Source organism: Pseudoalteromonas sp. 4NS20-0020, assembly GCF_057554385.1.
In genome coordinates this window covers 1-57671 of the sequence record NZ_BAAJMI010000002.1, presented here as the reverse complement: position 1 = coordinate 57671, position 57671 = coordinate 1, and the positions used below count along the sequence as shown (strand labels likewise).

52 protein-coding genes and 1 pseudogene (1 of these 53 running past the window's edge) are annotated in these 57671 nt (G+C 39.5%); 23 read left to right on the top strand and 30 right to left on the bottom strand.

What is annotated here, in order from left to right:
• The 14 genes from tssH to AC27JL_RS04215 form a co-directional block, all read right to left on the bottom strand.
• On the bottom strand, positions 1-1359 hold the 5' end (the start) of the coding sequence (tssH, locus tag AC27JL_RS04280; RefSeq protein ID WP_487194890.1) for a type VI secretion system ATPase TssH. The gene continues 1374 nt to the left of window position 1, outside the view; only the first 1359 of its 2733 coding nucleotides appear in the window; its start codon is at positions 1357-1359; its stop codon lies off the left edge, out of view.
• Between the two features lie 18 nt (positions 1360-1377).
• Positions 1378-2358: a type VI secretion system baseplate subunit TssG gene (gene tssG / locus AC27JL_RS04275; protein WP_006792578.1), complete on the bottom strand. Its 981-nt coding sequence runs from the start codon at positions 2356-2358 to the stop codon at positions 1378-1380.
• A complete protein-coding gene (tssF, locus tag AC27JL_RS04270; protein WP_008129942.1) occupies positions 2355-4073 on the bottom strand; it encodes a type VI secretion system baseplate subunit TssF in 1719 nt (572 codons plus the stop codon). The genes tssG and tssF overlap by 4 nt, the downstream gene beginning before the upstream one ends.
• Positions 4074-4095: 22 nt before the next feature.
• Entirely contained in the window at positions 4096-4503 is a 408-nt protein-coding gene (gene tssE, locus AC27JL_RS04265) for a type VI secretion system baseplate subunit TssE (RefSeq protein WP_006792576.1), read from the bottom strand.
• Between the two features lie 56 nt (positions 4504-4559).
• Positions 4560-5045, bottom strand: coding sequence for an Hcp family type VI secretion system effector (locus tag AC27JL_RS04260; RefSeq protein WP_006792575.1), 486 nt, complete (start codon positions 5043-5045; stop codon positions 4560-4562).
• Between the two features lie 254 nt (positions 5046-5299).
• A complete protein-coding gene (tssC, locus tag AC27JL_RS04255; protein WP_006792574.1) occupies positions 5300-6826 on the bottom strand; it encodes a type VI secretion system contractile sheath large subunit in 1527 nt (508 codons plus the stop codon).
• Between the two features lie 10 nt (positions 6827-6836).
• A complete protein-coding gene (tssB, locus tag AC27JL_RS04250; protein WP_006792573.1) occupies positions 6837-7358 on the bottom strand; it encodes a type VI secretion system contractile sheath small subunit in 522 nt (173 codons plus the stop codon).
• Positions 7359-7434: 76 nt separating this feature from the next.
• On the bottom strand, positions 7435-9006 hold the full coding sequence (locus tag AC27JL_RS04245; protein WP_487194888.1) for a type VI secretion system domain-containing protein: 1572 nt from the start codon (positions 9004-9006) through the stop codon (positions 7435-7437).
• Complete coding sequence (tagF, locus tag AC27JL_RS04240) at positions 9003-9995, bottom strand: type VI secretion system-associated protein TagF (protein ID WP_487194887.1); 993 nt, start codon at positions 9993-9995, stop codon at positions 9003-9005. Before tagF ends, AC27JL_RS04245 begins: the two co-directional genes overlap by 4 nt.
• Before the next feature lie 11 nt (positions 9996-10006).
• Positions 10007-13678, bottom strand: a complete 3672-nt coding sequence (gene tssM, locus AC27JL_RS04235; RefSeq protein WP_487194886.1) for a type VI secretion system membrane subunit TssM — start codon at positions 13676-13678, stop codon at positions 10007-10009.
• 8 nt (positions 13679-13686) lie between these two features.
• On the bottom strand, positions 13687-14409 hold the full coding sequence (icmH, locus tag AC27JL_RS04230; RefSeq protein WP_006792569.1) for a type IVB secretion system protein IcmH/DotU: 723 nt from the start codon (positions 14407-14409) through the stop codon (positions 13687-13689).
• Between the two features lie 15 nt (positions 14410-14424).
• A complete protein-coding gene (tssK, locus tag AC27JL_RS04225; RefSeq protein ID WP_006792568.1) occupies positions 14425-15765 on the bottom strand; it encodes a type VI secretion system baseplate subunit TssK in 1341 nt (446 codons plus the stop codon).
• Positions 15765-16232, bottom strand: coding sequence for a type VI secretion system lipoprotein TssJ (tssJ, locus tag AC27JL_RS04220; protein ID WP_008129958.1), 468 nt, complete (start codon positions 16230-16232; stop codon positions 15765-15767). The genes tssK and tssJ overlap by 1 nt, the downstream gene beginning before the upstream one ends.
• A 34-nt stretch (positions 16233-16266) precedes the next feature.
• Positions 16267-16686: a hypothetical protein gene (locus AC27JL_RS04215; RefSeq protein WP_006792566.1), complete on the bottom strand. Its 420-nt coding sequence runs from the start codon at positions 16684-16686 to the stop codon at positions 16267-16269.
• Between the two features lie 335 nt (positions 16687-17021).
• Between AC27JL_RS04215 and AC27JL_RS04210 the strand changes: the two genes are divergently transcribed.
• From AC27JL_RS04210 to AC27JL_RS04160, 11 genes and pseudogenes are all read left to right on the top strand, one after another.
• Positions 17022-20843, top strand: coding sequence for a contractile injection system protein, VgrG/Pvc8 family (locus AC27JL_RS04210; RefSeq protein WP_487194885.1), 3822 nt, complete (start codon positions 17022-17024; stop codon positions 20841-20843).
• 13 nt (positions 20844-20856) lie between these two features.
• Positions 20857-21717: an immunity 49 family protein gene (locus AC27JL_RS04205; protein WP_487194883.1), complete on the top strand. Its 861-nt coding sequence runs from the start codon at positions 20857-20859 to the stop codon at positions 21715-21717.
• Between the two features lie 525 nt (positions 21718-22242).
• Positions 22243-23481: a hypothetical protein gene (locus AC27JL_RS04200; RefSeq protein WP_487194882.1), complete on the top strand. Its 1239-nt coding sequence runs from the start codon at positions 22243-22245 to the stop codon at positions 23479-23481.
• A gap of 57 nt (positions 23482-23538) precedes the next feature.
• Positions 23539-23640: pseudogene (locus tag AC27JL_RS04195) on the top strand (DUF600 domain-containing protein); the annotation flags it as partial.
• Positions 23641-23687: 47 nt separating this feature from the next.
• On the top strand, positions 23688-24485 hold the full coding sequence (locus AC27JL_RS04190) for a DUF7738 domain-containing protein (RefSeq protein WP_487194881.1): 798 nt from the start codon (positions 23688-23690) through the stop codon (positions 24483-24485).
• Between the two features lie 20 nt (positions 24486-24505).
• Positions 24506-24850, top strand: a complete 345-nt coding sequence (locus tag AC27JL_RS04185) for an immunity protein YezG family protein (protein WP_277054808.1) — start codon at positions 24506-24508, stop codon at positions 24848-24850.
• Positions 24851-25136: 286 nt separating this feature from the next.
• Positions 25137-25490, top strand: coding sequence for a hypothetical protein (locus tag AC27JL_RS04180; RefSeq protein WP_487194880.1), 354 nt, complete (start codon positions 25137-25139; stop codon positions 25488-25490).
• Positions 25491-25503: 13 nt separating this feature from the next.
• Entirely contained in the window at positions 25504-26364 is an 861-nt protein-coding gene (locus tag AC27JL_RS04175; RefSeq protein ID WP_487194879.1) for an immunity 49 family protein, read from the top strand.
• Between the two features lie 287 nt (positions 26365-26651).
• Complete coding sequence (locus AC27JL_RS04170) at positions 26652-27179, top strand: hypothetical protein (protein ID WP_487194878.1); 528 nt, start codon at positions 26652-26654, stop codon at positions 27177-27179.
• Positions 27180-27201: 22 nt separating this feature from the next.
• Positions 27202-27534, top strand: a complete 333-nt coding sequence (locus AC27JL_RS04165; protein ID WP_487194877.1) for a DUF600 domain-containing protein — start codon at positions 27202-27204, stop codon at positions 27532-27534.
• Between the two features lie 210 nt (positions 27535-27744).
• Entirely contained in the window at positions 27745-28089 is a 345-nt protein-coding gene (locus AC27JL_RS04160; protein WP_277054819.1) for a PEGA domain-containing protein, read from the top strand.
• A 36-nt stretch (positions 28090-28125) separates the two neighbouring features.
• Here the strand turns inward: AC27JL_RS04160 and AC27JL_RS04155 are convergent, their stop codons facing one another.
• Entirely contained in the window at positions 28126-28377 is a 252-nt protein-coding gene (locus tag AC27JL_RS04155) for a DUF1294 domain-containing protein (protein WP_338109308.1), read from the bottom strand.
• A gap of 181 nt (positions 28378-28558) precedes the next feature.
• Here AC27JL_RS04155 and AC27JL_RS04150 point away from each other — a divergent pair, with 181 nt between their 5' ends.
• Positions 28559-29089 carry a hypothetical protein gene (locus AC27JL_RS04150; RefSeq protein ID WP_006794431.1) on the top strand — a complete coding sequence of 177 codons (531 nt, stop codon included), beginning with the start codon at positions 28559-28561 and terminating at the stop codon, positions 29087-29089.
• A gap of 63 nt (positions 29090-29152) precedes the next feature.
• Here AC27JL_RS04150 and AC27JL_RS04145 read toward each other — a convergent pair whose 3' ends face one another.
• The gene (locus AC27JL_RS04145) at positions 29153-29695 is read right to left on the bottom strand and encodes a carboxymuconolactone decarboxylase family protein (protein ID WP_006794430.1); all 543 of its coding nucleotides are present in this window, start codon (positions 29693-29695) and stop codon (positions 29153-29155) included.
• A 111-nt stretch (positions 29696-29806) separates the two neighbouring features.
• Here AC27JL_RS04145 and AC27JL_RS04140 point away from each other — a divergent pair, with 111 nt between their 5' ends.
• On the top strand, positions 29807-30394 hold the full coding sequence (locus tag AC27JL_RS04140; RefSeq protein WP_138739527.1) for a TetR/AcrR family transcriptional regulator: 588 nt from the start codon (positions 29807-29809) through the stop codon (positions 30392-30394).
• Positions 30395-30471: 77 nt separating this feature from the next.
• Here the strand turns inward: AC27JL_RS04140 and AC27JL_RS04135 are convergent, their stop codons facing one another.
• The 5 genes from AC27JL_RS04135 to AC27JL_RS04115 all read right to left on the bottom strand — a co-directional run bounded on the left by AC27JL_RS04135 (position 30472) and on the right by AC27JL_RS04115 (position 35961).
• Positions 30472-32592, bottom strand: coding sequence for a methyl-accepting chemotaxis protein (locus tag AC27JL_RS04135; protein WP_487194876.1), 2121 nt, complete (start codon positions 32590-32592; stop codon positions 30472-30474).
• Positions 32593-32695: 103 nt separating this feature from the next.
• Complete coding sequence (gene arsJ / locus AC27JL_RS04130; RefSeq protein WP_006794427.1) at positions 32696-33913, bottom strand: organoarsenical effux MFS transporter ArsJ; 1218 nt, start codon at positions 33911-33913, stop codon at positions 32696-32698.
• Positions 33914-33942: 29 nt separating this feature from the next.
• Complete coding sequence (locus AC27JL_RS04125) at positions 33943-34953, bottom strand: ArsJ-associated glyceraldehyde-3-phosphate dehydrogenase (protein ID WP_487194875.1); 1011 nt, start codon at positions 34951-34953, stop codon at positions 33943-33945.
• Positions 34954-34991: 38 nt separating this feature from the next.
• Positions 34992-35345 carry a metalloregulator ArsR/SmtB family transcription factor gene (locus AC27JL_RS04120; protein WP_487194874.1) on the bottom strand — a complete coding sequence of 118 codons (354 nt, stop codon included), beginning with the start codon at positions 35343-35345 and terminating at the stop codon, positions 34992-34994.
• 187 nt (positions 35346-35532) lie between these two features.
• Complete coding sequence (locus AC27JL_RS04115) at positions 35533-35961, bottom strand: organic hydroperoxide resistance protein (protein ID WP_029773654.1); 429 nt, start codon at positions 35959-35961, stop codon at positions 35533-35535.
• Positions 35962-36096: 135 nt separating this feature from the next.
• Between AC27JL_RS04115 and AC27JL_RS04110 the strand changes: the two genes are divergently transcribed.
• A complete protein-coding gene (locus tag AC27JL_RS04110; RefSeq protein WP_487194873.1) occupies positions 36097-36555 on the top strand; it encodes a MarR family winged helix-turn-helix transcriptional regulator in 459 nt (152 codons plus the stop codon).
• On the opposite strand, the gene AC27JL_RS04105 is transcribed toward AC27JL_RS04110, so the two are convergent.
• Positions 36544-37443 carry a LysR family transcriptional regulator gene (locus AC27JL_RS04105; RefSeq protein WP_033035064.1) on the bottom strand — a complete coding sequence of 300 codons (900 nt, stop codon included), beginning with the start codon at positions 37441-37443 and terminating at the stop codon, positions 36544-36546. The two genes, AC27JL_RS04110 and AC27JL_RS04105, sit on opposite strands and share 12 nt — an antisense overlap.
• Positions 37444-37553: 110 nt before the next feature.
• Here AC27JL_RS04105 and AC27JL_RS04100 point away from each other — a divergent pair, with 110 nt between their 5' ends.
• The 3 genes from AC27JL_RS04100 to astB all read left to right on the top strand — a co-directional run bounded on the left by AC27JL_RS04100 (position 37554) and on the right by astB (position 41429).
• A complete protein-coding gene (locus tag AC27JL_RS04100) occupies positions 37554-38570 on the top strand; it encodes a zinc-binding alcohol dehydrogenase family protein (protein WP_487194872.1) in 1017 nt (338 codons plus the stop codon).
• On the top strand, positions 38567-39670 hold the full coding sequence (locus tag AC27JL_RS04095) for an L-dopachrome tautomerase-related protein (protein ID WP_487194871.1): 1104 nt from the start codon (positions 38567-38569) through the stop codon (positions 39668-39670). Before AC27JL_RS04100 ends, AC27JL_RS04095 begins: the two co-directional genes overlap by 4 nt.
• Before the next feature lie 412 nt (positions 39671-40082).
• On the top strand, positions 40083-41429 hold the full coding sequence (gene astB / locus AC27JL_RS04090) for an N-succinylarginine dihydrolase (RefSeq protein ID WP_006794420.1): 1347 nt from the start codon (positions 40083-40085) through the stop codon (positions 41427-41429).
• A gap of 86 nt (positions 41430-41515) precedes the next feature.
• On the opposite strand, the gene AC27JL_RS04085 is transcribed toward astB, so the two are convergent.
• Positions 41516-42370, bottom strand: coding sequence for a mechanosensitive ion channel family protein (locus AC27JL_RS04085; RefSeq protein ID WP_487194870.1), 855 nt, complete (start codon positions 42368-42370; stop codon positions 41516-41518).
• 346 nt (positions 42371-42716) lie between these two features.
• Here AC27JL_RS04085 and AC27JL_RS04080 point away from each other — a divergent pair, with 346 nt between their 5' ends.
• Together AC27JL_RS04080 and AC27JL_RS04075 are read left to right on the top strand one after the other, a co-directional pair.
• Positions 42717-43715 (top strand): DUF4382 domain-containing protein, encoded by a 999-nt coding sequence (locus AC27JL_RS04080; RefSeq protein ID WP_487194869.1) that lies wholly within the window; start codon positions 42717-42719, stop codon positions 43713-43715.
• A 228-nt stretch (positions 43716-43943) separates the two neighbouring features.
• Entirely contained in the window at positions 43944-44624 is a 681-nt protein-coding gene (locus AC27JL_RS04075; RefSeq protein WP_004587015.1) for an SDR family oxidoreductase, read from the top strand.
• A 202-nt stretch (positions 44625-44826) separates the two neighbouring features.
• Here the strand turns inward: AC27JL_RS04075 and AC27JL_RS04070 are convergent, their stop codons facing one another.
• The 3 genes from AC27JL_RS04070 to AC27JL_RS04060 form a co-directional block, all read right to left on the bottom strand.
• Positions 44827-45942 carry a hypothetical protein gene (locus AC27JL_RS04070; RefSeq protein WP_487194868.1) on the bottom strand — a complete coding sequence of 372 codons (1116 nt, stop codon included), beginning with the start codon at positions 45940-45942 and terminating at the stop codon, positions 44827-44829.
• A gap of 44 nt (positions 45943-45986) precedes the next feature.
• Positions 45987-46280, bottom strand: coding sequence for a hypothetical protein (locus AC27JL_RS04065; RefSeq protein WP_487194867.1), 294 nt, complete (start codon positions 46278-46280; stop codon positions 45987-45989).
• Positions 46281-46388: 108 nt separating this feature from the next.
• Positions 46389-46961, bottom strand: a complete 573-nt coding sequence (locus AC27JL_RS04060) for an ion channel (RefSeq protein ID WP_487194866.1) — start codon at positions 46959-46961, stop codon at positions 46389-46391.
• A 407-nt stretch (positions 46962-47368) separates the two neighbouring features.
• Between AC27JL_RS04060 and AC27JL_RS04055 the strand changes: the two genes are divergently transcribed.
• Positions 47369-48682, top strand: a complete 1314-nt coding sequence (locus AC27JL_RS04055; RefSeq protein ID WP_487194865.1) for a M20/M25/M40 family metallo-hydrolase — start codon at positions 47369-47371, stop codon at positions 48680-48682.
• A gap of 65 nt (positions 48683-48747) precedes the next feature.
• Here AC27JL_RS04055 and AC27JL_RS04050 read toward each other — a convergent pair whose 3' ends face one another.
• The 3 genes from AC27JL_RS04050 to AC27JL_RS04040 all read right to left on the bottom strand — a co-directional run bounded on the left by AC27JL_RS04050 (position 48748) and on the right by AC27JL_RS04040 (position 51408).
• On the bottom strand, positions 48748-49545 hold the full coding sequence (locus AC27JL_RS04050) for a response regulator transcription factor (RefSeq protein WP_039037483.1): 798 nt from the start codon (positions 49543-49545) through the stop codon (positions 48748-48750).
• Between the two features lie 133 nt (positions 49546-49678).
• On the bottom strand, positions 49679-50395 hold the full coding sequence (locus tag AC27JL_RS04045; protein ID WP_487194864.1) for an SIR2 family NAD-dependent protein deacylase: 717 nt from the start codon (positions 50393-50395) through the stop codon (positions 49679-49681).
• Entirely contained in the window at positions 50395-51408 is a 1014-nt protein-coding gene (locus tag AC27JL_RS04040; RefSeq protein ID WP_487194863.1) for a Kelch repeat-containing protein, read from the bottom strand. Before AC27JL_RS04040 ends, AC27JL_RS04045 begins: the two co-directional genes overlap by 1 nt.
• Before the next feature lie 481 nt (positions 51409-51889).
• Between AC27JL_RS04040 and AC27JL_RS04035 the strand changes: the two genes are divergently transcribed.
• The 3 genes from AC27JL_RS04035 to AC27JL_RS04025 are packed head-to-tail and all read left to right on the top strand — an operon-like array spanning position 51890 to position 56500.
• Complete coding sequence (locus tag AC27JL_RS04035) at positions 51890-53950, top strand: TonB-dependent receptor plug domain-containing protein (RefSeq protein WP_487194862.1); 2061 nt, start codon at positions 51890-51892, stop codon at positions 53948-53950.
• A 9-nt stretch (positions 53951-53959) separates the two neighbouring features.
• The gene (locus AC27JL_RS04030) at positions 53960-54490 is read left to right on the top strand and encodes a YfiR family protein (protein ID WP_487194861.1); all 531 of its coding nucleotides are present in this window, start codon (positions 53960-53962) and stop codon (positions 54488-54490) included.
• The gene (locus AC27JL_RS04025) at positions 54491-56500 is read left to right on the top strand and encodes a putative bifunctional diguanylate cyclase/phosphodiesterase (protein WP_487194860.1); all 2010 of its coding nucleotides are present in this window, start codon (positions 54491-54493) and stop codon (positions 56498-56500) included.
• Between the two features lie 7 nt (positions 56501-56507).
• On the opposite strand, the gene AC27JL_RS04020 is transcribed toward AC27JL_RS04025, so the two are convergent.
• Positions 56508-57143: a methyltransferase family protein gene (locus tag AC27JL_RS04020; RefSeq protein WP_487194859.1), complete on the bottom strand. Its 636-nt coding sequence runs from the start codon at positions 57141-57143 to the stop codon at positions 56508-56510.
• Between the last annotated feature and the right edge of the window lie 528 nt (positions 57144-57671).

Sequence of the window (57671 nt, the reverse complement as noted above, 5' to 3'; positions counted from 1 at the left end):
CTCTATATTTAGGCTATTTATTCTGGTTTCTAAATAATTTATGTGTTCACGTTCTGCTTCTATTGCTGCAGGGTCTGTCGCAAACGACATACGCACACGCGCCGCAGCGGTATCAAGTACATCAATGGCTTTGTCTGGTAAATAGCGCCCTGTTATGTAACGCGAAGATAAAACCACAGCCGCTTCAATAGCGTCATCGGTTATTTGAATATTATGATGCTGCTGGTATTTGTCTTTTAAGCCTGCAAGCATAAGCTGAGCCGCTTGCTCTGTGGGCTCATCAACTTTAATAAGCTGAAAACGACGTTCTAATGCAGCATCACGTTCAAAGTATTTTTTATACTCGCTCCACGTTGTTGCAGCTACAGTTCTGAGCTCACCACGAGCTAGCGCCGGTTTTAATAAGTTTGCAGCGTCACTCATGCCCGCATCGCCACCAGCACCTATAAGCGTATGTGCTTCATCAATAAACATAATGATTGGCGTTGAGGAGTTTTTTACTTCATCAATCACGGCTTTTAAGCGGCGTTCAAATTCGCCTTTAACACCCGCTCCTGCTTGTAGTAACCCCATATCAAGCACTAAAAGGCGAACACCTTGTAGGTCTTGTGGTACTTGGCCATCAACAATGCGTTGTGCAAACCCTTCTACAACCGCAGTTTTACCAACACCTGGATCACCTACCAAAATAGGGTTGTTTTTTCTGCGACGGCATAACACATCTACCATCATTCTAATTTCGTCATTACGGCCCAGTACAGGATCTATTTTTCCCTGTTCTGCTTTAGCCGTTAAATCTTCACAGTACTCATCAAGTGCAGCACTGTCGTTTGAGTTTTCTGATTTATTGGCTGATTGTGATTTAGCTGCAGGGTTTAAACGCTCAGACGATTGCTGACATATTTTGTCCAAGTTTTCGGCTAAAAAGCGTGAGTCAATTTTATCAAGTAGTGCTGGTAGCTGAAGCACTGGGCTGTAAGGTAACAATTCAGTTAAAGAGTCAACTAGAGCAGCACCCGTTATAAAATCACTCTTATGCTGAACATTTGCACTTAACCATGCGCGCTCTAGCCATTCGTATAAACGACGCGAAAATGTAGGCTTACTTTGGTTACCCGCTGGCTGCCTATTTAAAAAGTCTAGTAACTCATGCCAAACAGCATCTTGATTAACATTAAAAAAATGAAAAATGTGCTCAAGATCACCATTACTGCCCTCTTCCATTAGTTTAATAAGCAAATGCTCTGGAAGTACTTCAAAGTGACTGCGGCTACTGGCAAAACCTGCAGCTGATTCAAGTGCAGTAGCAGTATGGCCATTTAATTTATCTATAAGTTGTTTTATGCCTTTAGCATCCATTTTTTTATCCTTAATTCCTTAGTGTTTATACTGTTGATGGCTGTAGCTATGAGTTGTTGTATTTGCAGCTGCTGCCCCTAAATATGAATTATGTCCTAGTACTAACGATTGCTGACCAATGAGCTGCTCTGAAACAGCGTCATTTGCTACTTTTATTTGGCATACCCACTCAACATTGCTTGGTAAATGCGCACTAAGCAAAGCGGCCATTTTTATTCCTTCTTCACTCCTTGGTGAAAGGCTTATGGCTACATCGCTACTGACTGGCCCTATATCAATTGTTAAAACACTACCGCTAACCAACACCTGAGTTCCCAATACAGCAGAATTGCCCAATACCATTTGGTTTTCTTCGCCTATTGCGCTTGGGGTATCTACGTGTTGCCAATTGGCTCGTGTATCGTCAACTTTTAATGTGTCTATGTTTAAGCTGTGCTTAAGTAGTTGCGCTAAACCCGCTGCACTTGTTTGCTTTAAGCTTGCAATGCCACACTGAATTTTTTGATCTGTTTTACCTAATAAAATAGATTTAACTAAATCATCAAATTGATTCGCGCCTCTGCCTGCAATATTAATTTGAGACTTTTTCCAAGCCTGAAATAACTGACAATACAAAACATGATTAAAAATATCTAAAAACTGGCGTACTCGATCACCGCTTTGCTCATCACTTGCTGCTTGCTCTAACACGTAATGGGGCATGGGCGCGTCTACGCCATATAAACCCAAAAATGACGTCGATAAACTGAGTTTTCCTCTACCTTCGTTTTCTAAAACACATTCGCGAACATCGGTTGCAGGAAAACCCAGTTCTTTGTGTGATTTAAAAACAACACGGCTACTTATGCCATGATCAAGCTCTTGCGGCGCAGCCCAGTGTTTTTCTATTAGGCTCATTGCTTTAAATAAATTAAAGCGCCAGGGTTCAGCAATTAAGCCCTCAATCGCTGGGGGTAATTTAGACCAAACAGGATGTACGTAATTGCTTGACGAATTCATAGCTGGTAACTCTTACCCGGCTCAATATCCCAACACCACGACTTATAGCTTGGAATTGCGTTAACTCGCGTTTGTACGCTTTCGTTTATAGGTGCGTACATCAAAAAAAACTCGTGCAGTACATTACAAAAGTGGTATAGGTCTGCGTCTCCAACAAACTTGCTTTCATCAATATCAATTAGTACGTCAACCCCTTTGATAAAAATGCCTCGCTTAATTTGACTGATAGGCGTTGCTGATATTTTTAAAATACTTTCAATTCTTAATCGGTTTTCGGCCTTATTTGACCAATCAAATAATACAAGCAACCTTTTAAGTTCAGTTACTTGCGTAATTTGAGAAAATTTTACGTTTAAAAGGCTAATAAGCTGCCAGTGTTTTGGCTGACTTGGGCATGCTAAGTAGTTTGTTGGGCGAATAACATTTTTAACATCAACAATATTGGGCATATCTTTGCCCCCTTCATTTAAATCGCCTTCTTGTAGTAATTGACGCGGCCAACCTGCATTAAATGCAGTTAAATCAATCGATAGCGTTTCTTTTTCGTCGTTTAAATTAAATGGTAGTTGTAAGTAATGCGTTGGTGCCGCAGCGCCTACATCTTTAGTTAGCACGGTAAATAGCTTTTTTTCGTCTTCAAATACACTTTGGTAGCGGGGGGTGTATTCGTGAGTTTGACCTGTTACCGAATTACGCCCTGCTACTTCGTCAACGGTATAGCTAAAAACATGATCGGTGCGTGCTTGATCCGCGCTTATCATGTAATCGGTTCTATTAGGTTCTATTTTTATTGGCTCTGCTGCTTGGCTAAACAAGTTAATAGCGGGTACGCAATTTATTAGTATATTTTCTTTACTTAATTGGTGTCCCGGAGGAAGCTTTTTATCCCCTCTGAATACAATTTCAAACCGGTCTATATGCTCAGGAAACTCTTCATTTTTTAAACCATCAAAACTTAAAAAGTAAAAACGATCTTTGGCATTAAAGTAATCAAGTAATAAAGCATACCCTGGGTGGCTTTTAGCCGCGCTAGGAAGTAATGCGCCGTCAATATCTAAATAACTGGCATTACACCCTTTTGCCTTAAGCTTTTTATTATATTCAAAGTGATTGGCACCAAAGTCGAGTTCGGCCTGTTTATTAGGTGTTTTTAGTAATTGAAATAATGCGCTACATAAAGGTGTATCACCGCGCAAATAAAAGTTAAGTGTAGATAAATCAAAGTTACTACGCTCACCTTGGCATACAAATTTGAGTCCAATTCTTAGCTCGGCACCCAAATGCGACTCTTGATATTGCACATGCTCAACATCTAAAGGCACAACATCTAAACTGTGCGTGGTCGTAAATATAATTTTTTTGCCATCCGACTTAGCTGTTGGCGGGTTTAACTGCAACCCCTTATCAATAGTGTGCGTTTTTTGCATTGCTAATTTAGGAGAAAACTGCACCACCGTACTGGAAGGAAAATAACTTAACAAAATAGGACACAGCTGACGCAACACCTGCTCAGATACCTCTGGCACAGATTCATCTAAGCGTTTTTGAGTATGCGCCGTTAAATAAGCAACCCCCTCTAATAAACGCTCAATATGCGGGTCTCTGTCTTTTAATGCATCAATATTAAGCATACCTGCGTGCTCAGGATAAAACTGAGCAAATTGCTTGCCAGCCTGAGTAAGTAAGCGCATTTGTGCATCAAAATATTGCTGCATTCATCAATCCTTTTGAACTACATTAGTTATTATTTTTTGCGTGCTGTATAACATCTGCTTTACCGCCCGACTCAAACCGCGTATTTAGCTTAATACTTTGTCCACTGGTTAGAAAAGCTTGTATATCGAGCCTAATTACACAGTTGTCTTCTTTAATTTCGACCGGTGTTACATTTGCATAGCGAACGCGGGGTTCGTATTTTTCTATCAATTTTTTAACTTCAAACGCTAATGTGTGTTGCGAATAAGGAAGCCCTTCGTAAATATCTTCTACATCGGGTAAGCCATAGTCGGTTAAGTGCTTTAAAACGCCTCTGCGGGCATTTAAAAGCTCATTTAAATGTTTGCACACACTGGCTTGCTCATCAGTTTCAAAGCCCTGATGACCATTGCGAATAACGGGTTGAGTTAAAAAATCGAATAACGCCATATTTGGATCTCAATAAAAGGATATGCTTTCGCATATCCTTAATAAGTACTGACTAATTAACGACCTTCAGTCCAAGAGTCAGAGAACTCGATGTTGCCATCTAAGTAAGTCCAAGTAATGCGCTTGTAACGTAGGCAAACTGTTTCAAGGTGCGGGTAACGCTCCTTGTCTAAGTCTTTAACGTTGTGCATTGTTGGTGAGATTGAAGTGATTTTTACGTCTTCCAACTTGTGGCAGAAATATTCACGCTCAGTCCCTGTGTCATCAATACGGTACCATTTAAGCTCAAGTTGCTTAAGTGTTTGACCGTTTGAACACGCTTTGTACAAGTACGGTGTAGATGCATCAACCGCTTTTGTAATAACAAAAGGTTCATGCTTACGAGTACCTGTAAGTTCACCAGTATCATTATCCGTAGGGATACGAAGCTCATGATCAAAGTGTAGGATCTCAATTGAACCTTCACGTTCTGCAACTGTTACAGAACCTTTGATGTCATTACCTTGGTCATCCTTTAACCACATGTACGCTGGAATTGCCATTTCATTATTCTCCTTTTAGAATGAAGTGTTTCCTGTTAGTTGGCATTGGCATAAACATCACTGTTTATGCCCCCCAAAAAGCCCTCTGCTTCATGCCACTGGGGAATATGTCCCAAGTTGGGTGCAACCAACTTGGGGCAACTTTTCAGACCATTAGTCTATATTCTTTAAGTACACCAACCAGCTACTCACCAAATTGACGTATTTACACTATAAAGTCTGCGTTAAATGCGTTTCATCGGCGGCTTGGCAGTTCATTTTTCGCCAGGCATCTGCCCTACTAGCGCTAAACGAACGTCAATTCCTTCAACTTGGAAATGCGGCACAATATAGGTACTTACGCGGTAGTAACCCGGGTTACCCGGAATTTCTGACACGGTTACTTTTGCATCTTTTAACGGATGCGTTGCAATAAGTGACTCATCTGGGTTATTCATTTTAGTTACCAAAGCGCCTAGCCAATCATTTAGCTGCTGCTCTAGTTCATGACGCGGCTTGCTCGAACCAATGTTTTCGCGCTGTAAAACCTTTAAGTAGTGCGCTATGCGCGACACTAAGAAAATATAAGGTAAACGCGAGTTAATGCGTGCATTTGCTGTTGCTTCACTGGTTTCAAGTACTTGTGGCTTTTGTGCACTGTTAGCAGAGAAGAAACACGCAAAATCTGAATTTTTATAGTAACTAAGTGGAATAAACCCTTGGTTAGCAAATTCAAGCTCTTTCGTTTCAGAAATAAGCACTTCGGTAGGTATTTTAGTTTCAGACCCTTTACCTGCTTCAAACGAGTGAAGAGGAAGGTTTTCAACTTTACCACCCGATTGCGGACCACGAATATTTACAGCCCAACCGTTGTCATGGAAACTACGAATAATATTGGCTGCAAATGCAAACGTAGCATTACCCCATAAGTAGCGCTCATGGTGCTGTGCGTTAACATCTTCTTGGTAATTAAAGTTACGAAGAGGATTTGTTTCACCGTATGGTAAACGCAGTAAAAATCGTGGGAATGCTAGGCCAATGTAGCGAGAGTCTTCTGATTCGCGGAAGTTTTTCCAACGAAGAAACTCCGCACGCTCCATGTAAGAACCTAAATCTTGAATTTTTGATACTTCTTCAAGTGAATCTTTCAAGAAAAATTTAGGACCAACGCTCCCCATAAATGGACAGTGAGCCGCCGCTGAAACACGCGATATTTCTTGTAGTAACGAAACATCTGGTGCAGAACAATCAAACTCAAAGTTAGATACCATGGTTGATACAGGCTCGCCACCCGGCGTGTCGTAGTCTGACGTGTATACGTGTTTGTATAACGCAGATTGTGTTGTATCTGGCGCTTCTTCAAAGTCGTCTCTTAATGTTTCTTTATCAACATCAAGCATTTCAATTTTAATATTTGCGTTATTAGGCGTGTGGTTAATTAAATAACGAAGTGAACGCCAAGCTGATTCCATTTTTTGAAAGCTTGGGTTATGTAATATTTGGTCTAACTGCTGAGAGATAATTGTATCTACTTTTGCAATGTAATCATCTAAAAGCAGTTTATCTATGCGCGTTACTTCTTGATCGCTGCTACCGGCCATATCTAAAAATACGTTAATAGCTGCTGTTAAGCGCTCATTAGCACGTGTTTCAGCAAGGTTGCTGGCGTCTCTGAATGAGTCTAGTTTAATTTCATCTGCAACAGGTGAAATATCAACCATTCCACAAATGCTTTCGTAGGTAGATAAAGCAGCTTGCTCTGTCGTATGTGCAGCTACATTTAATTGTTCTTGCATTGACATGGTAACCTCCTTATTCCGTTACGGGTTGTTTTTCTTCTTCAGACGCAAGTGGTGCAATTTCGTCAAGTTTTGCTTTTAGTTCATCAAGTTCAGGCTGATTTTGTAATACACGCTCAAGCTCTTTACGCAGTGATGAGTTGTCTAATAAGTTAGATTTAAGATCACGTAGTAAATTACGCATTGCCATCATTTTATTAAGTTCAGGCACCTGTGCTGCAACCGACTCAGGATCAAACGATTTAAAAGAGTCAAACTCAAGGTTAACGTTAATTTCGCCGTCGCCTTTAATTTTGTTAGCAACCTGAAAGTTAGCTTTAGGCGCCATATCTTTTAGCACTTGCTCAATGTTATTTTTATTAATTGTTACTCGCTCGCGCTCAGAAAGCTCTTGGCTATTTTGACCATTTGAATAGTCACCAATCACTAACATTTTTAACGGTAATTCACTTTTTTGCGAAGCGCCGTCTGTATCAAGCTCTAACGAAATATTGATCCGAGCTCGTGGGATCTCTTTTTGAAATGTATCACTCATGTTTTTTCCTTTGCAGTTTGGTTATCTACCGTCTCAATTCCAATTAAACCTCGACATATTAGTCAGGCCCTTGTAACTAAACCCAACTTAATGCTTGTGCGGGATCAGTTACCATCATTTGCTGACTAATATGTTTAGCAGCTAAACTCATTTCATCTTCTGGCGTTTGTGACAAACTTGCATAACACTGCTTGGAGAATCGCCATACTTCCATGCAAAAACATTGTTGCCATTGCGCTAAATCGTGCGCGTTTATTTGTTCAAGTAATACATTTAATAAAGACAAAGCATGTTCATAGTGCTCAGCCTTTATTAATAATTTTGACTTTAATAACTGTGCTTGCGCTTTATCAAAAGCATTTAAAATGGTTATTTCATCTACTTTTTTTAACGCACTCGACAACTGACCTTTTTCAACTTCCTCGACTAACTCAACGTATTGCTCATCAAATAAGTTACTTTGTGCACTGGTGGAGTCAGTATTGAATGAATTAGCAAGCTCTCTTATAAATTCTTTATTAACGGGTGAACAAAGCGCACTGCTATCGTCGTACTGCAGTGATGTTAAAGCCGGAAACTGCTCGTTTAAATTAACAAGCTGTTGCTCTAACCAATGAACAAGGTGTCCTTTGTTTAGTTTTTTTAAAGCATTTAATGTAAGAATTTGCAGATTTAAATTAAATTGCATAGCACCTTCCATAAATAAGCCTTCAGCTAAATTTAAGGCTTGCTCTGGTTGGTCGCTCGCCAAGGCATTTTCAATAGGGGCGAATGCGGCTGCACGCGGAGCTGGGAGGCGTGTTTTACCATTTTCATTTGCAGGTAAAGATAATTTAGTCCACCGTGCTGCACGTGATAATTTCACTACGCGTTCAATGTTATTTTGCTCTTTGTCAAAGTTTAATAACTGCCTGATAGCCGCTAAATATGCGGTATCTGATGCTATATCGTTAGTATTTACAGTAACTTGAGAACGCGCGGGTGCTGCATTTGTAATTGGCTCATCAGCCTTAGGCGCACTTTGCACAGCATTATTAACTGTCGTTTGTTCGGGCTCTTGTACTGGCTCAACTTTTTTAGGCTCAACAATGGGTACCGGGTTGCGTTTTTCTTGCTCGTGAGCCCAATCGTTTAATGTTGATAATGGGCCTGACTCACTATCAAGCACAGCAACACATTGCTCGTTATATTGTTTTAATGCAGCAACAAGTTCAGGCCATTGCTCTGGGTTAGTATTGTGTCCTTGGGCAACACCTTTTAAACGCTCTTGCTGCTGTAAGAACCAGGTATTTACCGCACTTCGCATTCTTGCTTTTAGCGGGTGCACTTCGTCGGGAAAGGTGGTTAATAAACGATTAAACAATAAAAGCGTATGGGTGAGGCCAGTCACACCAAACTCACTGGTTGCCGCAAGTGCCAAATAACTCACAATACGCAGATCTTTACTTTGCGTATTAATAAGATCGGTTGCTTGAATAAACATCATTTTAAAGTCAACTTCACCCACTCCAGAGGAAGAGGCTTTTAATGCTTTAAATGTTTCTTCGTACTTTAAATCTTCACCACATTTGTTTCCTAAAAGTGGCGAACTCAAAGCCTCAAGCCATTCAATCCATGTGGTGTGCGTATGCGGTGCTTTTAAACTCATGATTTACACCAACGGCGAAGCGCGTCATATACACTTACATTATCCATATCAGCAAAATTAAGTGTTTGTGATGATGGTTGTTTTTCGACTTTTAGGTTGCATAAATCAATAATATCGTTCGATTTTTTATCGCACTCCCACACACTATTAAAGTACGAGGCTGGAATAGGCCTACAAAAAATAGTTAAGCTAGGAGATTGGTTTTCATCACCTAATTGATAAAAAAACCAAGGTTGCCAATTATGATCTGCCACCATTGAGGCGACTAAGTGCAACCAAAAACCAGCTACTAATGCACTTTCGTGCGTAAAGCGAGGCATAGGTAAACGAATACCAAATTGGCTTCTTAAGCAGCCTCTATTGGCAATAGATTTTAAAACGATTGAAAGCTCTTCAATAAGAATTGCGCGTTTAGCAATATCATTTATTTCTAAATGATCCCAAAAAACACTCATCGGAATTGTTCTGAGTTTGTCTAACTCTTGAGTTAAATTTGGTTGCTGTTTAAGCGAATTAGCTACCAAGTTATAACCCTGAGCCTTTTGCTCCATCTCATTAATATTTGACGCATTTTTAATATTTTCATTCACACCCAATAGGCGTTCAATTACTTGGCTTGCAAATAAAAACAAAAAAGCAGGATGACGTTTATACGTTTCTAAACCGCTGTGCACAAATGAGCTAAATGGGTAAAAACGACCGCTGCTGTCAGTACTCGGTTGTAGTACCCCGAGTAAACCACCATCGTCTGCATTACCCGAAATAAAAAACAACGATTTACATCCATTTAAATGATGAGTATCGCTTGCTTTTCGACCTCTATTTAAATGCGCAAACCCTTCTTGTAGCCAATGATCAAAAGAGACTGACTCACGCGATGAAATATTAAGCTTTACAAAATCTGGCCTAATGGGTGTCTTACCCATAAAACCAAATGCATGTTGCTTTACTAGGGTCGGTGTTTTCTTTTTAGTAAATAAATTAAACATTGGTCAGCCGCCTATTGCATCGTTCGCGACTGCGATTGAGCCAACGTTGGCGCTTGTGAGAACAAGTTGCTAGGAAGCGCAAACGACGTAAGCATGTACTTAGAAAATATACCGCTGTTGCGTCCTGATTTAAGAGAAAACTGCACCGTAAGCGGCTCTTCAGATTTATCTTTTAACTCCCATGTTGCTAAAAATTCAGTACCTTTAATCCATTTAACATTGGCTGAGTTAAGTACTTTTAATAACGCCCATGGGCCATCTTGTGCAATTGAGATTCTGCGCCCTTTATTATCAAGGCCATACAACACTGCTTTTTCTGCAGCACCGCGCCCTGGCCATGAAAAGTTACGCCACTCTTCTGGTTCATTTCGGTAACGGTATCCCTGCTCGCTAAAGCCTAAATAAGTTTCACGAATACCTCTAACTGGCACAGGCATCATTTGGAATGTAAACCCTGCGCTATCCGCTCCATTTACAAATAACGAACGCGTTACTTTAGTTGCCTTAGTTAACCCATCTAATAATTGAGGGCTAAAACCAATGCCAACACCATTCCATTGTTTTTCTTCCCAAACACCACGACGAACTTTCATAAACGGTTTAAGTTGCGTATTTATAAAGCCCCATAAAATGCCCGTTTCAGCGTTTAAAAATTCTGAAACATCAGCAATTGCCGCATCAGGCCCCGTTAAATTAAACGGATACTTGCCAGCTAAACTGCTGTTATACATAGTGTAAACTTGATTTTCCCACTCTTGATTTAACTGAGTCCGGGCTTTAGCCATAATCGTTGCAATACCCGCATGAAGCGGCGCTTTAAACAAGGCATCTAACGTTTCTTTAGTTTGCGGGTCAAGCGCGCGAGTTTGGCTTTCAATAATAATCCACGACGACTGCAATGCATTACTTTGGCTATTACCAGAGAGTAGCTCTTGAGCAAAAATCATCGCTTGCGCGTCATCTTCATTGCTGGCGGCCATTGCCTTAATATCAGAATGAATACTGCTTAACGAACTAATATATTGCCTTAAGTAGTCTGATGAGTTTTCTTGAGCGTTTGCCTGTGCAAAACGTCTTAAATCAGCAAAGCGGCTTTCAAGTTCTGGCGCTCTAACAGTACTGATCTGCGTAATTGTTGGTGTGTTTAGCGCTAATTTATTAGCAACATCTGACGCTGTTTTACCGATTGATGCTTGGCTTTTAAGTGGCGCATCTGCCGGCGTAATATTGTCACTCACTAATTTCATTAGGTCATTAAAAGGGCCGTCCATTGACGAAAGGCGCGCAAAATCAATACTGGCGTCATTTAAATCTCTAAAAGCTGGCATTTTCACGCTATCAAGAAACTCAAACCACGTGTTGCCATAATCTTTAAAGTAATAGGCGCGCATTGCTTTAGCTAGCGTTTCAGCTTGTGCTTCATCTACCACATTTTGCCCCGAGTCATTACTTGTTCCCATAACCCAATCGCCAGAAAACACTAAACGAGAAATACGTTTAATTTCTGGAAAAACATATTCTTCCCAGCCTAAATTTGTGTATACGTAAGGTATTTTGTATTTACTTTTGAACACATCACGATTTTTAGAAGCCATAAAGTTATTCAAAAGTAGTGGCTTTTTACGCTCAGCAAAGCTTGTAATAACTTGTTGATATAGCGGGAACGCCTCAGGCTGGGTGTTTAGGTTTTCACGCGCTAACGCGATAGAGGTTTCGTTAGATTGCCAAAAAACAATGTTACCTGGTTGCTCAATATCATTGCCCATATTTTCTAAATACATATCAACTAAACTACTTAGTTGAGTATAAATAGGTGCCTGCTCCTCGGCGTTTATGTCAATATTAAAGTGCTCTGCAATGAAGGTAAGTAACTGCTCCTTTGCAAATTCAGGTGACATGTTTTCAGGGTTAGTACTCATCATTAAATGCATTTTTAACGCATCATAGTAGGCTTGGCGTATGGTCGCTTTTGCCTCTTTTTCATCTTCTAACCACTGAGTTTCGTATTGTTTAATTTGAGTAAGTAAACGCTCTTCACCCGGGTAAGTAATAAGCTGGTTCATTTGGTTAAATAAAACATTAGCTACACTACCAAGTGTTTCGTCGCCTTCATAAATGCCAAAAATAAAATACCAAGGTAGAGAATCTTCGTAACTGCGCAATTGGCCATAATGATCGAACAATGCGAGCGTAGCTGCTAACTTTTGCTCATCTTTTGCTTTATTTACACTGGCTTCAACAACGGCTTTAACACGCGCTTCACCTTGATTTAGAAGTAACTGATTACTTGTGTAAGACGTAATTAATAAAGCCGTAATTGCTGCAATAGACGCTAACCCTGATGTAACTGTTAACCCTTTTAACCAACGCCCAACAAGACGTTTTTTTCTATTTCCACGAGTTAAATCTTGCAGTTTAAAAATAACATCGTTAAAAACACGGTTAATAAAGTAACTTTGCGTAATGCTTTCTTGTTTTTGCTCAACAATTACAGCCCCAAATTGATCTCTGACTCCGTTGGTTATACGCTCTATTGGCGTTCCCTCTTGTGTGCCTGATGTAAAGTAAACACCTGCAAACCAAGGAACCTCTTGATACGGGTTAGATTTAAATAACAAGTTTACAAATTCTGTAAGCTTGGTGGACGCTGATTTAAATTGATTAGGAAAATCTAAAATAAGTTGCTTACGATGTTCATTTCTTTCACGTGCAACCTTACTTAAACGTTGTTCACATAGGCGTTCGTACAGGTCTTGCATGCGAACTTCAAACATTTCAGCCGGATCATTTTTTTGATCTTCACTAATATCAAGTAAATAGGCACCAAACACTTGCTCGCGTTCTTGTTCAGACAGGTCACTAAAGAAGGGTTCAAAACCACTAATTAAATCGGTTTTTGTGAAGGTAATATACACAGGAAAAATAACACCTAGCTGTGTAATCAATTCTTCAATACGCTCGCGTACGAGCTTCACATGTTGACGAATTTCTTCGCTATCTGACGTTAAAACATCTGCCACACTAATGGCGACCATCACACCGTTAATTGGTAATTTAGGACGGTATTTTTTAAGTAAAGATAAAAAAGACAACCACTCTTTGTTTTCAGATTGCTCTGTGGTGTAACGACCTGCGGTGTCAATTAAAATGGCCTGATCTGAAAACCACCAATCACAATTACGAGTACCACCAAAGCCCTGAATATGCAGTTCGCTTGAGTTAGAATATGGAAAATGCAACCCTGAGTTTGCAAATAAAGTACTTTTACCCGCCGCAGAAGGGCCAATGATCATATACCAAGGTAATGCATATAATGCTGTGTTACCTCTGTAACCAGCTCCTAAATGAGACGCTTTTAAAGACCCCAATGCTTCTTGCATTTTATCTTTTATTTCATCAAGTTCAGCGCTAGAACCCGCATTATGACTAGCAAGCTCAGACGCTAATTTATCACCAGAACGTTTAGTCCATAACCAACGAATAAAAATAAACAGTATAAAAACAGCGGTAACGGCACCCATAGCAATAAGCTTTTTGTCAGTGGTGTCTAAACCCACCATACGACCGGCAAACCACACAATACTTAAAACGGCAATTAACCCAATTAACTGACCCGTTGCACGCGATGATACTAAGCCCAGTAAAAAATGGACTAAACCGCTTTTATTAACTCTTCCCTGCATTGTATTACCTATCGTGTTTCGTTGGTTTTGTTGAGCTGAGTCAGCACTTCAATTTGGTTATTTATTGTTTGTGTACTTTGGGTCGCTTGCTTACTGATAACGTAATGAAACCCAGCAAATAAAGAGGCAATCGATCCCAGACAAATTGATAAAATAACCCAATAAGGAATATTGCGGCCCACCTTCATTGCAAACCCTTCTGCAGGTACACCGTTTTCAGAAAGCTGAGCGCTGGGAGTGCCTTTTATGTCTTCAATTTGTGCTCTAACATCAACAATTAACGCTTTTAATTGCTCGATACCCTTAACTTTGTAAATACCTTCAAAACCAAGTTGCAAGCAAATATAGTAAACTTCTAAGGCAGCGAGTTTTTGCTCTCCCCCTGTTCTTAACTTACTTAAGCGCTCAAAAAACTCCTCGCCTGCCCGGTTATTACCAAAAAATTCAAGCTGCAGAGGTCGCGACATCCAATCCATTCTAAAATGTGCACCCGAGCTCATTACAAACTCATCGCACATTGCTGTTAATGCAAATTTAACTTCTTGCATTAAACTGGTTGTCACCTGCTGCGAATAGCAATTACGTTCGTATTCGTCAAAGCTAGCTAATAAGCTTTCTCTAAATTCTTCTAGCTCAACAGTAGTAGACTGCTTAAGTTTTAAAGGAGTGAGCGCATTGATCACCGGAGAGATGCACGCGACTAAATCTTGTTCTTGTTGTTTTTCTTGCATAATTTCAACTCAACGTTAACTGCGTGCAACGGTCACAATTTCTATTTGTGCACTTTGTAATCCAAATGGCACAAATAAACTTAATGACTGCTCTTCAATAATTTGTTGCCAAATAAACCCATGTGATTCAAGCCTAAAGTATTCATAACCACTTTTTATAGCCAGCTTATTAGGAGGGCGCTGGCAATGTGTTAGCTGAACACCAGCCAATGCCGACGAAATCATAATATCGAGTTTTTCGCTTGCACCTACTTTCACCTGTTCACTAAAGGTTTCAATCCATTTTGTGTCTTCTGATTCAAAATACACCGCGAGATAAAAGTCGTTATTTGTAAAGGTTGCAGAATCAATGGTTGCCACTTGGTAAATTGCATTTGATGTTTTTTCGAGTTTAAGCCCCACCATTTTCTTAGGTACTACACCCTCAAGTAAACGCGTTAACAACTCATCTAATTGGCCAAATACATTACTTAAATGCTTATGCTGATAAGGAGGAACCTGATTAACTAAATCACTGTGCTCAAACATTGAAACTGAACTAATTAAATCAACCAATTCGCAATACAAGCGTTCAGGATGAACTAAAGAAAGGTTTTTAAGATGATCTAACCGTTTAGCCGACGGCGCCATGGCATTAAGCAATAAAAATGTGTTCATTTCATTTGGGCCAAAGTCGGTCACCGAGCCATAATTTTTTCGTCTGCTTAAAAGCACGTTTACTTTTGCATTAACCAAATTTGCCGTTCTATTTAATAATTCAGTTAAATAAGACGAAGCTGTTATATTTAATAAAGGCGGCACAAACTGCTTATTTAAAATAAATGACCCATCATCTGCGCGCGCTATTTTTAAACAGGCAACCGTATCAAAATAGGTTTTAACGTCAGAATCAGACAACAGTATAAATTTAGGTTTCGCAATTAATACTTCGCGACTACGTGACGCATCGTGGTTATCTTCTAAATCAATATAATCTGCTTCGTAGGCGCTTAATTGGCCACTAGCTGCATAGCCCTCTATATTGCTTACTGTTTTATTTGCAGCAATAGCAATATAAATAACACTCTCTTCATGCGTATTATCGAGCTCCAGCTTTAGCTCTTCGTGCTGTTGGCGATCAAAATCTAATAAACGGCCATTTTCAAGCAGGAGTTTAAAGCTAATTACTTTTAAAATACCTCTGGCAAGAGACGATTCGTCAATAGAAAAATGCTCTAAGCCAAAAGCTAAAGGTGATGTAAGTGCATGGCGTACTATTTGACTCTGATCGTGGTAATCATCAAATAACTGAAAATGTTGCTGAGCCAGCAATACACCTTCAGCCCATACAGGCTTAGCGGGAGCTTTTAAGTTCATTACTCGGCCTTATCCACACCAGGTAGTTGCACTTCATTGTTAGTTACTAACACATCTAATGAGGTAGATAACTTAACCGGCCCATCAGCTAGCGGATAATATGCTTTCCAATTATCCCCATTGCGGTCTCTAAATAATGCAACAATCGCTACAAACTTGGCGTTTTCGGCCTGTTCAAACTTAATTTCAGACTTTTCTGAAGGGTGAATTGTGCGCTCTTCTAATGTAATTAAACTATTTGCTAATACTGATTTATCAGACTTCCACAACTCTTCAAACGTGGCTGTTTTAAATGTTTGTATATCAGACAATTGATAAACTTTTAATACAACTGGTAAAGCCTCATCAAACTGGTTTAAGTTTAAATTATCTGTTGCTTTAACATCTAAACTTACGTTAGTACTCATACAACCGGCTAAAATAAAACACAATGAAAAGCTCGTTATAACCTTTGTAATAAAGCGCATATTTACCTCATAATTATTTTTATTTAAATTAAAATTAGTTTCTGCACAGATTAGCTTCGTAAACTGGGCAAATTACTTTATTAAATCTATCGTTCGCACAATCAGACCACTTGTCACTTTTAAACAACCCTAAAAAACGTTTTGATTTACTTTTCTCTTGCGATTCAACTAATAAAGACTGAGTAACCACATCATCTATAGATGTAATTAATTTAGTATTTATTAAAGAAAGCTCTTTAATATAAATAGATACATCACCATTAATTAAAGTAACTTTTTCATTATCAACTGGGGGATTGTTTAAAAAAAAGAAAAAATGCTCTATGGACTTTTCTGAAAAAACACGATGGGCAGGAATACCCACTTGATCAAGTAAGGAGGATACACTTGTAGTCATTGACCAAGCCAAAGAGTACAAGCTATTTATTTGATTTATAAACTCTTTTCTATTCATAACAAGCTCCTTGTCATCAATTTTATTTAACCTCGTAGTACAAGGTTAGCATTCTGTCCATTTAATAAACGCAATAATACAAACTCCAAACAGGCATTGTCAACCTATATAAACCTTAATAAATAACATTAATAAAAACTTAAAATAAATAGAATAAAAACTCTAAAAACAAAAACTAATCAACATTTTGCAACAATAAACAACAATCCCCATTTTTGAAACAATCCAGAAAACAGGGATAATAAAATACACATATATATTATTATTTTATTGATCAAAAGTTTTCAAACAGGTATGTTTAGCGGATATTTTTACTGAGCAAGGATTGCAACGTTGTGAGTAAGGCTAGTTTTTTTTTAAAGGTTAACGATAAAAACCTTAACGTTACACACCTACAAGGCCACGAAACACTTAATCAAGGTTTTTATTACTCAATAACCGTAGAGTCCTCAGAAAATCTCCAATCTGATAATTTATTAGCTAACGCTAATGTCATCTTTGTAAATAAAAAAAATCAATACCGACAACAAGCAGGACTAATTACATCTGTTACCAACTTAGGTGCATTTAATAAGGTTTATCGTTTTGCTATTTCCGTGCAAGACAGGCTCTCAACATTAAAAAACACGGCAAATAGCAAAGTGTTTATATCAGTTAACATACAAGACGTACTGACACACTTAGCATACAAGGCGGGCTATTCAGCAGGGCAAATTGTATTTAGAACAAGTTCTGCTTTACCTCAGGTAGCGCAATGTGTACAAGCAATGGAAAGTGACTGGTCATTTTTTAATAGGCTCACATCTCAACATGGCCTTTTTTATTGGATTGAAAGCGATACAAACACCGAAACATTAATAATAAGTGACAGTAATTTAAATAGTCCCTACTTAAATACAGGTGTACTCGAGGTCAAAGCAACGGCTGGCATGAACGCGCTTTACAACAATAGTTTTTTTGGATTTATGCACAGTGAAGTAAAACAAAGCATATCTAATAATGCAGCAATAAGTAATGCACATGGGCAATTTCAAAAAGTAGCCAGCAATAGCCAATCGTTTTTTGAGCCCGTAGCAGAAACACCTAGCCAAGCTGCATTACAAGCACAAAATTTTAGTAACGCATTAGGTACACATAACAAGGTAATTACCTTAACAGGTAACGTATCAGATGTATTTGCAGGATGCTCAATATCACTTGACGATCAAATGGGGTTTGCCAGCGGCGATTTGCTGTGTATAAAAGTAGAACACACGCTAAATCAAGCAAATGACGAAAGCAGCCATAACGGCGAAACGCATTATCATTGTGTTGCACAATTTATTGAGCGCGGTATGCCCTTTAAACCAATGCCTGTGGATCACACAGCTAAACCAATGGTTTTTGCAGCAAAAGTTGAATCATTAACGGGTAACGCATTTGTAGATGAACATGGCGAATATAGAACACGTACCGACTTTGATAAAACAGCACGGCCATTAACTCAGTCAAGCCCTGCATTAAAAAAATTGGCGCTATATGCATGTCAAAACCAACCTCAAGCCACTGGCTGGCACTTCCCACTGGTCGGTGGCTCAGAGGTACTTATTGGGTGTATTAATAACGACCCCAACAACGCATTTATAATGGGTTTTGCACTTAACGCTGATCAGCCAAGTGTAGTAACAGCAGCCAACCCAACACATAACCGCCTTTTAAGCGCAGCCCAAAACGAACTTTTATTTGACGACGAGCAAAACGAGCCTAAAGTCATTTTACAAACGCTCGCAAGTGAACATTACATAGAGCTCAACGCTAAACAATCTGGCCGACAGTTTATTGAATGGATAAGCCAACTCGGTACTATTAATTTACACGCTGGACGCGATCTATGCCTTGAAACCGAACAAAGTAATGTGCAATTTGTTATTAAAAACAATCAATTTATTGATGTAAAAAATAACATTGAGCAAACTTCCAATAACAGCCACATAAATTATCAAAGCGCAGGTAATCAATCTTTCAGTAGTAAAAACACACGTGTTGAAAGCGATCAAGAGCTGTCGTTACTTGCTGGTCGCGCTATAAAAGTAAATATCCAAAGCGACATACTTCTTAAAACTGATAATAGCGATTTAAAGCTTAATGTGCCTAATGGCTCTACATTTTTACAAACCAATAACAGTATTGATATTACGGGCTCCGGCCAAGGCGATTTAATTATTCACAACGCAGGCGGCGAGATAAAACTGGACAGCCAAGGTAATGTTGACATTACTGCAACAAATGTACTCACACTCGATGGCACATTTATAACCTTTGATGGCCCGGTTGATTACGACATAACCAGCCCACAAACCGCCAGCAGCCCAAGTACCTCAAATCCAGCCAGTATTAGCCAAATCACCGCGTTTGATTTGAGTGACAATACGCTATCTGCAGGCTCACTCGCTCAGCTTGATCTTGAATATCTTTATAATGATGGCTCACCCGTCGAGGGTGTTGACTATATCGTTATCGATAATGAGGGTGTTGAACACACCGGCTCACTGGCAAACGGTGCAGCCTCCCTAGCTAATTTACCGCAAGGTAAAAGTGATGTTTTGCTACGTGCAACCACACAAGCTGATGAGCAAAAACTCATTCAATTGCGCAAAGAATTCAATCAACACCTTACTTCCATGCTTGATGAAATTCGCAAACAAGCCGCGATTGGCGATGCTATTTTTGAGCAAGAGGACTTTTTTACTCAATGGATGATTGAAACCGGTGCACGCGCAACGGGCCTGTATCAAGGCGCTAAATCCCTTGTAACGGGTATTGCTGATTTAATCGTGCTTGGAATTGATGTTAATATCAGTGTGTATTCTGCTTGCTTTAGAATGATTGATGCCGTTGCAAGTGGTGATAAACAGGCTGTAAAACAAGAACTCGAAACCATTTTAGCCTTTAGCCAAAAAACAACCAGTGCATTGTCACAAGCCTTTGAGCTATTAATTGTATTAATGGACGATGAGGATATCCGCAATACACTCGCGCGCTTCCCCTATGATTATATTGAAGCCCATTCCTATGTTGAAAAACAGCGCATAACCGGCATTATGGCCTTTGAAGTTTTACTAGCAATATTAACAGGTGGGGTTGGTGTTGCCGCATCTGTAGCAAGTAAATCAAAACACCTTGCCAATGCGCACCGCTCACTAGTTAAAACGGCCGACATACTCAAACGAGAGCAACTTAACAAAACTATCTCGCATACCGTATCGCCTCAGCAACCTAAGTTAATTGAGCGCATTGACAAGCCCGATGCGACATTACAGCCAGGCATAAACAGAGGCGTAACAACACAGGTGTCAGCAAGAGCACATGCTGACTACTTATTACAAAATCTGCCTGATGATATCCGTGGCAACTACCGCGCATACATCAACGCAGACGGCAAAGTTATCATACAGCGCTTAGATGGTACTAAACCACCGAAACTGCGTTATGAAAATGGCGCGTTAGTTACTGTATCTGACCAAATCGATGTGTTTAACACCATTTCACAAAAACTAAAAATTAAGCACAGCAACTTAGACTCCGCCGCAAGAAAACGTTTAAAAACACTTGAAACGGCGCGAAACAACGCAGTTGCGCAACGTGATGCTGCCCTATTAGCTGGAGACGCTAAAGCATTAAAAGATGCACAAAAAGCCATGCGACTGGCCAGTGAAGACTTAGGTGAAGAAGCTGCACGCATTTATGTACAACAAAACTACCCTAACGCCAAACCGTTAAACACAAAATTACCCGGTAACGGCAAACAAGGAGAGTTTGACCAAGTGTATATCACTGACGATGGTAAAGTGCTCATCATGGAAGGTAAAGGCGGAAATGCAACGTGGGGCAGCAGGAAGGCAGGAACAGACCGTGCCCAGCAAGGCTCCGCCAAGTACATGGATTCTGTGATAAAAAATTATAGCGATAAACTACGCATACTCACAAAAGACCCTCGCTATGGTAAAGTCGGCGAAGAGGCGTTTACTAAGCAGGTTGAGGGTATTGAAGATATGCTGGATGAGTTAGAAATTGCAAGAGAGAACAAAGCCTTAGAGTATATTGGCATACAACAAAAAGCCAATGATAATGGCCTAATTGACGTTATTGATGTGTCAATTTTTGATATCGGATTTTAAGGAGTAATTTTAAATGATTAAAAGCCATTACAGCTTTGCACAAAGAAGCTATGACAGGGCAATCAAATTATACAATAGGTTGCAAGAAGGGGGACTTGGGCGCATTCAAGAAGATCCTAGCCATGGGCTACATAATCATTTTAAGCGTAATCTGATAGCCACCTTCCCCATGGAAGCCATTGAAAACCCCAATAGCTACCACGCTTGGCTATACCTGCTACGCGCATCACAATTAGGGCACGGTATTTTTCAAAGTAACGCTAATAATGGTCAAGCCTTTCCATTCTTTTATGATGATGAGTACCTAGAGGTGATTGGCAAGAAAAACCCTGAAAATGCAGAGCATCCTGTTTGGCTACTTGCTTTATATGCCGCGATTATCGTACGCAATCAAGAGGCCATTGATTTTTTAACCACCATCGACAATGAGGTATTTGTAAACTCTAATTACGGCAATCAACGCAAACCGTTTGATTACGCCTTAGCTGATTTACTCAAAGGGTTATTCAACCCAAACGCCGACTTAGCACACCTGCTAGAGCAAGCGTATGTCACCTCAAACCCTGATGATTTTCCAGACGATGAGATATATTTACTGGTCAGTCGCTTAGAGTTTCCACTAGTCTCTATCATCGAAGCCATTTTCACCGAAAACGGCGAGCAAGCCTACAATAGCGCCATGGAGAAAGCCTTATTACTGCATAAGGAATATTACAGTGATGAAGAGCAATTAGGCGCCAATGAGGGCGCTATTCCTTTAGCGTTAACCGCAATGGCTGTTATCGCTAAAGAAGTCAAAGGCTATCAGCTCAGCGTTGAAAATGAGTACATTCCTGATTGGTTAATTAATGTTAACCCACCAAAGCCAGAATAAACGAACGTATTAATAATTACCCGCTCTTTAACAACATGGATGTTGTGAGGCTAGGCACTAAAAATAAGCGCCTAGCCTTTCAAGTAATGACGACTTTTTATGGTTAACACCCTCATTTACTTCTCTTTATTTCTCTTTGTGCAAAAAAATATTTTAAGTGAATGATTCACAAAGAGGTTAAGAGGCGCTGCGCTTAAAGAGTAAAGGTATAATTAGGTGTCTAGCAAACTATGGGAAGTCCAGTCATCTTTGCCATTTTAAAGCCACTGCAAAAAAAGAGTCCAAAAGTGAAACATTAAGGACTTGTTAGAATATATAAAAAACAATATTAAATGAAATCAGTTTGATTCAGGCTCAAGTGTTTATAGAAAACCAAAACCATCCGTTCACATACGCTTACAAAAACGGCAAACTAACACATGAAACCATGCGTGGTTCAATTCCTTACCTAGCCATTGTTTCACACAGCATAAGCAGACAAAAACTTTATACTCAACAACCCAATGTACTTGGAGCATTTCAATCATGTTTTTAAAACATTTCCTCTCTTGTTTACTGTATTTACTCTGCGCAGTAACTATGCCACTCATGGCATCAGTGCAAGCACCAAACATTGATGAATATTGCCATACCATGACCGACAAGAAAAAGGTGGCGCTAGCCGAGTTTTTTGAAAATACAAGCCAGTACGCTATTACTAACTCTCTAGATAAATACACATCACAATGGTGTAAAAACAAACTCACTGATTATAAAAATGAAACACGCCAAGACGTGAAATTAAGACTTTCACCTTTTTATAAAGATTTTGCAGGTAACCCAGCTCCTAAAGACCAGCAATACTTTGACTTATCGTTTATTTGTTTAAATAAATCACACTTTAGAACTATTGCCATATCCGCCGCAGCCGACTGGTCTGTACTAAACTGCATAAAGCATAAGGAGCAGGTTTTTTTGATCAGTATTGCTGAAATCGCGCCAGAAAAATTTGATGTAGAACTTTTATTGCAATACCCAAACATCGAAACATTTAACGTTTTTGGTGAATTTATTCACAAAAAAAAGAACGAAACAAAGTTTAAAAACATTGACGCACTGCAGCACTTACGCAAATTAAAACATTTATATATGCGTAATAACGCCACCCCAGAAGAACTCGCTGTACTGGCTAAACTTCCTCTAGAACGTTTGCATATATCGAACAGTAAAGACTTAACATTACCTTATATACCGACTTTAAATAATTTAAGCTTAAGTTTTATCAATGGCTCTATAAATATTGATGCGATACAGCATATGACCAAACTTGATCTTATCATTCTCGGGACGATACAAAACCTGAGCAACGAAGATTTAACGGCTTTTAACAAAAACTTGCCAATTAAAAATCTCACACTCGCGCATTTACCGAATATTAGTGATTTAACCTCGGTAGCTCGTTTACCTCAACTCAAAAGTATAACACTGCGAAATACCGGAGTAACTGATTTAGCTCCTTTGGCACCCACTGAAACCTTGCGCTCTATATACGTAGAAGGAGGTGCCACAACGGATGCCACAAGTTATTATGCACATGGCGGAAAAGCAACGTTTTATGGTCAAGTAATAAAATGCAGCCCCACTAATCCCGATGATTATAAACAAGGGATGCGATGTAATGCCAAACAACGAAACTGCCCATATGTAGGCGATAAATTTGCTTTTGGTAGCTCTATTGTTAATCAAATTATTAACCCTATATGTATAAAATTATTCTCAGATTAACAAAGCGGATGATTCAAACACCCTATTTGAAAGTGCCACCCAATATCAATCTGAACGCGCGCTAGTTTTACTATCACTCGCCAGGGGCAATTTAACTTAAACTTTGAGCGCGATAATAATGATGAAGAAGTAATCGCTGCTGTTGAAATACATCAATAAATAAGACAAATCACAATCAAACTTCATCACCCTTTTTAGAGATATTTATGACTACTTTAACTAAGCAACTTATATTTATAGCGCTTGCCTTAACGCTAGCGGGGTGCGACAAAGTGACTGTGAGCACCGTTACTGCATTATTAGAGCCTGCAGAAAAAATACAAACAGCCTCCTCTGAAGGAAGTGATTTTCAAGTTAATGGCTGCAATTTAACCTATAAAGGCCAATCACTTATTTTTGATGCCAATATTGATGAATGGGTTAAAATACTTGGCCCATACGATAGAGTCACTCACTTAGCAAACGATGTGTATTATTGGGATGAAATTGGTATTGGTCTCTATTCTAAAACCAATAAGCACACAGCTCAAACATTGACCTTTGAATTTAATGAAACCATTGCTTTTAGTGAAGATAATATTAGAGCCACACATGGTGAACGCCTACGCAAAACAAAAAGAGAAGCGAATGAATCTCGCTCTAAAACGCCATTTACTCAAACGCTTTGGGTTAATGGGGCTGCAATTAAAGGTAACTGGGATATGAGTAAAGTAAATAATCAACTGTACGCATTTAATCCAAAAAACCCCCATTATTTTGGTGAGGCGTATATGCCCACTATTTTTGGTTCACGTTTTGCGTGCGATAAAGAGGCCCCACCCTACTTTAATGAGGGCGAAATTGGCATTAGAGTAGATGTAAACCCACAAAATAAAAATGAAATAAAAGTGCTCAGCCTAGGCGTCACCCTCTTTTCTGAAGAATACCTAAAAGATAGAAAAGCCACACCGTCTTTTTCATCTCGTTATTTTAAAAATGTCGTTGAGCGAGTCGTTGTTCAATAACTAAACGCTAAGGAAAGCCAATGCAACCCGATATTAAAAACATCCCGCAACACCTCGGTCAGTACCTTTATCAACAAATAAAAGAGCCATGGCTTAAAGCACACCTTATTTTAGATTGCGAAAACAATAATATACTTGAGTGCAAAGCCCACTTTATAAAAGCAGATGACGATACACAGCATGCAATCATAGTATCTGAAAATATAACTGAGTTATTTAAAACATTATTTGACCATGCTATTAAAAACGAAGTTGAGGATTGGCAACGCGCTATTTTTACTATCACCCGTCAAGGTCAATTTAACTTAAACTTTGAGCGCGATAATAACGATGAAGAAGTAATCGCCGCTGTTCAAACACGTTAAGCATTAAGTTAACCCGCTCTTTAACAACATGGATGTTGTAAAGCTAGGCGCTAAAAATAAGCGCCTAGCCTTTCAAATAATGACTACTTTTTACAGTTAACGCCCTCATTTTCTTCTCATTCTTTTCTTTTGTGCAACATGGCTTTAAGTGAATTATTCACAAAGAGGTTAAGAGGCGCTTCGCTTAAAAACTAAAAGCTTACTGTGGCAACTAACTTCAAAAAACTCCGACCAACCGTTAAACACAAAATTACCCGCTAACGGCAAACAAGGAGAGTTTGACCAAGTGTATATCACTGATGATGGCAAAGTGCTCATCATGGAAGGTAAAGGCGGTAATGCAACATGGGGTAGCAGAATGGCTGGAGAGGAGCGTGCCCAGCAAAGTTCCGCCAAGTACATGAATTCAGTGATTGATAATTACACAACTAAACTAGATACACTCACAAAAGACCCTCGCTATGGTAAAGTCGGCGAAGAGGCGTTTACTAAGCAAGTTCAGGGAATTGAAGATATGCTGGATGAGTTAGAAATTGCAAAAGAGAACAAAGCCTTAGAGTATATTGGCATACACCAAAAAGCCAATGATAATGGCCTAATTGACGTCATTGATGTGTCTATTTTTGATATCGGATTTTAAGGAGTTATTTTAGATGATTAAAAGCCATTACAGCTTTGCACAAAGAAGCTATGAAAGAGCAATAAAATTATATGGTAGGCTTCAAGTAGATGAAATTGCTATGATCCAGAAAAATCCTGGTTACCAAATGCATTTTAGCTTTAAAACAAACCTGATAGACACCTTCCCGATGGAAGCCATTGAAAATCCCAATGGTTACCACGCTTGGCTATACCTCCTACGCGCCTCACAATTAGGCCACGGTATTTTTCAAAGTAACGCCAATGACGGTCAAGCCTTTGCATTTTTTTATGATGAAGAATACCTTGAAGTAATAGGTAAAACCGATGACTATGGCACTAAACACGCGACCTGGTTAGAAGCATTATATGCCGCAATTATCGTACGTAATCAAGACGCTATTGATTTTTTAATCACCATCGATAATGACGTATTTCGTCAAGCGCGATTGGGTGACCAACGTAAACCGTTTGATTACGCCTTAGCTGATTTACTCAAAGGGTTATTCAACCCAGACGCCGACTTAGCACACCTGCTAGAGCAAGCGTATGTCACCTCAAACCCTGATGATTTTCCAGACGATGAGATATATTTACTGGTCAGTCGCTTAGAGTTTCCACTAGTCTCTATCATAGAAGCTATCTTCACCGAAAATGGTGAGCAAGCCTACAATAGCGCCATGGAAAAAGCTTTATTACTGCACCAAGAGTATTACAGCGATGAGGAGCAATTAGGCGCCAATGAGGGCGCTATTCCTTTAGCGTTAACCGCAATGGCCGTTATCGCTAAAGAAGTCAAAGGCTATCAGCTTAGCGTTGAAAATGAGTACATTCCTGATTGGTTAATTAATGTAAACCCACCAAAACCAGAATAAACGAACGTATTAATAATTACCCGCTCTTTAACAACATGGATGTTGTGAGGCTAGGCACTAAAAATGAGCGCCTAGCCTTTCATATAACGATTACTTTTTTAGGTTAACTTCCTCATTTACTTCTCATTTTTTTCTCTTTGTGCAACATGGCTTTAAGTAAAATATTCACAAAGAGGTTAAGAGGCGCTTCGCTTAAAGAGTAAAAGCTTACTGTGGCAACTAACTTCAAAAATTCCGACCAACCACTAAACGCCAGTAATTAAACCACTTAACCCCGGTATGTAATAATGACTAAACAATTTTTACCCCAACTAAAAGAAATTAAAGACCCTGAAATCCCTCCGAAAGGGATAAAGTATTTAACTACCATTGAAGACTCATTAAACTACCCTGGACGATATCACTCTTTTTACAATCAAAACGGGTACTTATCAATCGTCCTTCATTGGATTATTTCACCAAAAAATCAACCTCCTTTTTTAGCAACGAGGCAGTTTGATGCACCATTATCAGTTTTGCCTTGGTTTGTTAATAAATTTGAGTTTTTTACCAAAATGCCTCACGAAGGTGGACTACCTCGTGGCAAGATTAGCACTGACGACCTCGTTGAAAATGAAAAAATAGGGCTAACACGCTTAATGGGCCGGCTAAATGCTAGGGGCGATCAAGGTTATAGTTTATCAAACTATTCACGAAAAGATCATGAGTCAACAAATTATCAAATATTAAATATATCAGATAGTTACTTTTTTCAAGGTGGATTCTTTGATACGTGGAAAGAGCTTGCCAAAAAATACGAAAACGGCACTTTATAAACTTTACCGCTAAGGAAAGCACATGCAACCAGATATTAAAAACATCCCGCAACACCTCGGTCAGTACCTTTATCAACAAATAAAAGAGCCATGGCTTAAAGCACACCTTATTTTAGATTGCGAAAACAATAATATACTTGAGTGTAAAGCCCACTTTATAAAAGCAGATGACGATACACAGCATTCAATTACAGTATCTGAAAATATAACCAAGTTATTTAAAACATTATTTGACCACGCCATTAAAAATGAGACTGAAAATTGGCAACGCGCTATTTTTACTATCACTCGTCAAGGTCAGTTTAACTTAAACTTTGAGCGCGATAATAATGATGAGTCCCTACTAATAATTTAATTGCGGATCGTTTGTATATTTTTTATGTTTAATTTTGATTAATTAACAACAATAATTGAACCTAGGCTGGATACATATTAAACTGTAGGCCGATTTGTTATTTAAACAAACGAAAGTCAAGGAAGACGAGCGAGTACCCCCCCTTTTGTTGATAGTCCTCCATGATATTTCGTGAAATTGAACACTACTAAATGATTTTATGGAGTACCTATGAAAAAGTTAAGCGCACTGGCACTATTGTTAATTTTAACTGGTTGTTCAACCACCTCTCCTGTTCAAGAAACTGAGCAAGTGTCAGTAGAGCCTGTTAATGAGGTAGTTGAGGAAAACGCACCAATTTCGTTAACCGTTATTACCAACCCTGCTGATGCACGCGTGCGCATTATGAATATTGCCCCTGTTTACCAAGACGCCATGGAATTAAAAGAAGGTAAGTACGATATAGAAGTTACCAAAGCAGGTTACCTTACCTACAGAAAGTGGGTTGTTGTTGATAAAAAAATAATTTTAACTGTAGAGTTAGATGAAATAGCCGCGGACCAAAGCGCCAATTAATACCAGTCATTATCGATTTACGCTTAATGCCTTTAACTATAAAGATAAAAGGCATTGAGCGCATAAAAATGTATACCCACCTACCAGTAAAACTATATTTAATAAAATGCACACCCAAAGTACCGTTATAAAACGCTTTTTTTGTGATTTATGACGCAACAATTGCTGAGCAATTAACGCCCCTGGCCAGCCCCCACATAGTGCTAATAAATGAAGAGTTCGCTCGCTCGTACGAGTCACTTTTTTATTTACCGACTGCTTAGCTTTGTGTTTATCCCACGCATACATAATAAATGTTATGGCACTAATAGCAGTTATATAAGTAGGCGCCAAAATAGTTACGCCCCACTGAAAATGTACAAACCATACTATGGATATAAAAAGTAAGGATAGAGCTATTAAGATTTTCTTTATCAAGTAATTATCGCCTATACTGGTCTGTATCAATTCAAATAATAAGAGAATAATTATGACATATTTTAAAGTGCTATTTTTTACTTTGTGCTTTTTAGCTTTTACAACTCACGCAAAAGAACAACCACTTAAACTTGATAAACACCTTAGTGTATTTCAGCCTTATTTAGGCTCGTGGCAAGCTGATTTTGATGTTGCACCAGGCACTAAACCAGTTCAAGACGTAGGCTTATGGGAGCGTGCGCTTAATGGTAAGGCAATAAGAACAAAACACTCTATTAATGAGGGTGAATATGGTGGCGAGTCGATGATTTTTTACGATAGCAAAAAAGACTCATTGGTTTTTTATTATTTTACAACAGCCGGTTTTTATACAAAAGGCACTATAAAAGTACTCAGCCCTACGCAGTTTGTTGCTTACGAAGAGGTTACAGGTAGTAAAGAAGGCATTACTAAAGTGAAGTCGACCAGCGATTTAAAAGATGGGAAATTGGTTGTGTCTACCTCCTATTTAAAAAAAGGTGAATGGACCAAACCAGAGTCACGCATTTATACGCGTAGCAATCAAGCCGTAAAATTCAAATAGCTCCCGGTGCTTATGGCAAAAAAAAGGCAGCTTTCGCTGCCTTTTTTGTTAATTATAACGCGATTATTTTGCGAATTTTTTAAATGGTTCGTCCACTGGCGTATTTGCTAGGTGGTTAGTGTAGTTGCTCATTACCTTTTGCGATAAACCTACAATAATCTCTAGTAGTTGCTGTTGACCGTAACCCGCTGCAAAAAACTTTTCTATTTGCTCGTCACTAATTACGCCACGTTCACGCGTCATAGCCAATGTTGTTTCACGTAATGTTTCGAGTTTTGCATCTGCAAGCGGTGTTTTATTCACTAAAGCATCAACAATACCTTGGTCAACTTTCATTGACGCTGCAATGGCACTGTGTGCTGGTACACAGTAATGACAGTCATGTTCAACGTTAATTGATTGCCATACCACTGTTAACTCTTCTGCGTTAAATGAAGTGTTTTGAAATAATTCGTGAAGTACTTGGTAACCTTTTAATAGCGTTGGTGCCTCAGCCATTACTGCGTGTAAATTAGGTAACATGCCAAATGCAGCAACTGAATCGGCTAATAAAGGTTTTGACTCTTCAGGTGCATTTTCTGCTGTATATAAAGTAAATTCTGCCATTGTTAGCTCCAAAAATAAGTTGTTTAAGTAACGTCGAAGCACATACTATTTGATTTTGAGCGACTGCTCAAGTTAAAATTGAGCAAATGTTCAAATTAATTGAGAAACAGCATGGTCAACAAAGTTAAATTTGAGCGCGAGACTGTTGTCCGCCTTGCCAGTCAGCTATTTTGGGAAAAGGGATTTAATGCCACTTCGACCCGCGATCTACAGGACGCAATTAATATGCGCCCAGGTAGTATCTATTCTGCGTTTGGCTCAAAGGAAGGGTTGTATATTGAGTCTTTAAAAAATTACACCATGCAAATAGAAGATCAAATAAAAACGTGTTTATTGGCTTCGCCTACTATTATTGGTGGTTTACAAACGTTTGTTGAAAACGTCATCATTAAAGATAAAAAAAATGCCCCGAGCGCCATTTGCATGCTAGTAAAAGCAAATTGTGAGTTTGCCGATGAAGACAGCTGTTTGTATTCATTAAGCCTTGATTTATCAGACAAATTTGAAGATTATTTAAGCGATTTATTTGCACAAGCCATTGCGCGTGAAGAGCTAAAAGGCGAGGTTAGCCCAAAAGACTATGCTCGCTTTTTTAAAGTGCAATTTACAGGGCTACGCGGCTACTTTAACCGCCCGGGTGTTGAAGAGCTTGCACAACCTATGATTGATCAAATGTTTAAAATTATGAAAACGCTCTAAACTAAACAACTCAATTAATGAAAAAACGGCGGTAATATAATTACCGCCGTTTTTTATTTTTAGGAATTATGTACCTGTTAGGTTTTTAACTTATTGAGTTCGCTATCTTGTTGAGCAACTAGCTTATTAAGAACTTCGCTACTATCGCCTGCCTGCGAGGATAAACCAGACAACTGAGATGCCGCATCAGAAATAAGCGTTAAATTACGATTTATTTCTTCTGTTACTAGGCTTTGCTCTTCAGCCGCTGTTGCAATATGCGTTATTTGATTGGTTATTTCATCCACTTTTACAACCACACTGTGCAACGCGTCAAAGGCGACAGAGGTTTCGTCAACTGCGTTTTGTGCTCTTACAACGCCTTTTTCTATCACGGTGGAAGCATTACCAACCTCACGCAGTAGGCTGTCTATTAGGTTGCTAATATCATCAGTAGATGAACGTGTTTTAGAAGCAAGTGCTCGCACTTCATCAGCTACAACTGCAAAACCTCGGCCGTGTTCGCCTGCCCTTGCTGCTTCAATGGCTGCATTGAGTGCCAGTAAGTTAGTTTGCTCTGAGATGGTTCTGATCACATCTAAAATTTGCGTTATGTCTTTACTACGTGTCGCTACTTTTTCAACTGCTTGGTTTGCCTCTTTTATTTCTTCAGACATAGTTTTTACTTGCGTCATAGCCGACGACAAGCTCGACTCACTGCTTACCACTAAGCCGTTTATTTCGTCAGCTTGCTGCGCTGATTGCTCTGAAGCTCTTGCTACCTCAAGCGCCGTTGCGCTCATTTCGTTCATAGCGGTAACAACGCTTTCTATTTCTTTAAACTGCGCCTGCACATTATGTTTAGTGTCGATGGCTATATGCTGGGCAATTTCGCCTTGTTGCTTAGTCTGATCTGATACGGCTTTAAGCTCAGCAATTAGGTCGCGTAATTTAGTTAAAAAACGATTAAAGCCACCAGCCAGTGCAATTAGTTCGGCATGGCTGTCTACATGTAAGGTGTGTGTTAAGTCGCCTTCTGAACTGGCTAAGTTATCAACGCGTTCTTGTATTTGTTCAAGTGGGGCTATAACACCTGCTACAACAAATTTCATAACTACAAAAGCAACACCCGCAATAATTAAGCCGGTTACTAAAATAATAGTGCCCAATGCTGCTGCGGTACTTTGCATATTTTCGCTTAAAGCCTGTGGGCCAGCCAGTGCTAAATTTGCAGGTACTTCAATAATAAGCGACCACTGAGTGTCTGCAAGCTTTATATTTATAGGGTAATTAACCAGGTAAGTGTCATCCGCTTTTAAAAGATTATTTTCACCTCGTACCTTTTCAACTTTACTGGTAATAGTGGATGACATTGCTTCTTTATAAGGCCGGCCAAGCTTGGTTTTGTAGTGGCTACTGCCTACGATTAAACCAAAATCACTTAATAAGGTAACCTTAGCTTGACCGTTATACAGCTCTTTTGAAAGCTGCTCTGTTAACTTTTGAAAAACCGGCAACGTTAAATCAACGCCAGATATACCAACAAACCGACCATCTCTGACAATAGGAACCGTAAGAGACGTCATCATTTCTGAATTGCCTGGCGTAATTTCGTATAAGTAAGGTTCCATAATACACGGCTTAACGTTGTCTTTAGCACACAAATACCATTCAGACTCTCGTAGGCCAAATTCATTAAGCTTAGTAAAATATTTTTCGGCAGGGTCGTCTACAACTTGCTGCTCAACCACGCCTTCTTTACTGCGTGTAAAATAAATTTCGAGTGTACCAGCACCATCAACAGAGTGACTGTAACCGTTTGTAAATTGTGTATCTTTTGAATCATACCCATTTACTTCAAACTGGGAATAGATGGAAGAAAGCGACTCATTATTATTTAATATGGATTTATTAAGATTAACAACGGATTCGCGGCTAAGTGCGTCATTACCCGCCGTGCCACTTAATATGGCAGCTAGTGAAAAAGGAACACGGTATGCCTCGTTAATAAACCCTGCAATTCTTTCACCGTATACAGCCGCGTTTGCACTTAGTTTTTCTTCAACTTCTGCCACTATGTATTTTTCTGATTGGCTTGATAGCTCATCGTTACTCGACGACAGCTCCCACCACAGAATGCTCGATAGCAGTAACACGGTTATAAATATGCTACCTACTGTAAGCCATAATAGTTTTTTTGCTAACGATATTTCTCGCATTGACCTGCCCTTTGTTTAAACTACAAGTACAGTTTAGACGATTTTACTAATCAAGCTATCGATAACCGCGAACAAAATTTAATTTAATACAATACGTTGAGTTTTAACGCTTAGCCAAAATAGCTGTGGTTATTGAGGCACCTATGAGTAAAGCAACGCTCACCCATAAACACGCTACAAAACCATAAACCTGAAATACCCACCCCGAAAGCACCGTACCCAGTAAACGCCCCATGGCATTGGCCATATAATAAAAGCCAACATCAAGCGATACACCATCGCTTTTAGCAAAACTGACAATTAAATAACTATGTACTGATGAGTTAACGGCAAATACACCGCCGAATATAAGTAAACCTATAATCAAGGTGGCATGCACAGCAACATCAAATTGCATAAGTAGTGCTAAAAGTGCAGTTACACCACTTAATAGCAACACCCATAAATAGGCATGTTTAACAGTATCAACGTTTGAGTTACTGGTGCCGGTAATACGCGGCGCTTGCGATTGCACTCCACCGTAGCCAATCACCCAAAGCGCCATAAAGCCGCTAACCCACCAAAAGTTCCAGTTAAACTGCTGGGCTAAATAAATAGGTAAAGCCACCACAAACCATACATCACGCGCGGCAAACAAGCATAATCGTGCTGCACTTAGTAAATTTATTGCACGGGATTTAGAAAATAGCTCTTTAAACTTAGGCTTATTTTTAGCCTTACCCATGTCGCCTTTTAAAAATACAACGCTAATAATCCACGCAATAGTGAGTAATAAAATTAGGGCTTTTAAAGCACCTACAAAACCCAGTACCGTAAGAAGTAAACCGCCTAAAAAGAAGCCCACGCCTTTTAACGCGTTTTTAGAGCCCGTTAAAATAGCCACCCACTTGTAAAGCTGGCCTTGGCCGCTTTCTCCCTCGGGCACTAAATGTTTAATGGCGCTTTTGGCACTCATTTTATTTAAATCTTTGGCTATACCGCTAAGCGCTTGTGCCGCCATAACATAAGCAACTGTAAGCCATTCACTTGGCGCGCATAACATGGCAAGCGCCATTATTTGCAGCGCCAGGCCAAAGTTCATGGTTTTATTAAGGCCTAAATGAGCCCCTAGCCAACCGCCCACTAAATTGGTGATCACACCAAAAATTTCGTAAAACAAAAACAGCATGGCAATGGCCAGTGCACCATACCCTAACTGATGAAAATGCAGCACTACCAGCATGCGTAGTGCGCCATCGGTTAAGGTAAATGCCCAGTAATTACCGGTAATAATTAAATACTGTTTTATTGCTGTAGGTAAATTAGCAAGTTGCTCAAACATGGGTAACGCCCTTTAAACCTTATAAATGGTTAAACCACGTCGCTTTTAGCAACTTTAAGCATAAGCTCGGCGGTACGGTTAGCGTAGCCCCATTCGTTATCGTACCAAGCGTATAATTTAAGCTGGGTATTATTAATAACCATGGTAGAAAGCGCATCAATAATGCAACTGCGTGGATCGGTTTTGTAATCAATCGATACCAGCGGTTTTTCTTCGTAACCTAATACACCTGCAAGCTCGTTTTTAGACGCCTGAGCAAACCATTCATTCACCTCTGTTGCAGTAACTCCACGCTCAAGCTCAAATACACAGTCGGTAATAGATGCGTTAGTTAAAGGTACGCGCACGGCATGGCCATTTAACTTACCTTTTAACTCAGGGAATATATGCGTAATGGCTGTTGCACTACCGGTTGTGGTAGGTATTAAACTAGTACCGCACGAACGAGCACGGCGTAAGTCTTTATGTGGCGCATCAATAATAGTTTGGGTATTGGTAATATCATGAATAGTGGTCATTGAGCCGTGCTTAATGCCTACTTTTTCTTGCAGTACTTTTACAATAGGCGCTAAACAGTTAGTCGTACACGAAGCCGCAGTCACAATTTTGTGCTCATTTGGGTTATATAAATCATCGTTAACCCCCATAACCACATTTAAAATACCGTCTTCTTTTACCGGAGCGGTTACCACAACGCGCTTAACACCTTGTGCTAAATATTGATTTAACAGCTCAGTGGTTTTCATTTTACCGCTGGCTTCTATTACTACATCGCAATCAGACCAATCGGTATCGCTAATGGTTTTGTAATTGGTAACTGCAATAGTGTGTTTGCCCACACTAAAGCTATTCCCGTTTGCTGTAACGCTGTGTGCTAAACGCCCGTGCACTGAGTCAAACTCTAATAAATGGGCATGTGTTTTAGCATCGCCTGCTACATCGTTTACTTTAATAAATTCTACTTCTGGCCACTCTAGTGCTGCGCGCAGTGTTAAACGTCCCATACGGCCAAAGCCGTTAATACCTACTTTAATTGTCATAATAAATACCTTTAGTAAAGTTATATCAATTTGCTTAATTAACAGCAGCTTGCTGCACGCTCTGGGCGATTCCCCATTGCATTGAGTCGATTTAAATCGTCGTTATAAAACGCAGAATTTTCGTTTTTGGTTTGTGTTAGTACGCTAAGAGCCCACTGTGGCAGGGCTTTATTAATGCTGTAGTACACCCATTGATTTTGCTTACGGTCGCTCAATAAGCCACATTGCCTAAGCTGTGCTAAATGGCGCGACACTTTAGGTTGGCTCAGTTCAAGCGCAGCAACAAGCTCACACACACATAGCTCTTGCTCATGGCTAATTAATAACATGGCTTTTAAGCGCGTATCGTCGGCTAAGCATTTGTAAAATTGAAGTGGGTTGAATTGTTCCATAGCATCCTCGTTTAGTTAGTGTGCATACAATAAAACAAAATTAGAACATATGAAATAGTGAATATACGATTTTCCGTATGTTTATTTAAAAGCCCGCTTCAATTAATGTGATCTCTAGTAAATTGCAGCGCACAAAAAAGCCCAGTGGCAAACCACTGGGCTTTTACAGTGCTAAGTAATCAGTTAATTAAATAACCGAAAGCTCCACTTCAATATTACCGCGTGTAGCATTTGAGTATGGGCATACTTGGTGTGCTTTATTTACCAGCTCTTGCGCTGCTGCTTTATCCATATCACCTAGTGATACAGCTAATTTAACTGCAATGCCAAAACCGCCTTCAATCGCGCCAATAGATACTTCAGAGTTAATGTGTGTATCACTTGGTAGCGCAATTTTTTCGCTACCTGCTACAAATTTTAGTGCACCAATAAAGCACGCTGCATAACCAGCTGCAAATAATTGCTCTGGGTTTGTGCCTTGTCCATCGTCGCCACCTAGCCCTTTTGGGGTTGATAAGTTTACATTTAAACGGCCATCGTCTGATTTAGCTACACCTTCACGGCCACCGGTTGCAGTTGCTTTTGCTGTGTAGGCAACGTTTTGTAATACATTCATAGTGAACTCCAAAGTTTATCAATTAATTTAGTTTGCATGCAAAATAATAGGACAAGTAATTAGAGATTGCAAATACTTTGCATGCAAATTAAAATGTTTTTTGAGTTGAAGGTATTAACGCACTAGGAGTTGGGTATGTCATTTGAGCAACTAAAATTAAAAAATCAGCTTTGTCATAGGTTATATATGGCATCAAATAGCATTGCACGTGCTTACCGTGAGCCTTTAGCTGCACTTAATTTAACGTATCCGCAGTATGTAGTAATGATGGCGCTGTGGGAGCAAGACAAAATAACCATAGCGCAGCTAATAGATAAAACCGCTATTGATGGCGGCGCTATGACCCAAATACTCAAAAAAATGACCGAAAAGTCTCTGCTGGCTGTTATTAAAGATGAGCACGATAAGCGTAAGCGCCTAATTCAGCTTACCAAAAGTGGGCAAGCCCTTAAAAACGAAGCCGCTGATATTCCAAAAAATATATTATGTAAGTTTGAAAGTGTAGACCCCACAAAAGCCAAACAGCTAATGCAGCTGCTTGATTTAGTAATAAGCGATTTAACAACTAAAAACGATGATGAGTTAGCCAACTAACGCGGTTATTTTTTGTTGAATAAACGCCCTAAATGCGCTGATCACCGGGGTCATTTGGCGCCGGTCGGCGTACATCATATAAAGCGGTAGCGGATCGCTTTGCCACTCGGGGCACAAATGAACGAGTTGCCCGCTTGCTAAATCATCAATTACATCTAAGTACGACTTATACGCAATGCCTTTCCCCTCTAGCGCCCAGCGCCTAACCATTTCGCCATCGTTAACTATGTGTTGGCAATTTAGCTGCACTTTTTGCACTGCGCCATTTTTATAAAATCGCCACTCTTTAAACACCTCGCCAAAGCGCATAAAGGTAATGGTGGTGTGCTGTGTTAAATTAAGGGGATGTGTAAGCAATCCATTTTTAGCAATATAGTCAGGAGAGGCCACTAAAATACGCGCATTATTTAAAAAAAGCGGCGCTGCAATTAACTGCGAATCTTTTGGTACACCAAAGCGCAGCGCAATATCAATTGATTGGCTGTAAATGTCGCTTACTTCGTCACTTAAGTGCAGTTTAAGTTTTACATGCGGGTAGTGTGCTAAAAACTCATTAAGCCATTCACTTAGTTTATTGCGCCCTAAGTCGCACGGAGCCGATACCTGTAGCGTTCCCGTTACTTCGCCCACTGCGGTTTGTACTGCAGCTACCCCTTGTTGAATAAGCGAAAGTGAATCTTTGGCGTAACTTAAAAACTGCTCCCCTGCCACACTTAATCGTAAGCTGCGGGTAGAGCGAATAAACAGCACGTTTCCTAAATCTTTTTCTAGGCGCTTAATAGCTGCACTTACCGCCGCTGGGGTTTGCGCGTTTTGCCGTGCGGCTTCAGAAATACTGGCACAACTGGCTACATCTATAAAGGTTTGAATATCGTTAAATGATCGCATATTTTCAATTAAAATTTGAAAGTGCTTTAGTTTTTCATGTCTTTTTCTATTTTTCAACTGAGCTATAGTGTTTGCATATTAAAAAGTACTTAAAATCATCAGGAACCCACATGAAAGCATTTGGCTACACCAAAAACTCTAAAACACTCACAGCAAGCTCTATACAAGCAATTGAGCTTGATACCCCAACCGCTACAGGGCACGACCTACTTATTGAAGTAAATGCTATTTCGGTAAACCCTGTAGATACAAAAATACGTGCAAATGTAGCGCCAGAGCAAGGCTACAAAGTATTAGGTTGGGACTGCGTAGGCGTTGTAAAAGCCGTTGGCGAGTCGGTTTCGTTATTTAACGTGGGGGATCGTGTATTTTACGCCGGCGATTTATCGCGCCAAGGTAGTAATGCGCAATTTCAATTAGTTGATGAGCGTATTGTAGGGCGTGCGCCTAAAACATTAACCGACGCACAAGCCGCAGCGCTGCCGCTAACCAGTATTACCGCTTACGAAATGCTGTTTGAGCGCTTACAAGTGCCTAAAAATAAGCAAAATACTCAGCAATCTATTTTAGTTATTGGCGCCGCAGGTGGCGTTGGCTCTATTTTGGTACAGCTTGCCAAGCAACTTACGGGGCTAAACGTAGTAGGTACTGCATCGCGCGAGCAAAGCGTAACTTGGCTTAAAGAGTTAGGAGCCGATCACGTGCTCGATCATTCTAAAAACTTAAACGAGCAGCGCCTAGAGCTTGGTTTAGCTGAGTTTGATTACGTTGTTGGCTTAACCCATACCGACCAATACCAAGACCAAATAGTGGAATGTATTAAACCGCAAGGTAAATTTGCGCTAATAGATGACCCTACATCGTTCGATATTTTAAAATTTAAGCATAAGTGTATATCGGTGCATTGGGAGTTTATGTTTACTCGCTCGCTATTTACTACAACCGATATAACAGCGCAGCACACCTTACTTAATGAAATTAGTGAGCTGATAGACGCAGGTACACTTAAAACCACTCTTGGGCAAAATTTAGGCCCAATTAACGCCGCTAATTTATATAAAGCACACCAAATTTTAGAATCGCACACCTCACGCGGTAAACTTGTTTTAGAAGGCTTTGAAGCATGAACCAGATTAAAAAAATACTTTTAGTTGCAGCCTGTAGCACTGCGTTTTTAACCAGCAGTGTGTTTGCGAATTCCGCTAATCAAAATGCTGATTTAAAAACAGTAGCCACATTCGACGCGCAGCACCCACCGGGTAATATTGCTATTACGCCCTCGGGTCGTAAGTTTTTATCGGTACATGGTTTTTACGGCCAAAAACAAAAAATTATGGAGCTATTAAGCGATGGCACCACCAAACCCTACCCTAATGAAGAATGGGCATACGCGTATAAAAACGGCAAAGGCTTTTACGACGTACTTGGCATAAATGTATCTGCCGATGGCGTATTATGGATGCTTGATACATCAGGCCCTGATCATGCTGGGCGTTTAGTCGGTTGGGATACCAACAAAGAGCAGCTGCATAAAATAATTTATTTAGCTAAACCCACCATTACCGACACCTCGTTTTTAAACGATTTAGTTATCGATAATAAACACGGCGTTGTATACATTGCCGACACCGCACAAGGCAGCCAAGCCGCTATTATTACCGTAAATTTAAAAACAGGTGAGGCGCGCAGAGTCTTACAAAATAGCCCATACACCACAGCCGAAAATATCGATATGGTCATTGAAGGGCGCACCATGAAACTAGGCGGCCAACCAGCACGTTTAGGGGTAAACCCAATCACACTCGACCCAAGCGAACAGTGGCTTTACTTTGGCTCTATGTCTGGCACGTCGGTTTATCGTATTGCCACAAGCGATATTAACAATAAAAGCCTGAGCGCAAGCGCCCTTGAAAGTAAAGTAACGCGTTACGGCACTAAACCCATTTCAGATGGCATTATTGTTGATGGCGGCGGCAATGTGTATGTTACCGACATAACCAACGGCGCAATTGGCGTGGTAAAACCAAGCGGTAAATACCAGGTATTATTTAAAGACGAGCGCTTAAGCTGGCCTGATGGCTTTAGTTATGGCGCCGATCATAAAATATATTTTACCGTAGATGAGCTACATCGCTCGCCAGTATTAAATAACGGTAAAAATGCCAGCCAAGGAAAATTTAGTGTGCTGTCGTTCGACCCACTAGTAAAGGGTAAAGTAGGGCGCTAAATACAGCGTATAAACCATACGCCACGCACCTGTTGCGTGGCTTTTTGGTGCAACTTTTAACCCTTTTAGCCCCAAAGTGGTGCTAAGCGCTCAAAAGTTATTTTTAGTGTTTTAATAAATATCTGATTTGTATTCATAAAATATTCAATTAACAGTTGGCATAATTCTTTCAAAGTACAGATGTGTTCAGTGAAACTTTCAAGGAAAATACCATGGCTAACCTATACCACACCCTTTACCTACTATGGCGTTTAGACATTAGCGTATGGCAGGTAAACGATCCGAGCAATACCCATACTACGTGCGACAAAGAGCGAGTTTACAGCCGATAACTTTCGTATTTATAGGCTTTGCAAGCGCGGCCATTGCGTTGTATTGTTAAGTTACTAAAAACAATATGATTGGAACGTGTATGCACGCCTTAGAAGTAAATTTTGATGGCTTAGTTGGCCCTACTCACAACTATGCGGGTTTATCGTATGGTAACGTTGCCTCGTTAAATAATGCGGCAAGTTTTTCAAACCCTCAAGAAGCTGTGTTACAGGGCCTTGAAAAAATGAAAGCCATGCACGACAAAGGCCTAACACAAGGTGTGTTTGCGCCCCACGCACGCCCCGATTTAAACGTACTACGTCGCCTAGGATTTACCGGCAACGATTCGCAAGTTATTCATAAAGCATTTAAAGCCGACCCTATTTTATTGCGCGCGTGTTATTCGGCCTCTGCAATGTGGACCGCCAATGCCGCTACTGTTTCTCCATCGCCAGATACCCTCGATGGCAAAGTGCATTTTACCTCAGCTAATTTAAACAATAAGTTTCATCGCTCCCTAGAGCCTGCTACAACTACCCGCTTACTAAAAGCCATGTTTAATAACGATAGCTATTTTGCACACCACACGCATTTACCCGATCAGGGCTTTTTTGGCGACGAAGGCGCGGCTAACCATACCCGACTTTGCGACAGCCACGGCGAGCAAGGCCTAGAAATGTTTGTATTTGGTGCAAGTGCCTTTAACAGCCAATTACCAAAACCGGCTAAGTTTCCTGCAAGGCAAACACTAGAAGCCTCAGAAGCCATTTGCCGATTACATAACTTAAAAGAATCGAGCCAAATTTTACTGCAGCAAAACCCAGATGTTATAGACCAAGGCGTGTTTCATAACGATGTAATTGCAGTTGGTAACGCAAACGTATTGCTTTGCCACCAGCAAGCATTTTTAAACCAACAAGATGCCCTGCAAGAAATTCGCGATGCCTACACCGGCAGCAAACAGCTATATATAATTGAAGTACCTACCGATAAAGTAAGCATTAGCGATGCAGTAAGCAGTTACTTATTTAATAGCCAATTAGTAAGCCTAGATGATGGCTCAATGCTATTAGTAGCGCCACAAGAGTGCCAACGTAATAGCGCAGTAAACGCCTACATTGAAGAAATGATTTTAGCCGATAACCCAGTCAACCAAGTGCAGTTTTTTGACCTGCGACAAAGTATGCAAAATGGCGGCGGCCCTGCCTGCCTGCGTTTACGTGTAGCTCTTAACGAGCAAGAACTTACTGCGGTAAACCCAGAGGTTATTTTAACCGATACTAAATACACTCAGCTTTGTGACTGGGCAAAGCGTAACTACCGCGATAAGTTAGGTGCAAGCGACTTTGCCGACTCAGCCCTACTTACCGAAAGCTACCAAGCACTAGATGAACTCACCCAGCTCCTTAATTTAGGCTCGGTATACGACTTTCAATTAGAAGGTTAATACTCGTCAGCAAAAAGCTAATACAAAAATAGCGAGCCAAGGCTCGCTATTTTTATTTGTGCTTATGCTAATAGTGTTTAAAGGTTTTATTTACCGTTATTAACCGTTACTGCCGATGCCATCGACTCAGATATATGCAATGTACGCTGCGGAAACGGAATACTCAGCCCCGCGCCTTCTATGGCCTCTTTAACGCGTTTATTTAAATCCCACACGGTTTGCCAGTAATCGCCATTTACAGCCCATGCACGTAATTGAATATTTACTGCGCTTTCGCCTATTGAGGTAACCATTACTTTAGGTGCGGGCTCGGCGAGTAATCGGCTCTCTGATTCGGCGAGTTCTTTAAGTACATTTAAGCCCACATCAATAGAGTCGGCGTACGAAATACCCACCACTATATCCATGCGCCTTTTACCGTTACGGGTAAAGTTTTTAATGTTGCCGCCCCATACTTTACCGTTAGGCGATGCGATATAAAGGCCGTCGGTGGTTTTAAAAATGGTCGTAAATAAGTTTATTTCGTTCACTGTGCCAAGCGTGCCGCTCGCATCTACAAAATCGCCTATTTTAAATGGCCTAAGTATGAGTAGCATAATGCCGGCTGCAATATTACTTAAGGTGTTTTTAAGCGCCAAACCAATCGCTAAACCCGCCGCGCCCATTAGCGCTATTAAGCTTGCCGTATTAACGCCAAAAATATCTAAAATAAACAGCCCAGCAATTATGTAAACTAAATACCCCGCAATGCTCGATAAAAGCGGCAGTAGCGTTTCGTCTACTTTTTTTAATGGTGACTTAGAATTTTTAATCGCTTTTTTTACTGAACGCGCAATAAGCGCACTCGCAACTAAAATAGCCAAAGCTAATACCACTTTGTAACCTAAAGTGATGATAGTTTCTGAATGGCTTTGCCAAAACACAATAAGTTTATCTTTCATACATATTCCAACTATGGGCTGATTATCAGCAAGAATTAAATCTATACACTTCAAAAGAAGTGGCGGGAGTATATAGTAAAAATTTTAAAGCGATAGCATTAAAATAAGTGGAAGGTGTGCCTATATCAGCAAATTAATTGGGCAAAGTTTTTCTTTTTTTCGCTTAAATTTTCACACTTAAAAACTTAGTGCTCACAAACTAGTTAACCTATGGCGTACATACTTTTGTTCAAAAATACGCAAAGTAAAATATAAATTAATTTCAAGTAAATATTCTAAAAACCTATTCAATCTAAATTCAGCTTAGCTCTCCTACAATCCGCTTTATAAACTAAAGGAGTAAATCATGAATTTTAAATCAACATTAGTCAGCAGCGCCGTTCTTTTTGCATTAGCCGGGTGTGGCTCTTCAAGTGATGACAATGACACAACACCGCCACAATCTAGCGACAAGTCAACCTTTAGCCTTGGTGTGTCAGATGCGCCAGTTAGTGGTTTAAAAGCGGTTAACGTCGTGTTTGATTCAATCACTATTAAAACACAAGGCGATGAAGAATTTAGTTTTGAAACCCGAAGTGAAGCTGACGCATCTCAACCACAAATGGTTAATTTGCTCGATTACACCGGGGACGATGTTTTTGAGCTGCTTGACGATCAAGAAGTGCCAGCAGGCGAATACTCGTGGATCCGCGCTCAAGTTATAAATGGCGATACTAATAACCTTAGTTTTACATCTCACGTAGTATACGAAGACGACAGCATTGCTCCGCTCGTGGTAAAAAGAAAAGGGAATGATGGTGTAGGCGAAATACAACTCGATGGCTTTACACTTAACCAAACTGATAACGACTTTGTTTTAGAATTTGACCTAAAAAAATCGCTGGTCGATCCCCAAAATAATGAGGAGATCTTTTTAAAACCTAGAGGCGTACGATTACAAAATCTTTCTGAGTCACAAGAAATTGAAGGCACAGTAAGCCAAGCGCTTATTAATAACTGTGAAACAGACAATATCGCCACTGCTGCTGCAGATTCAACGTTTGGACATGCCGTATATTTATATTCATCAGATGCTCAAGTACCTAAAGATATATACGAAATAGATGAGCAAACCCCAGAAGATGCCCCACTTGCGACCGCAAATGTTGTATTTGATCAAGACGATAACCAATATGAGTTTGAGCTTGCTTTCATTACACCGGGAGACTACCAACTTGGCTATACGTGCACCGCACATTTAGACGATGCAGAGCTAGAAGATACAGATTTCACTGTTTATCAACTTAAGCAAATTAGTGTACCGCAAACTGAGGACCTTTCAGTTAGCTTTGACATAACACAATAAACGTATAGCGCACTTTAAGGTGCGCTTTTTTTATAAAAAGTATAACAAAAACGAACACTCCACCTTTGCAGAAACCCATTAAAGCCACTCACCTAACATCATCCAAATAATTCATTCGAAAAGTGACCTGCATTCAAGCCCCGTTAACCCAGAACTGGTACAGTTAATAGCACGTATTAGTTAAACCGTTCTTATCATTTTGAATATGTAAACATAGGAGAAATAATCATGGCGAAAGAAAAAGTAGTTCTAATTACAGGTGCCTCTAGTGGCATAGGTGAAGCGAGTGCAAAAACATTGGTGAATAACGGCCATAAAGTCATTCTTACCGCCAGAAGTGAAGATAAATTAGCTGAACTAGTTGAGTCATTAGGTGAAGATAACGCACTGAGTGTACCCGCAGATGCCACCGACTTTACCGAACTTGAAAACGTAGTAACAAAAGGGCTTAAAAAATTTGGCCGACTAGATGCCGCATTTGCTAACGCAGGTATGGGCGTTTCAACCGCAGGCACCGAAAAAGGCGACCCCGATGAATGGTCAACCATGATAGACATAAACATTAAAGCCCTACTGTGGACGGCAAAAGCAACCCTGCCTCATTTACGCCAAAACAAAGGTCACTTTATATTAACCAGCTCAGCTGCTGGCCGTAAGCCAATAAAAGGCTCTATTTATGGCGCAACCAAATGGTTTGCTTACGGGTTTGGGCAAAACTTAGCTGAAGAAATGAGCGAGTGGAACGGCCGCTGTACCACCATAGCCCCAGGCATGGTAAACACCCCATTTTTTGATGAAGCAAAGCCCGACAAACTCGACCCACAAGATGTGGCCGACGCCGTACTGTTTGCAATAGAAGCAAACCAGCGCAACAACGTGCGCGAGATTTATTTAATGCCGACTAATTAACGGTGATTGGTTGAGTTTGAGCTGTCAGGTTTAATGCCAATGGCGTTAAACCTGATAATTGTTTTTGATAAATACTGGCTGGATAGAATGAAGAATTTAAGATGGGTGTCTTGTTTGTTTAAACAGGCAAAAATTGTTGGCTATAATAGCTACGAAGAAGCAAAAGCCAACTGTTTTTTGTCCTTTTTTAACAGCTTGTTAGCTACCGGTTTACTATTTTTATTTTACCGATAAGATCATTTTCTGTGATTGTATGCTTTATACCTTTATATGGGCTTTCTTCAGCCAGCTCCCAGATGAAGCTTGAAAAATTAGCCATTACAGTTTTTGAGTAAGTTAATATATCGTGTGATTGTTTTTCATCGTTCGATTGACCAAAGAACTCTTTCAACTTTTGATCAAATTTATCAAATGACTCTAATGTATTTCGTTCAAGTTTTATTGCTTCTGGGTTTAATGGTATTGGTGCGACAATTTTAGGAAGTAAGTTTCCTTCGTTCAAAGTTATGCTTTCAACACGAATCCATAGGTGGCCACCAGCCATCGACATTGGACAAGCATGTGTAACTAAGTCGCGATATGAGCCTAATATATTTAACCACCCGTTTTTATCACAAGCATTTTTAAACTTAGATCTAAATACTGTAGGCTGGCTCTTATCTTTGAAGTACTTTTTGAAGATACGAGATGTGATGTTCATGTGCTGTACTCCCAACTTTTCTTCATCAGTTAATATAAAATGAAAAATAAATTCGGATAAATAATCCCTTAAAGTACATGCATCAAATAAAAAGTGCTGAAAAGAGTTATAGATCTCTTTTGAGAACCCATCTTCAAATTTGCTCCCTATTTCAATTTTATCTCGTATACACCGTCCCATAAGCTGCTTTCTGTATCTGTGAGACAGTATTTTAAATGATTCATTTAAAGTACTGATTTGATAAGATATTCGTTTAGCAATATCCCACAAGAACGCATCCTTTAATTTATGACCTTGATTTGATACATGTGACCAGTGCCAAATAGCTTCAGTGTGTGACCATGGTTTTGATTTGTAAGCTGTATGAGCTCTCCATTCAGAAGGAGCACTACCGTCGGTATGAGATACATCAGTATAAAACTCTGTACCAACTAGTTCGCTTAACCCTACTTGAGCTAATCCTTCGTATAATTTTTGATATGTTGAAATTGTTATTACTGCCGACTTACCATCAATGGTACTTGGATAAACCTTAACTTGATTAGATGACGGTAAATTAATTGCATGAATACCACCGAGAAAATGGACATCTCTCCCTGATATTGGCCAGTTACTCAATTTTATTCTCCAAAGTTTGACAACGCGGCGTTATGAAAGTCGATTTATCCGATTGATGCATTTTTGGATATTTCTGTACTACCAGAGTTTTCTATTACTTGGCCGTTGACAGTACCAGTAATTAATAGGGTTCCACCGTCGTTAACAACATTACCGGTGACCATACCTGGAATTTCGACTCTTGCACCGGGCTCAACGACTACAGACTTTGTGGCCATGCCATGAAGAACTAAATATCCGCCATTTTTAACAATGACATCACCAGTAAACATCCCATGCATTTGTAGTTCTTGAGTAATTACAACATCACCGTCGATTTTTCCGTGTTCAGTTTTCATGAATTCTCCTTGGTTTCATAACGCTTACATAAGCGGAAGTTTACAGTTGGCTACAATGTTTGAGGAACGAAAAACAGCCAATTGTAAATTTATCGTTTAATGTTCTTGTTAGTTTTTGTCTTGCAACTCTACTCTTTTTAAAGCGATTGAAGCAACTATACCTGCGAAAACTGCAAACCCCATAAAACCTATAATAGATTGAATGGTTGCAATAACCTCTGCAACAATATCGTTAGGAACTATATTACCGTAACCCAGTGTTGTGAGTGTTACGGTACTAAAGTAAAAGTGTTTCCAAGTGCCTTGAATTTCATTTCCACTCGCGTCTACAACACTCCCAAACATATAAAGACAGGCAAATAACGCTATATAGTTGAGAATAATAAAAGGAACACTAATTTTTAGCATCGCAGAATCATAAACAGGCTGAGAAGATTGCTTAATTATCAATGCCCAAGGCTTATAAACACCTTGTGAAAACCATAAGCCAAAAAGCATAAATACTATATAAGGCCAAGGTGAATACCAAGCTGTAGCCCAATAAAAAAAGTGAGTAAAAAGAATAAATATTGTAACGGATGCTCTAATTCGAAACTCTGAAGAAAAGGCAAATTGGGCGAATCGAGTTTGAGCTAACCAATTGGAAAATTTGATTAATCGGCTTTGTTCTTTATTTTCCATAACTTAATTCAAACTCCGATCAATGGATTAACACCGAGAAAACTAACAATTTAGTCTACGACATCTGTCGTTTTACAAACCGACAAATGTTCCTATATTACAGTAATTTTATCCTAGCTATAAAATAAACACCTGTAAACAGATAGTTAGCTTCGCCTTACCTTTTCTAAATGTAGCAAAAAACAAAATGGTGGAGATCAGTAATATCAGACATATAGTTGATTATTAATTAACAAATCATATTTTAAATACCTGTGTTTAAATCAATAACGCATACACACATTAACCCTTAACCTTGTAACTCGTTGTTGTTTATAAAATTAGTTAAAAATCACAATCCACTTCTATTGAACCCTTTGCATTTTTACTTCATATTAGCTGAACTACTTTTCAATTATTAGGCTGTTATGTCACTTTTAAAATTTAGCCAAGCACTTATATTTATCCTTGCGAGTACCGTACCGTTTACAAGCCACGCGGCGCTTAATAAAAACGAGCGTGAAATAGTTAAACAAGTTGAGCAAAACATGCCCCAAGCACTTGAAGAGATAAAACAAGCAGTTAATATTAATAGCGACTCACTTAATATCGAAGGCGTAAAAAAGGTAGGCGCTATTGCAACCGAGCAACTAAAAGCCATTGGTTTTGAGGTTGAGTGGCTAGATGGCAGCGCGTTTAACCGCGCAGGGCATGTATTAGCTACGCACAAAAGTAAAAACCCCGATGCAATAAAAATACTGATGATCGGCCATCTTGATACAGTATTTGCTAAACACGATAACTTTACTACCTATAAACAAATTGATGAACACACCGCCAGCGGCCCAGGTGTAGCCGATATGAAAGGCGGCAACACTATTATAATTACCGCGCTTAAAAGCCTGCAAGCGCTTAATTTACTTGAAAACGTAAGCGTAAAAGTACTGCTTACGGGCGATGAAGAAAGCAGCGGTCGCCCACTTAGCTTATCTAAAAAGGCGATTGTTGATGCTGCAATTTGGGCTGACGTAGCGCTAGGTTTTGAGAACGGCGATAACAATATAAAAACTGCGATGGCGGCGCGCCGTGGCTATACCGGCTGGACGTTAAATGTTACGGCCAATGCGGCCCATTCGTCGCAAATATTTAGTGACAATGTGGGCTACGGTGCTATTTACGAGGCGTCGCGTATTCTAAATAACTTTAGAGAGCAACTTGCCACGCAACCTAACTTAACCTTTAACCCGGGGCTTATTGTCGGTGGCACTGATGCACAGTACGACAGCGCTAATTCGTCAGCCACGGCGTTTGGTAAAAGCAATGTAATTGCACAAACCGTCCATGTGGCGGGTGATTTACGTGCGCTTTCGCCAAAGCAGGTAGAAGGCGCTAAAAAAGTGATGCAGCAAATAGTGGCTAAAAGCTTAAATGGCAGCCAAGCTGAGCTTATTTTTGAAAACGGCTACCCACCAATGGGCCTCACCAAGGGTAATAAAAAGCTGCTTGCACTGTATAGCCAAGCAAGCCAAGACTTAGGTTATAACAAAGTGGTGGCTGCAAACCCTCGTAATGCCGGTGCTGCTGATATTTCGTTTGCTGCAAACCATGTTGATATGGCGCTTGATGGCCTAGGACTAATGGGCAGTGGCGCACACACTAAAAACGAAACCGCCGATTTAACCTCGCTTAATAAAAACACCGCTAAAACAGCGCTGCTTGTATATAGATTAGGCCAAATGTAAAAGTATTTAAAACGAGTGCTGTTACTTTTGCACTCGTTCAAATACATGTGATGAAAAAATGTCTATCACGACATTATTTTGAAAAGCAAATCTCGCACTGTGGCGGGTTCAAACGGTTTATCGCAAATGGCATCAACGCCCGCTTGCGCAATATTGGCTAGATGGGTGTCGTTTGCCTCTGAGCTCACCATTAAAATAGGAATATGCGAGTAAGCATTTGAGCCACGTACAGTTTCGGTTAGTTCGCGTCCATCCATTTCTGGCATGTTGTAATCGGTAACGATTAAATCAAATGACTGTTCGTTAAGTTTTTCAATTGCTTGTTTACCATCTTGCGCCTCAACCGGGGCTGGTATTCCCATACCAGCAAGCACACGAATAATATGCTTGCGCGCAAAACGGCTATCGTCAACAACTAGAACTCGTAATAAAGTGACATCAAAATGCTCTAGTTCGACCTCTTCTTCTGTAATTATGTCGAGCGTCGCTTTTAACGCGCGTGTAATTGCATCTGCACTGAATGGTTTAGGTAAAATGGCTAATACGCCCGACTGCCTTAATTGTTCAAGGTATTTTTTATTGCGCTCGCTCGAGATCAACATAAACGCTTGGCTTTCTGTGCGCGGGTTTGAACGAATGCTTTGTAACAAAGAGTCTGCTGTACCATCGGCTAAGTACATGCTACTAATAACTAAATCGGGCTGGTATTTTTCTAAAAGAGCTAACGTTTGCGCTTGATTACTTGCGGTTTCTACTTGGGTTACACCACATTGAGTTAGTGATTTGATTATCAGTTTTTGCTGAACCTCTGAAGGCTCTACTAATAATATTGATAAATTGGCTATTGCAGTTAAATCACTCATGTAACTCTCTTGGGTTATGTTATTGCTAAACGATTTCGGTTTTACGGTTTCATTATAAAACAACATGTATCACTGGGGTTAACAAAACGCTTATTTATATGCATTTATTTGTAAGTTTTTAATTACAAATAAATCAGAACTTTTGAATGTACTCAAGCGCGGTCATTTTTTTATAACTTACATTTGGGTGTAGTATGTGAGCAGGATTAGGATCGACCACCTCGATAGGTATGTTATAAGTACGGGCTATTTCTAATGCCATTTGGGTGATATTTACACTAAACGAGGTGCCCATAAATACAATTTTATCAGCGTTGAGCATTCGCTGCTGTGCTTGGGTTATTCTGTAAAGCTCGGTGTAGAATTCATCAAACAACAACACAAAAGGCTTAAACGAGTGGTTAAGCTCAGCTGTTTGGTTTTGAATATTAAATAGCTCAAAAAGAGATTCATGCAGGCGGCTTTCATCTACATTATTCCACGGGGTCATTAGCGGTTTAACGGCTTCGCCTTGCTCATGAAATAGCGTCATTTGATCGAGCCTGCCGTGTATCGCAATGTAATTTTTGTTACCGACTTTGCCATCAAGCCCATCTATATTTTGGGTTATTAAGTTTTTATCGCTCAACCAATGGTGCACTTCGTTAGGGCCATGATTACGATACGTTGCAAAACGGTTGTAATACCAAGCCAAAAACTCACGCGGATTATTTTGATACATAGCGCGCGTTGCCATTTCCATAGGCGTATAGTTTTTACTGCCTATAGTCCAAAATCCTTCTTCCCCTCTAAACGTGGGTATACCACTAGCCGCGCTTACCCCTGCGCCGGTAATATAAAGCGTATTCATTATTTGACCTCGTAACCTAGCACATCATTAATAACTTGCTGTTGGTTATTCATTCCACCAATACGATATAAAATACCGTTATGCTCTAGTAAGCCTCGGTGATCCATTGTTGCGTTTTTAAGTGGCTGCATGGCTTGCCATGTATTATTTTTAATATTAAAGCGCCATACATGACGACTTGCTGGAGCTGGCTGTTTGTTATAACCAATGCCATCGTAATTATAGGGGTTGCTTGAGCCTGCTAGCATGTAAATATGGCCATTATAGCTTGTAGCAGCCATACGATAATGTGCTTCGCCTGTTGGGTGTGGCAGCGTTCGCCAATCTATTTTTTGTGGGTTGTTGGCATTTATTGTGCCTTTTAAACATTGTGCAACCCCTGCAAACGAGCGGCGTGAATTTGGATTTGCTTGGGTTTTTACGCCATCGCAAATAACAATAGTCTTACCACTAATAGCCGCCGCTTGGCCAAATACAGGCTCACCTAAAAAAGGCGACGCCTGCTGCCATGTATTGTTTTTAGTATCGTATACTTGCACTAAATTTACGTTGCCATCGTTATGCCAACCGCTAATAAGGTATATGTAACGCTCTTTGTAGCTTAGCGCCACGCTGTCATCTACTGGGACTGGCATAGACTTGAGTTGCGTATAGCTATTTGTGGTTATATTGTATTTATACACGTCGGGGCTCGATATTTCCGTGTGATCTGCAGCAACAGTGTAGCCACCAAATACATAAGCGTATTTGCCTATACCAACCGCTGTACTTGCTAAACGCCCCTTAATTGGCAAGCTAGAAGGTACTACCAATTTAGCCTGCCATTGGCTTTCTCCCAGCTTTAATGCCCACACTTTATTATGTACATCACTAAATTGTTTATTTGAAGCTAAGCCCATAAAGCTTAAGAAATAGGTGTTATTTTGCGCTGTAACTTTAGCTACTGCGTTGTTTGCAACAGGCTCAGGTAAAGCAGGAAGGCTAGCTAGCAGTGCAGAAAAAATAAAACTCATATAAAAATAATCTTATTAAAGGTTAATAAAGTAAGGTTAATTTATTTTTCAACGCTGAACCAGTTTTGATAAGCCTTGTGATGCACTTACTGCTTTCAACACCTCAAAATATAAAATAAGTCAAAGCTACTTTTTTGTTAAATTAACTTTATGAACTTACGTTAAGTGTAAAAATCATCCGCTTTTGGTTGATAAAAAAACAATTAAACATGGACTTAATACTTTTGTTTAAAGATAATATATATTATTAATCATTTAAAATTAATTTTAATGAAGCCGTGTATACGTTAGCTATGGTATTTTTTTAGTTATGGTTACTTTATAAGCTAATGATATATTGAAAGAAGTTAAAGGCTCACATAAAAAGTAGCAGCGTATTTTTGCTATATTTACACCATTCATAATGTTAATGTAATGTTCTTCAAATGTTTAAAAAAAGCAATTTCGCTTATATAACTTATGACTAGGTAGGAGTTCCTTAGTGAAAATTTCGCATCAATCACTATGGCCATTATTGTTTTTATCACCGCTTGTAATTGCAGATCCTTTTGAAGATGCTGAGCTCGATCTTAGTGCACTAATGGAAATGGATATTCAAGTTACGTCTGCAATGAAGCGAGCTCAATCAGCATTTGATACCGCCTCATCTATTTATGTTTTAAGTAAAGAGCAAATTAATAAATCTGGTGCAAACTCAGTACCAGAAGCATTAAAAATGGTACCTGGACTTATCGTTAGGCAACTTGATAATAATCAATGGGCAATTTCTTCCCGCGGTGTTGCGTCTAGATTTTCAAGTAAGCTTTTAGTTATGGTTGATGGGCAAAGCTTATATACACCTAAATTTGCTGCTGTTTATTGGGAAACACTGAACGTCCCACTTTATGATATTGAACGAATAGAAGTTATTCGCGGTCAAGGCGGCCTATTGTGGGGCACAAATGCAAATAATGGTGTGATCAATATTATTACTAAAAACAGTATTGATACTCGTGGTGCCTACGCGAATGCGACTACCGGTAATCAAATAAATATTGATGCTAACGCGCGATATGGCGGCGACTTAAGTAATAAAGGCAGTTACCGTATTTATGGTCATGTAAAAGACGCTAATGAGTCAAAAAAAGGGATTTCACTCACGCCTAGTGATACAGCCAAACAACATTCTCTGGGTTTGCGTGCTGACTTTACACCAAGCGACGAATGGTCTGCTTTAATACAAGGAGATGTTACACACTCTAACTTAGGCCAAAACTACCGTGGAGTTATTGACGAGACCAATAGAAACGTTTCATTTTCTGGAGACTTATCACGTACTGATTCTCGTGTTATGGCGCGCCTAGAAAATAGAATATCTCCCGACGCAAACCAAATGTTGCAAGTGTCATGGCTAAAGCAAAGTGGCAACCAAACATATATAAAAGAAAACTTTGAATCTATAGATATAGACTACCAAATGAACTTTTTATATGACTCTTTGCAGCTAGATTGGGGCTTGAATTACAGATATAACAAAATATCTTTCGAGGAAAGTGTATTTTTAGACAGTGATAAAGACCTAGACAATCTTCAACAATATGGTGGATTAATCCAAGCCCAATATAATGTTATACCCAATTATCTTGATTTAGTTGTCGGCACTAGGCTCGACCACAATGATTTAACTGGCTGGGAAAACCAACCATCGGCTAGGGTTATCTATAAGCCACAAGAGAGCCATCTAATATGGGGTGCTATATCCAGAAGTGTACGTACACCTACCCTGATAGAGTTTAATGATGACTACAAAGTGAATGGGACAGTTGTAGAAGAGGCGCTTGGTGGAAGTACTGGCATTGAAGCTATTAATGAATATGCGATTGCAACTTACCTCAATGGCAACGACAAAGTTGAATCAGAAAACTACGTTTCATACGAGTTAGGCTACCGCTTTGAAGGTGATAGCACATCATTAGATTTTTCAGCGTTTTATACAGATGCCGATAATATTGCTTCAATCAAATTTAACACGCACCCAGGGCAGTTTTTACCCGCAATACGCCTTTTCCAACTAGCTCAGTTTGAGCAAGCGGCATTTGCACTAACAAAAACACGTGTAGATCTCGACATAGTTTCTGTTGGTGAAACAACAACCAGCGGCTTTGATATTGTAGCAACATGGCAACCACTTGATAACTTGAGTACAGAGCTGGGCTATAGTTATACAACGATTGACTATGACTTGCCGGAGGGAGCAACACCTTCAATAGGTTTTGATTCAACTAACAGGCAGCTATTTAGCAAAGTAAACTATACATTTTTTAATCAGCATAATATTTTTGCAACTCTAAGAGTTGAAAACTCAGATGCCTATGACACAAGCCGCTACACAACAATGGATATAACCTGGAGTTATCAAATTAACCAAGCATGGTCTACGGCTTTGTCGGGTAAAAACTTGTTTGCAGGCTCTCACATTGAGTATAACAACACTCGTGAAACCTACACACTGCCTAACTACATTGATGAATGTATAACATTTTCAATTCAAGCCAGTTTTTAAGATTATTTAATGCAGCTATTAAAACTTTTACTCAACGGGCTATTAATTACATTAACACTCTTTTTTAGTGCTAATAGTGCTGCGACTGAGAAAGAGTATATGCTCAAGGCTGGTTTTTTATATAACTTTGCTCGCTTTGCAAACTGGGTAACACCGACGTACCATAGTAATAACTTTACATTATGTAGCCCAGACGAAACATTCATCAACATTGCTGATGTTGCACTCACTAAGCGCAGTATTAAAATGCGCCCATTAGTAAATAAACACATATCACTTAATAGTAGCTCACTAACACAATGCAACATGGTATTCATTACATCAAAAACATACCAAGATTGGGTAAATACTCCTGGTTTAACTTATCAAAATATTTTATTAGTGGGAGAAAGTGACGGATTTATAGAAAACAATGGTCACATAAGGTTTTTTCTCTCAAGCGGAAAGGTCCGTTTTGAAATATCACCAAACAACCTTAAAATCGACGGCTTAACAATGAGCTCTAAAGTACTGCGCCTTGCGCGAATTGTGGATGGCTAAATGAAAAAACTATTTACGCTAGACACAATAAGTAAAAAGCTGCTTTTTATACTGATGAGCGTAGCATTTATATCAAGTAGTATTGTAACTGTAGCATTTGGTACATACGAATTAAGCAGTGCAAAAGGCGAACAAATAGAAAGTCTAAACTCTCTATCAAACATGATGTCGCCAAATATAGCCACCGCACTTATCTTTGAAGATTTAGAAGCAATTCAAGAACTAATAAAGCCTATTCTTACTCGTACAGATGTAATCTCTGCTATTGTTACTAATCGAACTGGAGATATTGTAGCAAAAACTAATTCGCACATGTTATCCGATAATGTTGAACATGCTGTTGAAGTAAAAAAACAACTGACTATAGATGGTAACAACGTTGGCGAATTAGTAATCTATGCTAACAATAGCTATATCAATAATCGAATAGATTTTTATGTAAAGTTTATAATTAGTCTCACGCTACTATCCTTTGCTGTCAGCCTAATTATTTCATTGTTACTGAGGCGTCGTTTTTTAAGCCCCATTTTATATTTAGCTCAAACAGCTAACGACATCACTAAATCAAATGACTATAGTTTACGTGCCGAGCAACTCTCTAATGATGAGGTTGGCGAATTAACCGTATGTTTTAACGATATGCTCTATACAATAGAGCAACGTGAACACGCTTTAGAAAATCAAGTTAAAACACGTACCCAAGAGCTTGAAAATGCTAACAGCGAACTTCACCGCTACGCATACCAAGATGGTTTAACCGACTTACCGAATCGTCGTTTTTTCTACGAAGAAATACAAACGCTTATCAGTAATGACAATACAAGCTTTGCATTGATATTTTTAGATCTTGATGGCTTTAAAGACGTTAATGATAGCCTAGGCCATGACTACGGAGATTTACTGTTACATCATGTAGCCAATAGACTCAAAGCATGCATAAAAGATGAGGATATAATTGCAAGATTAGGCGGAGACGAATTTACATTAATTTTAAAAAACGCTAACCAAGCAATCGCTGTTAAAGTTGCTGATAAAATCAAACAAGCATTATTAAAACCGATACAATTAAAAGAAGAAACTGTATGTGTTACCGCAAGTATTGGGATTACTCTTTATCCTGAGCATGGTAGTACAGTAGAAAAGCTTGTAAAACGTGCCGACCAAGCAATGTATTTGTCTAAAAAGAAAGGTAGAAATAGGTACGAATTTTTCTCTTACTCAATTGAAGAAAAAGCAACTGAGAAAAGAAAACTCATTGAAGAAATAAAACTTGGTTTAAAAGAAAGTCAGTTTGAGTTGTACTATCAACCTATTTTTTCTGTTGACGGTAAGAGCATTACTAAAGCCGAAGCATTGATCCGCTGGAATCATCCACAAAAAGGATTAATAGGGCCTAATGAATTTATCCCTATGGCAGAAAAAAATGGCTTAATAAGCGACATAGGCCGCTGGGTGAAATCGCAAGCAATACAAGACTGTACTTTATTCAATAAATTATCTAAACGCCTTATACAAGTTAGTGTTAATACCTCACCACTTGAGATTGACCGCTCTGGTGAGTGGGTTGAGCAATGGATACAAGCAAGCGAACAATTCAATTTACCCGGACACTCTGTCTTAATAGAAGTAACAGAGAACACTCTAATGGGAACTGATTCAGAAATAAAACGACAGCTCAAGCGCCTAAGTGAATTTCAAATAGATGTTGCTATTGATGATTTTGGCGTGGGTTACTCATCACTGGCATACTTACAACGATTAGATATCGACATCCTTAAAATAGATCGTTCATTTATAAAGGATATAGAAAAAAATGATAATAGCATTGCACTAGTAAGGGCTATTATCACAATGGCCCATAACTTAAATGTGGAAGTAGTTGCTGAGGGAGTAGAAAAACAAGAGCAGTACATGTTACTAAAACAGATGCAATGTGATTATATTCAAGGCTATTACTTTTCTAAACCAGTTTCAAAAAAGGTGTTTGTCAGCGAGTTCATTGAAGAATAACGCGCAATTAAAACCAGCGAGGCACTACCTGTGAATATTGTTTATATTCAACTGTAAAGCTCTCGGTTAAATGCTTTTCTTCTACCAGAGTTTGCCTGTATATAGCTGCGACCCCAATGACTAAGCATATTAAACTAAATAAGCTTGGCAACGCTAAGAAAAATCCAATTTGAGCGGCTATCACGCCCAAATACATTGGGTTTCTAGAAAACTGATATAACCCTTTTGTTTTTAATTCACGCGGACCGTTTGGATCAACTCCTGAACGCCACAATGAGGCCATATTAAAATGAACAAGCATCGATAAAGCAAAACCTGCTGTCAAAAGCACATTGCCAAACATAACACCGGGCCAATCATTCAAACCGGTAAAAAGCCCTAGGTAATTATCAAGCGAAGGAACAAACACTCGCAATACACATACAAACCATATCAAGGCTCTAAAGAACTTAAACGCAGTATGGTTCCACCAACTTGCACAATACTTAACTCCAGGAAAAACAATGTTTTCTTTCTCAGTACGTGACATATAAATAATTCTATAGGTATAAAAACCTGCTACAAAGGTATAAAACAAAGCAAGGTAGATACGAGTAAACTCTATTAAAGAAGGTGAGTCATCGATAAATAAGGGGAAAGACATAGAGGACCCTAAATGAGTAAAAACGTTAACAAAAGGAGAGCATAAAGCCCATAAGGACTTTTAACAAGTAAAGTTAAACAAAACCAATAATAACTTATCTCTATAAAAGTATTAGCCAATACGCTTATTTAAATCGCTAGTATTTTTTATATTGTTATAAATCTTAAATCAATACATAGAGAAGTAAATCTGTAAAAGTCACCGTGAAATAGAAATTATTATTGTGTGAGGCACAAGGCAGCCATGTATGGTGATCGCCTTCGAGCTGTTTTGTGTCGCTACTGAGTTCGCATAGGTTCTAGGATTTTACTAAACCCCAGAAAGCAAAAAAAACCGTCACATTGCTGCAACGGGTTTCTCTTATTTGAAGCCTGGTAATGTCATGGTGCCCACAGCGGTGAAGGTTCACACAGCAAATGGGATACTATTATTAGTCGGGGTTCGCCTTCGCGCTGTTTTGTGTCGCTACTGAGTTCGGCATAGGGTCTTGGCTATTTTTACTAAACCCCAGACAGCAAAAAACCCGTT

Coding starts and splice junctions, on each gene's coding strand:
- tssG (WP_006792578.1), bottom strand. CDS start 2,358: ATGAATTCGTCAAGCAATTACGTACATCCTGTTTGGTCTAAATTACCC.
- tssF (WP_008129942.1), bottom strand. CDS start 4,073: ATGCAGCAATATTTTGATGCACAAATGCGCTTACTTACTCAGGCTGGC.
- tssE (WP_006792576.1), bottom strand. CDS start 4,503: ATGGCGTTATTCGATTTTTTAACTCAACCCGTTATTCGCAATGGTCAT.
- AC27JL_RS04260 (WP_006792575.1), bottom strand. CDS start 5,045: ATGGCAATTCCAGCGTACATGTGGTTAAAGGATGACCAAGGTAATGAC.
- tssC (WP_006792574.1), bottom strand. CDS start 6,826: ATGTCAATGCAAGAACAATTAAATGTAGCTGCACATACGACAGAGCAA.
- tssB (WP_006792573.1), bottom strand. CDS start 7,358: ATGAGTGATACATTTCAAAAAGAGATCCCACGAGCTCGGATCAATATT.
- AC27JL_RS04245 (WP_487194888.1), bottom strand. CDS start 9,006: ATGAGTTTAAAAGCACCGCATACGCACACCACATGGATTGAATGGCTT.
- tagF (WP_487194887.1), bottom strand. CDS start 9,995: ATGTTTAATTTATTTACTAAAAAGAAAACACCGACCCTAGTAAAGCAA.
- tssM (WP_487194886.1), bottom strand. CDS start 13,678: ATGCAGGGAAGAGTTAATAAAAGCGGTTTAGTCCATTTTTTACTGGGC.
- icmH (WP_006792569.1), bottom strand. CDS start 14,409: ATGCAAGAAAAACAACAAGAACAAGATTTAGTCGCGTGCATCTCTCCG.
- tssK (WP_006792568.1), bottom strand. CDS start 15,765: ATGAACTTAAAAGCTCCCGCTAAGCCTGTATGGGCTGAAGGTGTATTG.
- tssJ (WP_008129958.1), bottom strand. CDS start 16,232: ATGCGCTTTATTACAAAGGTTATAACGAGCTTTTCATTGTGTTTTATT.
- AC27JL_RS04215 (WP_006792566.1), bottom strand. CDS start 16,686: ATGAATAGAAAAGAGTTTATAAATCAAATAAATAGCTTGTACTCTTTG.
- AC27JL_RS04205 (WP_487194883.1), top strand. CDS start 20,857: ATGATTAAAAGCCATTACAGCTTTGCACAAAGAAGCTATGACAGGGCA.
- AC27JL_RS04200 (WP_487194882.1), top strand. CDS start 22,243: ATGTTTTTAAAACATTTCCTCTCTTGTTTACTGTATTTACTCTGCGCA.
- AC27JL_RS04190 (WP_487194881.1), top strand. CDS start 23,688: ATGACTACTTTAACTAAGCAACTTATATTTATAGCGCTTGCCTTAACG.
- AC27JL_RS04185 (WP_277054808.1), top strand. CDS start 24,506: ATGCAACCCGATATTAAAAACATCCCGCAACACCTCGGTCAGTACCTT.
- AC27JL_RS04175 (WP_487194879.1), top strand. CDS start 25,504: ATGATTAAAAGCCATTACAGCTTTGCACAAAGAAGCTATGAAAGAGCA.
- AC27JL_RS04170 (WP_487194878.1), top strand. CDS start 26,652: ATGACTAAACAATTTTTACCCCAACTAAAAGAAATTAAAGACCCTGAA.
- AC27JL_RS04165 (WP_487194877.1), top strand. CDS start 27,202: ATGCAACCAGATATTAAAAACATCCCGCAACACCTCGGTCAGTACCTT.
- AC27JL_RS04160 (WP_277054819.1), top strand. CDS start 27,745: ATGAAAAAGTTAAGCGCACTGGCACTATTGTTAATTTTAACTGGTTGT.
- AC27JL_RS04155 (WP_338109308.1), bottom strand. CDS start 28,377: ATGTATGCGTGGGATAAACACAAAGCTAAGCAGTCGGTAAATAAAAAA.
- AC27JL_RS04150 (WP_006794431.1), top strand. CDS start 28,559: ATGACATATTTTAAAGTGCTATTTTTTACTTTGTGCTTTTTAGCTTTT.
- AC27JL_RS04145 (WP_006794430.1), bottom strand. CDS start 29,695: ATGGCAGAATTTACTTTATATACAGCAGAAAATGCACCTGAAGAGTCA.
- AC27JL_RS04140 (WP_138739527.1), top strand. CDS start 29,807: ATGGTCAACAAAGTTAAATTTGAGCGCGAGACTGTTGTCCGCCTTGCC.
- AC27JL_RS04135 (WP_487194876.1), bottom strand. CDS start 32,592: ATGCGAGAAATATCGTTAGCAAAAAAACTATTATGGCTTACAGTAGGT.
- arsJ (WP_006794427.1), bottom strand. CDS start 33,913: ATGTTTGAGCAACTTGCTAATTTACCTACAGCAATAAAACAGTATTTA.
- AC27JL_RS04125 (WP_487194875.1), bottom strand. CDS start 34,953: ATGACAATTAAAGTAGGTATTAACGGCTTTGGCCGTATGGGACGTTTA.
- AC27JL_RS04120 (WP_487194874.1), bottom strand. CDS start 35,345: ATGGAACAATTCAACCCACTTCAATTTTACAAATGCTTAGCCGACGAT.
- AC27JL_RS04115 (WP_029773654.1), bottom strand. CDS start 35,961: ATGAATGTATTACAAAACGTTGCCTACACAGCAAAAGCAACTGCAACC.
- AC27JL_RS04110 (WP_487194873.1), top strand. CDS start 36,097: ATGTCATTTGAGCAACTAAAATTAAAAAATCAGCTTTGTCATAGGTTA.
- AC27JL_RS04105 (WP_033035064.1), bottom strand. CDS start 37,443: ATGCGATCATTTAACGATATTCAAACCTTTATAGATGTAGCCAGTTGT.
- AC27JL_RS04100 (WP_487194872.1), top strand. CDS start 37,554: ATGAAAGCATTTGGCTACACCAAAAACTCTAAAACACTCACAGCAAGC.
- AC27JL_RS04095 (WP_487194871.1), top strand. CDS start 38,567: ATGAACCAGATTAAAAAAATACTTTTAGTTGCAGCCTGTAGCACTGCG.
- astB (WP_006794420.1), top strand. CDS start 40,083: ATGCACGCCTTAGAAGTAAATTTTGATGGCTTAGTTGGCCCTACTCAC.
- AC27JL_RS04085 (WP_487194870.1), bottom strand. CDS start 42,370: ATGAAAGATAAACTTATTGTGTTTTGGCAAAGCCATTCAGAAACTATC.
- AC27JL_RS04080 (WP_487194869.1), top strand. CDS start 42,717: ATGAATTTTAAATCAACATTAGTCAGCAGCGCCGTTCTTTTTGCATTA.
- AC27JL_RS04075 (WP_004587015.1), top strand. CDS start 43,944: ATGGCGAAAGAAAAAGTAGTTCTAATTACAGGTGCCTCTAGTGGCATA.
- AC27JL_RS04065 (WP_487194867.1), bottom strand. CDS start 46,280: ATGAAAACTGAACACGGAAAAATCGACGGTGATGTTGTAATTACTCAA.
- AC27JL_RS04060 (WP_487194866.1), bottom strand. CDS start 46,961: ATGGAAAATAAAGAACAAAGCCGATTAATCAAATTTTCCAATTGGTTA.
- AC27JL_RS04055 (WP_487194865.1), top strand. CDS start 47,369: ATGTCACTTTTAAAATTTAGCCAAGCACTTATATTTATCCTTGCGAGT.
- AC27JL_RS04050 (WP_039037483.1), bottom strand. CDS start 49,545: ATGAGTGATTTAACTGCAATAGCCAATTTATCAATATTATTAGTAGAG.
- AC27JL_RS04045 (WP_487194864.1), bottom strand. CDS start 50,395: ATGAATACGCTTTATATTACCGGCGCAGGGGTAAGCGCGGCTAGTGGT.
- AC27JL_RS04040 (WP_487194863.1), bottom strand. CDS start 51,408: ATGAGTTTTATTTTTTCTGCACTGCTAGCTAGCCTTCCTGCTTTACCT.
- AC27JL_RS04030 (WP_487194861.1), top strand. CDS start 53,960: ATGCAGCTATTAAAACTTTTACTCAACGGGCTATTAATTACATTAACA.
- AC27JL_RS04025 (WP_487194860.1), top strand. CDS start 54,491: ATGAAAAAACTATTTACGCTAGACACAATAAGTAAAAAGCTGCTTTTT.
- AC27JL_RS04020 (WP_487194859.1), bottom strand. CDS start 57,143: ATGTCTTTCCCCTTATTTATCGATGACTCACCTTCTTTAATAGAGTTT.